General features: G+C 51.4%; 65 protein-coding genes (2 of these 65 running past the window's edge). 60 read left to right on the top strand and 5 right to left on the bottom strand.

All coding sequences use genetic code 11. From position 1 onward, the window contains the following. From B5E82_RS05265 to B5E82_RS05205, 13 genes are all read left to right on the top strand, one after another. Positions 1-174: the 3' end of a type II toxin-antitoxin system PemK/MazF family toxin gene (locus tag B5E82_RS05265; protein WP_087306505.1), read on the top strand. The gene continues 174 nt to the left of window position 1, outside the view; the window shows 174 of its 348 coding nt (coding positions 175-348); the start codon falls outside the window, past its left edge; it ends in the stop codon at positions 172-174. A gap of 123 nt (positions 175-297) precedes the next feature. Further along, a complete protein-coding gene (locus B5E82_RS05260) occupies positions 298-1,026 on the top strand; it encodes a YebC/PmpR family DNA-binding transcriptional regulator (protein ID WP_087306503.1) in 729 nt (242 codons plus the stop codon). Positions 1,027-1,038: 12 nt separating this feature from the next. Then, a complete protein-coding gene (locus B5E82_RS05255) occupies positions 1,039-1,824 on the top strand; it encodes a CFI-box-CTERM domain-containing protein (RefSeq protein ID WP_087306501.1) in 786 nt (261 codons plus the stop codon). Continuing rightward, positions 1,821-3,092, top strand: coding sequence for an O-acetylhomoserine aminocarboxypropyltransferase/cysteine synthase family protein (locus B5E82_RS05250; RefSeq protein ID WP_087306500.1), 1,272 nt, complete (start codon positions 1,821-1,823; stop codon positions 3,090-3,092). Before B5E82_RS05255 ends, B5E82_RS05250 begins: the two co-directional genes overlap by 4 nt. 70 nt (positions 3,093-3,162) lie before the next feature. Beyond that, complete coding sequence (locus B5E82_RS05245) at positions 3,163-3,846, top strand: ClpP family protease (RefSeq protein WP_087306579.1); 684 nt, start codon at positions 3,163-3,165, stop codon at positions 3,844-3,846. 88 nt (positions 3,847-3,934) lie between these two features. Beyond that, positions 3,935-6,646, top strand: coding sequence for a DNA translocase FtsK (locus B5E82_RS05240; RefSeq protein WP_087306498.1), 2,712 nt, complete (start codon positions 3,935-3,937; stop codon positions 6,644-6,646). A gap of 30 nt (positions 6,647-6,676) precedes the next feature. Continuing rightward, positions 6,677-7,669 carry a chitobiase/beta-hexosaminidase C-terminal domain-containing protein gene (locus B5E82_RS05235; RefSeq protein ID WP_087306496.1) on the top strand — a complete coding sequence of 331 codons (993 nt, stop codon included), beginning with the start codon at positions 6,677-6,679 and terminating at the stop codon, positions 7,667-7,669. Positions 7,670-7,747: 78 nt separating this feature from the next. Beyond that, positions 7,748-8,050 (top strand): Dabb family protein, encoded by a 303-nt coding sequence (locus B5E82_RS05230; protein WP_087306494.1) that lies wholly within the window; start codon positions 7,748-7,750, stop codon positions 8,048-8,050. A gap of 165 nt (positions 8,051-8,215) precedes the next feature. Beyond that, on the top strand, positions 8,216-9,100 hold the full coding sequence (locus B5E82_RS05225; protein WP_087306492.1) for a sulfide/dihydroorotate dehydrogenase-like FAD/NAD-binding protein: 885 nt from the start codon (positions 8,216-8,218) through the stop codon (positions 9,098-9,100). Continuing rightward, on the top strand, positions 9,100-10,488 hold the full coding sequence (gene gltA, locus B5E82_RS05220) for an NADPH-dependent glutamate synthase (RefSeq protein ID WP_087306490.1): 1,389 nt from the start codon (positions 9,100-9,102) through the stop codon (positions 10,486-10,488). Before B5E82_RS05225 ends, gltA begins: the two co-directional genes overlap by 1 nt. A 100-nt stretch (positions 10,489-10,588) precedes the next feature. Then, positions 10,589-11,389, top strand: a complete 801-nt coding sequence (locus tag B5E82_RS05215) for an MBL fold metallo-hydrolase (RefSeq protein WP_087306487.1) — start codon at positions 10,589-10,591, stop codon at positions 11,387-11,389. Between the two features lie 28 nt (positions 11,390-11,417). Continuing rightward, positions 11,418-11,897 carry a 23S rRNA (pseudouridine(1915)-N(3))-methyltransferase RlmH gene (rlmH, locus tag B5E82_RS05210; RefSeq protein ID WP_087306485.1) on the top strand — a complete coding sequence of 160 codons (480 nt, stop codon included), beginning with the start codon at positions 11,418-11,420 and terminating at the stop codon, positions 11,895-11,897. Positions 11,898-11,947: 50 nt separating this feature from the next. Then, positions 11,948-12,673 (top strand): hypothetical protein, encoded by a 726-nt coding sequence (locus B5E82_RS05205; protein ID WP_087306483.1) that lies wholly within the window; start codon positions 11,948-11,950, stop codon positions 12,671-12,673. A 2-nt stretch (positions 12,674-12,675) separates the two neighbouring features. On the opposite strand, the gene B5E82_RS05200 is transcribed toward B5E82_RS05205, so the two are convergent. Beyond that, positions 12,676-14,091: an alanine/glycine:cation symporter family protein gene (locus B5E82_RS05200; protein WP_087306481.1), complete on the bottom strand. Its 1,416-nt coding sequence runs from the start codon at positions 14,089-14,091 to the stop codon at positions 12,676-12,678. 117 nt (positions 14,092-14,208) lie between these two features. On the opposite strand from B5E82_RS05200, the gene B5E82_RS05195 reads away from it, so the two are divergent. Then, on the top strand, positions 14,209-15,096 hold the full coding sequence (locus B5E82_RS05195) for a LysR family transcriptional regulator (RefSeq protein ID WP_087306480.1): 888 nt from the start codon (positions 14,209-14,211) through the stop codon (positions 15,094-15,096). Here B5E82_RS05195 and B5E82_RS05190 read toward each other — a convergent pair. Both B5E82_RS05190 and B5E82_RS05185 read right to left on the bottom strand, forming a co-directional pair. After that, positions 15,048-16,406: an MATE family efflux transporter gene (locus B5E82_RS05190; RefSeq protein WP_087306478.1), complete on the bottom strand. Its 1,359-nt coding sequence runs from the start codon at positions 16,404-16,406 to the stop codon at positions 15,048-15,050. The two genes, B5E82_RS05195 and B5E82_RS05190, sit on opposite strands and share 49 nt — an antisense overlap. Positions 16,407-16,420: 14 nt before the next feature. After that, positions 16,421-16,870: a hypothetical protein gene (locus tag B5E82_RS05185; protein WP_087306476.1), complete on the bottom strand. Its 450-nt coding sequence runs from the start codon at positions 16,868-16,870 to the stop codon at positions 16,421-16,423. A gap of 550 nt (positions 16,871-17,420) precedes the next feature. On the opposite strand from B5E82_RS05185, the gene B5E82_RS05180 reads away from it, so the two are divergent. The 27 genes from B5E82_RS05180 to B5E82_RS05055 all read left to right on the top strand — a co-directional run bounded on the left by B5E82_RS05180 (position 17,421) and on the right by B5E82_RS05055 (position 38,124). After that, positions 17,421-18,119, top strand: coding sequence for a DUF3990 domain-containing protein (locus B5E82_RS05180; RefSeq protein ID WP_087306474.1), 699 nt, complete (start codon positions 17,421-17,423; stop codon positions 18,117-18,119). Further along, the gene (locus B5E82_RS05175) at positions 18,082-18,747 is read left to right on the top strand and encodes a helix-turn-helix domain-containing protein (protein ID WP_087306472.1); all 666 of its coding nucleotides are present in this window, start codon (positions 18,082-18,084) and stop codon (positions 18,745-18,747) included. Before B5E82_RS05180 ends, B5E82_RS05175 begins: the two co-directional genes overlap by 38 nt. Positions 18,748-18,785: 38 nt before the next feature. Then, the gene (locus B5E82_RS05170; RefSeq protein WP_087306470.1) at positions 18,786-19,190 is read left to right on the top strand and encodes a hypothetical protein; all 405 of its coding nucleotides are present in this window, start codon (positions 18,786-18,788) and stop codon (positions 19,188-19,190) included. A gap of 16 nt (positions 19,191-19,206) precedes the next feature. Then, a complete protein-coding gene (locus B5E82_RS05165) occupies positions 19,207-19,623 on the top strand; it encodes a DUF4279 domain-containing protein (RefSeq protein ID WP_087306468.1) in 417 nt (138 codons plus the stop codon). A gap of 150 nt (positions 19,624-19,773) precedes the next feature. Continuing rightward, positions 19,774-20,946, top strand: coding sequence for a D-alanyl-D-alanine carboxypeptidase family protein (locus tag B5E82_RS05160; protein ID WP_087306467.1), 1,173 nt, complete (start codon positions 19,774-19,776; stop codon positions 20,944-20,946). Positions 20,947-21,094: 148 nt separating this feature from the next. Continuing rightward, entirely contained in the window at positions 21,095-21,697 is a 603-nt protein-coding gene (locus B5E82_RS05155) for a hypothetical protein (RefSeq protein WP_087306465.1), read from the top strand. Between the two features lie 36 nt (positions 21,698-21,733). Continuing rightward, entirely contained in the window at positions 21,734-22,216 is a 483-nt protein-coding gene (locus B5E82_RS05150; protein WP_087306463.1) for an NADH-quinone oxidoreductase subunit NuoE family protein, read from the top strand. A 35-nt stretch (positions 22,217-22,251) separates the two neighbouring features. Next, positions 22,252-23,238: a diaminopimelate dehydrogenase gene (locus B5E82_RS05145; RefSeq protein WP_087306460.1), complete on the top strand. Its 987-nt coding sequence runs from the start codon at positions 22,252-22,254 to the stop codon at positions 23,236-23,238. A 43-nt stretch (positions 23,239-23,281) separates the two neighbouring features. After that, positions 23,282-23,860, top strand: coding sequence for a DUF2284 domain-containing protein (locus B5E82_RS05140; protein WP_242966250.1), 579 nt, complete (start codon positions 23,282-23,284; stop codon positions 23,858-23,860). Between the two features lie 10 nt (positions 23,861-23,870). Then, positions 23,871-25,082 (top strand): zinc-dependent alcohol dehydrogenase, encoded by a 1,212-nt coding sequence (locus B5E82_RS05135; protein WP_162610711.1) that lies wholly within the window; start codon positions 23,871-23,873, stop codon positions 25,080-25,082. Between the two features lie 152 nt (positions 25,083-25,234). Next, entirely contained in the window at positions 25,235-25,495 is a 261-nt protein-coding gene (locus B5E82_RS05130; RefSeq protein WP_087306454.1) for a YabP/YqfC family sporulation protein, read from the top strand. Further along, positions 25,489-26,727: a sporulation protein YqfD gene (yqfD, locus tag B5E82_RS05125; protein ID WP_162610710.1), complete on the top strand. Its 1,239-nt coding sequence runs from the start codon at positions 25,489-25,491 to the stop codon at positions 26,725-26,727. The genes B5E82_RS05130 and yqfD overlap by 7 nt, the downstream gene beginning before the upstream one ends. A gap of 68 nt (positions 26,728-26,795) precedes the next feature. Further along, entirely contained in the window at positions 26,796-27,806 is a 1,011-nt protein-coding gene (locus B5E82_RS05120) for a PhoH family protein (protein ID WP_087306450.1), read from the top strand. Further along, positions 27,784-28,284: an rRNA maturation RNase YbeY gene (gene ybeY / locus B5E82_RS05115; protein WP_087306448.1), complete on the top strand. Its 501-nt coding sequence runs from the start codon at positions 27,784-27,786 to the stop codon at positions 28,282-28,284. Before B5E82_RS05120 ends, ybeY begins: the two co-directional genes overlap by 23 nt. Before the next feature lie 47 nt (positions 28,285-28,331). After that, complete coding sequence (locus B5E82_RS05110; RefSeq protein WP_162610709.1) at positions 28,332-29,528, top strand: DUF3048 domain-containing protein; 1,197 nt, start codon at positions 28,332-28,334, stop codon at positions 29,526-29,528. A gap of 9 nt (positions 29,529-29,537) precedes the next feature. Then, entirely contained in the window at positions 29,538-31,199 is a 1,662-nt protein-coding gene (locus B5E82_RS05105) for a putative polysaccharide biosynthesis protein (RefSeq protein WP_087306445.1), read from the top strand. An 89-nt stretch (positions 31,200-31,288) separates the two neighbouring features. Further along, the gene (locus tag B5E82_RS18085) at positions 31,289-31,450 is read left to right on the top strand and encodes a hypothetical protein (RefSeq protein WP_162610708.1); all 162 of its coding nucleotides are present in this window, start codon (positions 31,289-31,291) and stop codon (positions 31,448-31,450) included. Between the two features lie 32 nt (positions 31,451-31,482). Then, on the top strand, positions 31,483-31,950 hold the full coding sequence (locus tag B5E82_RS05100; protein ID WP_087306443.1) for a hypothetical protein: 468 nt from the start codon (positions 31,483-31,485) through the stop codon (positions 31,948-31,950). A 44-nt stretch (positions 31,951-31,994) separates the two neighbouring features. Next, a complete protein-coding gene (locus B5E82_RS05095; protein WP_087306441.1) occupies positions 31,995-32,423 on the top strand; it encodes a hypothetical protein in 429 nt (142 codons plus the stop codon). 80 nt (positions 32,424-32,503) lie between these two features. Then, positions 32,504-33,373: a glutamate 5-kinase gene (gene proB, locus B5E82_RS05090; RefSeq protein WP_087306439.1), complete on the top strand. Its 870-nt coding sequence runs from the start codon at positions 32,504-32,506 to the stop codon at positions 33,371-33,373. Beyond that, complete coding sequence (locus B5E82_RS05085) at positions 33,366-34,256, top strand: patatin-like phospholipase family protein (protein ID WP_087306438.1); 891 nt, start codon at positions 33,366-33,368, stop codon at positions 34,254-34,256. Before proB ends, B5E82_RS05085 begins: the two co-directional genes overlap by 8 nt. 48 nt (positions 34,257-34,304) lie before the next feature. Next, a complete protein-coding gene (locus B5E82_RS05080; protein ID WP_087306577.1) occupies positions 34,305-34,535 on the top strand; it encodes a DUF896 domain-containing protein in 231 nt (76 codons plus the stop codon). Next, a complete protein-coding gene (locus B5E82_RS05075) occupies positions 34,504-35,118 on the top strand; it encodes a 5-formyltetrahydrofolate cyclo-ligase (protein ID WP_087306437.1) in 615 nt (204 codons plus the stop codon). The genes B5E82_RS05080 and B5E82_RS05075 overlap by 32 nt, the downstream gene beginning before the upstream one ends. A 64-nt stretch (positions 35,119-35,182) precedes the next feature. After that, the gene (locus B5E82_RS05070; RefSeq protein ID WP_087306576.1) at positions 35,183-36,427 is read left to right on the top strand and encodes a glutamate-5-semialdehyde dehydrogenase; all 1,245 of its coding nucleotides are present in this window, start codon (positions 35,183-35,185) and stop codon (positions 36,425-36,427) included. Positions 36,428-36,429: 2 nt separating this feature from the next. After that, entirely contained in the window at positions 36,430-36,996 is a 567-nt protein-coding gene (gene rsmD, locus B5E82_RS05065) for a 16S rRNA (guanine(966)-N(2))-methyltransferase RsmD (protein WP_087306435.1), read from the top strand. Beyond that, entirely contained in the window at positions 36,989-37,480 is a 492-nt protein-coding gene (coaD, locus tag B5E82_RS05060) for a pantetheine-phosphate adenylyltransferase (protein ID WP_087306433.1), read from the top strand. Before rsmD ends, coaD begins: the two co-directional genes overlap by 8 nt. Before the next feature lie 59 nt (positions 37,481-37,539). Beyond that, positions 37,540-38,124: an ATPase gene (locus B5E82_RS05055; protein WP_087306431.1), complete on the top strand. Its 585-nt coding sequence runs from the start codon at positions 37,540-37,542 to the stop codon at positions 38,122-38,124. A gap of 67 nt (positions 38,125-38,191) precedes the next feature. Here the strand turns inward: B5E82_RS05055 and B5E82_RS05050 are convergent, their stop codons facing one another. Next, a complete protein-coding gene (locus B5E82_RS05050; protein ID WP_087306429.1) occupies positions 38,192-39,097 on the bottom strand; it encodes a nucleoside recognition domain-containing protein in 906 nt (301 codons plus the stop codon). A gap of 74 nt (positions 39,098-39,171) precedes the next feature. Here B5E82_RS05050 and B5E82_RS05045 point away from each other — a divergent pair, with 74 nt between their 5' ends. From B5E82_RS05045 to B5E82_RS04955, 19 genes are all read left to right on the top strand, one after another. Further along, positions 39,172-40,626, top strand: a complete 1,455-nt coding sequence (locus B5E82_RS05045) for an aminoacyl-histidine dipeptidase (RefSeq protein WP_087306427.1) — start codon at positions 39,172-39,174, stop codon at positions 40,624-40,626. Positions 40,627-40,700: 74 nt separating this feature from the next. After that, positions 40,701-41,363, top strand: coding sequence for a M23 family metallopeptidase (locus B5E82_RS05040; RefSeq protein WP_087306425.1), 663 nt, complete (start codon positions 40,701-40,703; stop codon positions 41,361-41,363). A 48-nt stretch (positions 41,364-41,411) separates the two neighbouring features. Next, the gene (locus B5E82_RS05035; RefSeq protein WP_087306423.1) at positions 41,412-42,224 is read left to right on the top strand and encodes a GTP pyrophosphokinase; all 813 of its coding nucleotides are present in this window, start codon (positions 41,412-41,414) and stop codon (positions 42,222-42,224) included. Beyond that, a complete protein-coding gene (locus B5E82_RS05030) occupies positions 42,224-43,750 on the top strand; it encodes an RsmF rRNA methyltransferase first C-terminal domain-containing protein (protein WP_087306420.1) in 1,527 nt (508 codons plus the stop codon). The genes B5E82_RS05035 and B5E82_RS05030 overlap by 1 nt, the downstream gene beginning before the upstream one ends. A 1-nt stretch (position 43,751) precedes the next feature. Next, the gene (locus tag B5E82_RS05025; RefSeq protein WP_087306418.1) at positions 43,752-44,528 is read left to right on the top strand and encodes a pseudouridine synthase; all 777 of its coding nucleotides are present in this window, start codon (positions 43,752-43,754) and stop codon (positions 44,526-44,528) included. Beyond that, positions 44,522-45,220, top strand: coding sequence for an HAD family hydrolase (locus tag B5E82_RS05020; RefSeq protein ID WP_087306416.1), 699 nt, complete (start codon positions 44,522-44,524; stop codon positions 45,218-45,220). Before B5E82_RS05025 ends, B5E82_RS05020 begins: the two co-directional genes overlap by 7 nt. Then, positions 45,214-47,145, top strand: a complete 1,932-nt coding sequence (locus tag B5E82_RS05015) for a YgiQ family radical SAM protein (protein WP_087306414.1) — start codon at positions 45,214-45,216, stop codon at positions 47,143-47,145. The genes B5E82_RS05020 and B5E82_RS05015 overlap by 7 nt, the downstream gene beginning before the upstream one ends. Positions 47,146-47,160: 15 nt before the next feature. Next, positions 47,161-47,988 carry a Cof-type HAD-IIB family hydrolase gene (locus B5E82_RS05010; RefSeq protein ID WP_087306412.1) on the top strand — a complete coding sequence of 276 codons (828 nt, stop codon included), beginning with the start codon at positions 47,161-47,163 and terminating at the stop codon, positions 47,986-47,988. Positions 47,989-48,080: 92 nt separating this feature from the next. After that, positions 48,081-48,890, top strand: a complete 810-nt coding sequence (locus B5E82_RS05005) for an SDR family NAD(P)-dependent oxidoreductase (protein ID WP_087306410.1) — start codon at positions 48,081-48,083, stop codon at positions 48,888-48,890. Between the two features lie 88 nt (positions 48,891-48,978). Continuing rightward, positions 48,979-49,518, top strand: a complete 540-nt coding sequence (locus tag B5E82_RS05000; RefSeq protein ID WP_162610707.1) for a putative ABC transporter permease — start codon at positions 48,979-48,981, stop codon at positions 49,516-49,518. A 20-nt stretch (positions 49,519-49,538) separates the two neighbouring features. Then, positions 49,539-50,048 (top strand): NUDIX hydrolase, encoded by a 510-nt coding sequence (locus B5E82_RS04995; RefSeq protein WP_087306406.1) that lies wholly within the window; start codon positions 49,539-49,541, stop codon positions 50,046-50,048. Between the two features lie 248 nt (positions 50,049-50,296). Then, on the top strand, positions 50,297-50,488 hold the full coding sequence (locus B5E82_RS04990) for a hypothetical protein (protein WP_087306404.1): 192 nt from the start codon (positions 50,297-50,299) through the stop codon (positions 50,486-50,488). A gap of 153 nt (positions 50,489-50,641) precedes the next feature. Beyond that, a complete protein-coding gene (locus tag B5E82_RS04985; RefSeq protein ID WP_087306402.1) occupies positions 50,642-51,349 on the top strand; it encodes a LytR/AlgR family response regulator transcription factor in 708 nt (235 codons plus the stop codon). 8 nt (positions 51,350-51,357) lie between these two features. Then, positions 51,358-52,269: a hypothetical protein gene (locus tag B5E82_RS04980; RefSeq protein ID WP_087306401.1), complete on the top strand. Its 912-nt coding sequence runs from the start codon at positions 51,358-51,360 to the stop codon at positions 52,267-52,269. Continuing rightward, positions 52,260-53,111: a hypothetical protein gene (locus B5E82_RS04975; protein ID WP_087306399.1), complete on the top strand. Its 852-nt coding sequence runs from the start codon at positions 52,260-52,262 to the stop codon at positions 53,109-53,111. Before B5E82_RS04980 ends, B5E82_RS04975 begins: the two co-directional genes overlap by 10 nt. Further along, positions 53,108-53,911 carry an ATP-binding protein gene (locus B5E82_RS04970; RefSeq protein ID WP_087306397.1) on the top strand — a complete coding sequence of 268 codons (804 nt, stop codon included), beginning with the start codon at positions 53,108-53,110 and terminating at the stop codon, positions 53,909-53,911. Before B5E82_RS04975 ends, B5E82_RS04970 begins: the two co-directional genes overlap by 4 nt. Positions 53,912-53,990: 79 nt before the next feature. Further along, positions 53,991-54,860 carry a DUF134 domain-containing protein gene (locus B5E82_RS04965; protein ID WP_087306395.1) on the top strand — a complete coding sequence of 290 codons (870 nt, stop codon included), beginning with the start codon at positions 53,991-53,993 and terminating at the stop codon, positions 54,858-54,860. A gap of 208 nt (positions 54,861-55,068) precedes the next feature. Further along, positions 55,069-55,281 (top strand): helix-turn-helix domain-containing protein, encoded by a 213-nt coding sequence (locus tag B5E82_RS04960; protein ID WP_087306393.1) that lies wholly within the window; start codon positions 55,069-55,071, stop codon positions 55,279-55,281. A gap of 50 nt (positions 55,282-55,331) precedes the next feature. Next, the gene (locus B5E82_RS04955) at positions 55,332-55,526 is read left to right on the top strand and encodes a hypothetical protein (RefSeq protein WP_087306391.1); all 195 of its coding nucleotides are present in this window, start codon (positions 55,332-55,334) and stop codon (positions 55,524-55,526) included. On the opposite strand, the gene B5E82_RS04950 is transcribed toward B5E82_RS04955, so the two are convergent. Next, positions 55,502-55,955, bottom strand: the final stretch of a protein-coding gene (locus tag B5E82_RS04950; protein ID WP_087306389.1) for an MATE family efflux transporter. It continues 896 nt past the right edge of the window; the window shows 454 of its 1,350 coding nt (coding positions 897-1,350); its start codon lies off the right edge, out of view; its stop codon occupies positions 55,502-55,504. The two genes, B5E82_RS04955 and B5E82_RS04950, sit on opposite strands and share 25 nt — an antisense overlap.

The raw sequence follows: 55,955 nt of genomic DNA, 5'->3' as shown, positions 1-55,955 counted from the left end.
CATGTGGAGCTTTCTGCCAGGCAGTGTCAGATTGTGCGGGATTCTGTGATCCTTCTGGAGCAGCTCCGCACCATTGACAAGCAGCGCCTGAAGGATAAGGTCTGCCACCTGGATGAAAGTATCCTGGCCCGGGTCAACGAGGCTCTGCGGGTGAGCCTGGAGCTGGGTACATAATGGGGCTTGCCTTTCAAAAAAATCAGTGCTAGAATAGATGAGAAAGTCTGCCGGTCAGAGATCCAGGCAGAAGGCTCCCCTGTGGGGGAACCGGAAAAGTACGAAAAGGATAGGAGTGTTTTTATGTCAGGACATTCAAAGTTTGCGAACATAAAGCATAAAAAAGAGAAGAACGACGCAGCAAAGGGAAAAATTTTTACCATTATCGGACGAGAAATTGCAGTGGCAGTCAAGGAAGGCGGACCGGACCCGAATAACAACAGCAGGCTGCGTGACGTGATTGCGAAGGCGAAAGCGAACAATATGCCGAACGATACCATTGAGCGCGGCATTAAGAAGGCCGCGGGCAACGCGAACGCGGTGAACTATGAGTATGTGTCCTACGAGGGATATGGACCGGGAGGAATCGCGATCATTGTGGACGCGCTGACGGACAATAAGAACCGGACGGCCGCCAACGTAAGAAGCGCTTTTACGAAGGGAAACGGTTCCGTAGGAACACAGGGCTGCGTGTCCTATATGTTTGATAAAAAGGGACAGATTATCGTAGATCGGGAAGAGTGTGAGATGGACCCGGATGATCTGATGATGCTGGCTCTGGACGCCGGAGCGGAGGACTTTTCCGAGGAAGAGGACAGCTTTGAGATTCTGACAGATCCGGATTCCTTCAGCGCCGTCCGCCAGGCACTGGAAGAGAAGGGAATTCCCATGGCCCAGGCAGAGGTGACTATGATTCCTCAGAATTATGTGACTCTGACGGATGAGGACGCTGTCAAAAATCTTCAGAGAACTCTGGATTTGCTGGAAGAGGATGATGACGTTCAGAATGTATACCACAACTGGGACGAGTAGGAGGAAGACGGTATGGAGATGGATATTGTGACTTATGGGGAGACCTATAACCGCGCCATGCAGGGAATTGAGGACATGCTGCTCCGGGAAGAAAATCCCATGAAATACTTCAAGAAGAATGTATATCCGGAGGCCTTTCAGGCTTATCTGCGCCGCCATAAGGAGACGCTGAACGCGATAGAGGCTGTCTATCAGCAAGAAGAACATCCGGAGGAGTGGGCTGAGAAGCTGGCGAATCATCTGGTGGAGGCGGCTCAGGCAGAGCTGGAGGCAATTACCAAGAAGGGAAAACGCAGCGAGCAGCAGATCAATTACAATATGATACTGGCAGTCTTTGTCTTTCCGGCGTTTCTGGAGCAGAAGGGGGACTGCGCGGAGCCGGTGACGGATGTGATTGTAAAGAAATGGAACAAGGCGTTCCGGACTTCCGTAGGCAAAGCGGATTACGCTAAGATTGAAAGCGGTTTTCACAAAAAATACTGCTATATCACCACGGCGGTCTGTGAGAGCCAGGGGAAGCCGGACGACTGCTATGAGCTGGAGCTTCTCCGCTCTTACCGGGACGGCTATCTGCTCGCTACAGACGAAGGAAAAGAGCTTGTAAAGGAATATTATAACATTGCGCCGACCATTGTGAATAGGATTGGACGTCAGGAGAACCCGGAGGCAATCTATGAAGAAATCTGGGATTCCTGGCTGTCGGATTGCGTGCATCTGATAGAGCAGGGCGAAAATGAGGCCTGCCAGGAAAAATACATGGACATGGTTTACGAGCTTAAAGAGAGGTATATGGCATGAGACTGGATACGATCTGCGTACAGGGCGGCTGGAAGCCGGGAAATGGAGAAGCCAGAGTGCTTCCCATTTATCAGAGTACCACATTCAAATACGACACGTCAGAGGAGATGGGAAAGCTTTTTGATCTGGAGGAGAACGGATACTTCTATACCCGCCTTCAGAATCCCACCAGCGACTGCGTGGCGGCCAAAATTGCAGAGCTGGAGGGAGGCGTAGCTGCCATGCTTACTTCTTCCGGACAGGCTGCAAATTTCTATTCCATTGTAAATCTGTGCGAAGCAGGCGATCATATCGTGTGTTCCGCGAAGGTGTATGGGGGAACCTTTAATCTGTATGCGGCGACCATAAAGAAAATGGGCATTGACTGCACTTTTGTGGACCCGGACGCGCCGGAGGAGGAGATTGAGAAGGCCTTCCGTCCCAATACCAAGGCTGTGGTGGGAGAGACGATCGCCAATCCGGCCCTTGTGGTTTTGGACATTGAAAAATTCGCAAGACTGGCACACAAGCATGACTGCCCGCTGATTGTGGACAATACCTTTGCCACGCCCATCAACTGCCGGCCCTTTGAGTGGGGAGCGGATATCGTGACCCATTCCACAACCAAGTACATGGACGGACATGCCATGGCTGTGGGCGGCTGCATCGTAGACAGCGGCAATTTCGACTGGGATGCCCATAAGGATAAATTCCCGGGACTGACTACACCGGACCCTACATATCATGGAATTGTCTATACAGAGCGGTTCGGAAAGCTTGCTTACATCACAAAGGCGACATCCCAGCTGATGCGGGACTTGGGCAGCATTCCTTCTCCCATGAACGCGTTTCTGCTGAATGTGGGATTGGAGACCCTGCCTCTGCGTATGGAAAAGCACTGCAGCAATGCGAAGGCCGTGGCAGAATTTCTGCATGCTCACGAGAAAGTGGAGTTCGTGAATTTCGCCGGACTGGAGGGCGATCCTTATCATGAACTGGCGAAAAAGTATATGCCGAACGGCACCTGCGGCGTAATCTCTTTCGGCCTGAAGGGAGGAAGAGAGCAGGCGGTACGGTTTATGGACAGTCTGAAGCTGGCGGCAATTGTGACTCATGTGGCGGATGCCCGCACCTGCGTGCTGCATCCCGCGAGCCATACGCATCGTCAGATGACGGATGAGCAGCTTCTGGAAGCCGGCGTGACGCCGGGCATGATCCGTCTGTCCGTGGGTATTGAAAATCCCCAGGACATCATTGAGGATCTGGAGCAGGCTCTCCGGCAGGCATAAAAATCAGGTATAGAAGCCCTGATCTTTTCACATACTAAAGAAAATCATGTGGAAAGGTCAGGGTATTTTTATGGATGAGAAGAATGAAGAGACGAAGAAGGAGCAGGACCGGCAGGTAGAGGATTACGGACAGCTGACGCTGGACGATGGAGATGTCCGCATCCATCTTCTGAATATTATCGGAGAAATCGAGGGGCATGAGTGCCTGCCCTCCAATTCCAAGACGACCAAATATGAACATGTAATTCCCCAGCTGGCGGCTTTGGAAGACAGCAGAAATATCCAGGGACTGCTGGTCCTGATCAATACGGTGGGCGGGGATGTGGAGTCGGGACTGGCTATCGCGGAGATGATCGCCTCTTTAAGCAAGCCTACAGTATCGCTGGTGCTGGGCGGAAGCCATTCCATCGGCGTGCCGCTGGCCGTGTCGACGGATTACTCTCTGATTGTTCCTACAGGGACCATGATGATTCATCCGGTGCGGATGAGCGGCCTGATTATAGGGGTGGCGCAGACCTTTGAGTATTTCCAGAAAATCCAGGATCGTATTTCCGGCTTTATCACTTCCCACAGCCGGATTTCCGAGAGACGGCTTACGGATCTGATGCTGGAGACTGGGGAATTGACGAAGGATGTAGGCTCTGTTCTGGTGGGAAAGCAGGCGGTGGAAGAAGGTCTGATTGACGGCATCGGCGGTATCCGCGAGGCCTTTGAAAAGCTCCGGGAACTGATTCGGGAACAGGCCGGGAACTGATTCGGAAACACGGCTTCTTGTAAATCGGGGGCGAAAATGCTATAATAATCATTATTATGTGATTTGAGCAGTGGGAGGAGTAAGAAAAATGGCATCTGGTACATCCGGCAGACGCCGGACAACGACACGAAAAAAGACGACAGCCTCCAGAAAGACGGCAGCGAGACGGCAGGAAGAGAATGCGTTTATCCGGGACGAGATTAAGGTTCTCCTTCTCTTTGGCATATCGGTTCTCCTACTTTTGAGCACTTTCGGCATTGGAGGGGCGGCAGGAGATGTGGTGAGCGGCGTTCTGTTCGGACTGTTTGGAATTTTTGCCTATGTGCTGCCCATAGGCCTGTTTTTTGTGGCGGCGTTTTCCATATCAAACAGAGATAACACCATAGCGGCGGTAAAAGGCGCAGCCATGATACTGGCAGGCTTTCTTTTTTGCGCCCTCTTTCAGCTGTTTGGAGGAGAAAAGGACGGAGCCGGGACGGCTGCCGCCTTTTATACATATTCTTCGGAACATAAAGCCGGAGGCGGTTTTTTCGGCGGGATGATCTGTAAAGCTCTCACGGGTGCTTTCGGCACGATAGGAGCCTGGATTATTGTTCTGGTTCTTCTAATCATCTGCGCGGTTGTGATTACAGAACGTTCCTTTATCGGCGGTGTAAAAAAAGGAAGCAGGAAAGTATACGATTCTGCGAAGGAAGACGCAAGACGCCACCGGATTCAGGCAGAGGAACGCAGAGCGGCAAGACAGAAGGCTATGGAAGAGCGGGCTGCTCTGGAACGGGAAAAAGCCCGGGAACAGGAAAAAGTTCTGGCAAAGAGACGAAAAGAGGAAGAGCAGGAAGAAGAACAGCGGACAGAAGAGCAGAAGAAAGCCCGCGCTGAGCATAAGGTCTCCGGGGTAGCTCTGGAAGAGACTGCAATAAAGAAAGACGCTTATACGGATGAGATGCGGGAAATCACCCTGGAGGACGGCCAGGGTCCGGAATTGAAGGATCTGGATGAGATGTTCAAGATTCCAATTCACCGGGAACGCTACAGTGCGGATACGGAAAGCGCGGAGGAAGAAGCGGAGGCTGCAGAAGAAGCGGCGGATATGCTGCAGAGAGAGGAAATCCCGGGAAGAGAAGCAACGCATCTGCAGGAGACAGCTGCGGTTGAGACAGTGCCCGGGAAAGAAAAAGGGGAAGACGCTCCAGAAGCGTCCGGACTGTCCGGAATATCTGGAATATCCGGAACACCTGGATTGTCTGGAGCGCCTGGAACAGGAGAAGCAGCTGGAACAGGAACGGGAGTATCTGTCCGGCAGGCGCCTCTTCCTCCGAAGAAGCGCGCTTACATATATCCGCCCCTGAGACTTCTGAATCAGGTAAAACATACGGAAAACAGGGACGCGGATCGGATTTTGCATGAAACAGCCATGCATTTGCAGCAGATTCTCCGCGATTTCGGCGTGGGAGTAACTGTGACTGACGTAAGCCAGGGACCGGCCGTGACGCGCTATGAGGTGCAGCCGGATCAGGGGGTAAAGGTCAGCCGGATTGTGGGCCTTGCGGACGATATTAAGCTGAATCTTGCGGTGCCGGATGTCCGGATTGAAGCCCCGATTCCGGGCAAGGCCGCAGTGGGCATCGAGGTTCCCAATGCGGAAAACACCATCGTCTCCTTCCGGGAGCTGGTGTCTTCCCAGGAATTTAAAACTCACAAGTCAAAGCTGGCTTTTGCGGTGGGAAAGGATATCGCCGGCAAGATCATGGTCACGGACATCGCAAAGATGCCTCATCTGCTGATTGCGGGAGCCACCGGTTCGGGAAAATCCGTCTGCATCAATACGCTGATTATGAGCATTCTTTATAAAGCTTCCCCGGAAGAAGTCAAGCTTATCATGATCGATCCCAAGGTAGTGGAGCTGAGTGTGTATAATGGAATTCCTCATCTCCTGATTCCTGTGGTATCCGATCCGAAGAAGGCCGCGGGAGCCCTGAATTGGGCAGTGGCGGAAATGACCCACCGGTATAAGCTGTTTGCGGACTATAATGTAAGAAATCTTGCCGGATATAATGAAAAGGCTGCGGCCATGGGCAGAGACGGCGGAGAAAACGCTCCGGAGAAACTGCCTCAGATTGTGATCGTCGTGGATGAGCTGGCGGATCTGATGATGGTAGCTCCCGGAGAGGTGGAGGACGCGATCTGCCGTCTGGCCCAGCTGGCCCGTGCGGCAGGGATTCATCTGGTAATCGCTACCCAGAGGCCTTCCGTCAACGTAATTACAGGACTGATCAAGGCGAATATGCCTTCCAGAATTGCCTTTGCCGTGTCTTCAGGAGTAGATTCCCGGACAATCCTCGATATGAACGGAGCGGAAAAGCTGCTGGGAAAAGGAGATATGCTTTTTTATCCTTACGGATATCCCAAACCGGTCCGTGTACAGGGCGCCTTTGTCTCCGATGAAGAAGTGGGGGCGGTGGCAGAATTCCTGAAGCAGAATAACAGCAGCGTAAATTACAGCGCGGAGGTGGAGGAGCATATCAGCACCATACAGACCCAGGCTGCGGAGAGCCAGCCCGGGCATGACGGCCCGGAGCGGGACGCGCTGTTTGCAGAAGCGGGGAAGTTTATCATTGAAAAGGATAAGGCTTCTATCGGTATGCTGCAGAGGTGGTTCAAGGTGGGCTTTAACCGGGCTGCCCGTATTATGGATCAGCTGGCGGAAGCAGGAGTGGTCGGAGAAGAGGCCGGCACAAAGCCCCGGGAGATTCTGATGACCATGGAAGAGTTTGAGCGCTATCTGGAAGAAAACGTATAGCGGTATGTACCTGCAGAAGAGAGGATTCGTATGAAATGTCCAAAATGCGGCAGAGAACTGAAAACCGGACAGCTGTACTGTGAAAACTGCGGCCAGGAAATCCAGATTGTACCGGATTACGATCCCCTGGATGAACTGCTGATCGGACAGGTGGACTCTGAGAATAAAACGCCGGATGCAAAGAAACATGACGGAACTATGTCTGGCGGGAGCGTGGTAAAAGACGGGAAGGAAAAACACGTAGAGCTTTCCGGAAGCCGTGAGGGAAGAAAAAAAGGGGAAGCTTTGCCTGCGCCGGAGAAGAAGCGTTTCAGGTTTCGAAAAAGATGGGTTCTGGTTCCGGCTGCCCTGTTTATGTGTGTGGCCGTTTTCTGTCTTTCGTATCTGTGGACCACTCGTGAGAACAGTTATTCTTATCAGCTGAGAAGGGGAAAATCACTGACGGAAAGCGGAAATTATGAGGAAGCGGTTTCTTATCTTGAAAAGGCGCAGGCGCTGCAGGCGGATACAGAGGGGACTGATACGGAGCCGCTGGAGTATCTGGCCCGCGCTTATGCGCATACAGGGGAGGAAAAGCTGGCGGCAGACTGCATGGAATCAGCCATCAGGGCGGAGGATGATGCGAGAGGAGAAAGCGGCACGCTTCTGGAACTTTATCTGGAGTATATGGAAATCCTGAATCTGACCGGACAGACTGAGCAGATAGCGGAGGTCATAGAAGGGTGTCCTTATGCGGACATACAGACGGAACTGCTTCCCTACCGGATAGAAAAGCCGGTCTGCGATGTGCCGGAGGGGACCTACAGCTATTATCTGAGGCTTGAGCTGAGCGCAGAGTATGGAACCATATATTATACACTGGACGGCACGAAGCCCACTGAGGAAAGCACTTCTTATGAAAGGCCCATTGAGCTCCATGAAGAGGGAGAAGTCCTTTTGAGCGCCATTGCGGTGAATGAAAAGGGAATGGTCAGTGATCCGCTTGTACTGGTGTACAAGCTGGAATTCCAGGAAGATTATTAGCGCCGGGATACAGAAGACAGCGCGCCCTGACATGCCGGCGCCTGCGGCAGAACAAATCAGAAGAGGAGGAACAATCATATGGTAAAGCATCTGGTAATGTGGAATTTCCGGGAGGATTTTCCGGAGGAGAAAAAGGAAGAGATGGCAAAAGAGGCAGACGCGCGGCTGAAGGCTCTGGTGGGACAGATAAAAGGCCTTACTTACGCGGAGATGAAACGGAACAGGCTGCCGGGAAGTTCCCGGGATCTGCTGCTGGTGTCTGAGCTGGAGACAGTGGAGGATCTGGAGGCTTATCAGACGCACCCGCTTCACGTAGCCGTGGCCAACGAGGTGATTAAGCCGGCGGCCTGCGACCGTGTCTGCTTTGACTATGAGATGTAGCCGGAGCGTATTAGGTTTGCGTTATAATTTTTTGTAAATCCCTCCGCTAACCAGTTGAAATCTGGGCGGGATTGGATTATTATATTAAAGATGAGCAGTTGTCAGTCCAAATGACAGCTCCGGGCGGGAGGGGACCCGCAGAAACTATACTCCAGGAGGAAGCTTATGTTCAAGATTGTAAAAGCAGAGCAGCTCTCTGCAACTGTTTACATGAAAGTCGTTGAGGCTCCGAGAGTGGCGCAAGCCTGTGAGCCTGGACAGTTTATTATCGTAAGACTGGATGAGACAGCAGAACGTATTCCGCTGACGATCTGTGATTACGACAGAGAGGCGGGAACGGTGACGATTGTATTCCAGCCGATTGGTGTGTCCACCAGCAAGATGGTAGATTTGAAGGAAGGAGATTATTTCCTTGATTTCGTGGGACCGCTTGGAAAACCCTCTGAGCTGGTAACGGATGATTTTGAAGAAGTGAAGAAGAAAAAGGTAGTCTTCATCGCCGGCGGCGTAGGTACAGCGCCTGTGTATCCTCAGGCCAAATGGCTGCATGAGCACGGCATTGAGTGTGATATCATTGTCGGAGCCCGTACGAAAGATCTGCTGATCCTGGAGGATGAGCTCAAGAGCGTGGGAAATCTGTACCTGTGTACGGATGACGGAAGCTATGGATTCCACGGTGTGGGAACAGCCATGCTGGAGAAGCTGGTGAGCGAAGGCCATCACTATGATCTCTGCGTAGCCATCGGACCGATGATCATGATGAAATTTGCCTGTCTTACCACAAAGAAGCTTGGAATTCCCTGCGTTGTCAGCATGAACCCGATCATGGTGGACGGAACCGGTATGTGCGGAGCCTGTCGTGTGCTGGTAGGCGGCGAGGTGAAATTCGCCTGTGTAGACGGACCGGAGTTCGACGGACATAAGGTGGATTTCGATCAGGCTATGCAGCGTGCGGCCATGTATAAGACCGAGGAGGGCCGCAGATTCCTGGCTTACAAGGAAGGAAAGACGCATCACGGCGGATGCGGAAATTGCGGAGGTGACAAATAATGGCTGACGTATTAAAGAAGGTACCGGTAAGAGAGCAGGACCCGAAGGTCCGCGCGACGAATTTTGATGAGGTCTGCTTAGGGTATAATAAAGAGGAAGCTGTAGAAGAGGCTGGACGCTGCCTGGACTGCAAAAAAGCAAAATGTATGGAAGGCTGTCCCGTCCAGATACATATTCCGGATTTCATCAAGGCTGTAAAAGAAGGCGATTTTGAGAAGGCTTACGGCGTCATCAGCGAGTCCTCCTCCCTTCCGGCTATCTGCGGACGTGTATGTCCTCAGGAGAGCCAGTGCGAGGGACGCTGTATCCGCGGCATCAAGGGCGAGCCGGTTTCCATCGGAAAGCTGGAGCGTTTCGTGGCTGACTGGGCGAGAGAGCAGGGCATTAAGCCGGCAGCTGCCAAAGAAAAGAACGGTAAGAAAGTGGCTGTCATCGGTTCCGGCCCCGCAGGTCTGACCTGTGCTGGAGATCTGGCAAAGCTTGGCTATGACGTGACGATTTTCGAGGCGCTGCACAAGGCGGGCGGCGTGCTGGTATACGGCATTCCGGAGTTCCGTCTTCCCAAGGACGGCGTAGTTCTGCCCGAGGTGGAAAATGTAAAATCTCTCGGCGTAAAGATTGAGACAGACGTGATTGTAGGAAAGTCTGTGACCATCGACGAGCTGATGGAGAAGGAAGGCTTTGACGCCGTATTCATCGGCTCCGGAGCGGGACTTCCCAAGTTCATGGGAATCCCGGGCGAGACGGCCTGCGGCGTATTCTCCGCGAATGAATATCTGACCAGAAACAATCTGATGAAGTCCTTCGATGAGAACTATGACACTCCGATCGCAAAGGGACACAAGGTAGCGGTAGTAGGCGGCGGAAACGTAGCCATGGACGCTGCCCGTACTGCACTCAGATTCGGTGCTGAGGTACATATTGTGTACCGCCGTTCTGAAGAAGAGCTTCCGGCCCGTGTGGAGGAAGTGCATCACGCAAAGGAAGAGGGAATTATCTTCGACCTTCTGACCAATCCGGTGGAGATCCTGGTTGGAGACGACGGATGGGTGAAGGGAATCCGCTGCATCCGCATGGAGCTTGGCGAGCCGGATGCTTCCGGAAGAAGACGTCCTGTAGAGGTTCCGGGTTCTGAGTTTGATATGGATGTGGATATGGTTATCATGTCCCTGGGAACTTCCCCGAATCCGCTGATTTCTTCCACGACAGAGGGACTGGAGACAGACCGCAGAAAATGTATCGTGGCAAGCGAGGATGTGGGAGCGACTTCCAAGCCGGGCGTATTCGCGGGCGGAGACGCAGTGACCGGTGCGGCTACAGTTATCCTTGCGATGGGCGCAGGAAAAGATGCCGCAAGAGGAATTCACGAGTATCTGAGCCAGAAGTAGAATATGATTCAGAATTCTGTAAAGGAGCGCTGCAAAGAACTTTGTGGTGCTCCTTTCGTGGCTTTTCTGGAACATGAAAGGCCTGAAAGGAGAGACATAAATGAAAATTACGATACTGGGCACGGGAAACGCGCAGGTGACAGAGTGTTATAATACCTGCTATGTGCTGAGCAGCGAAGAAGGCAGCCTTTTGGTGGACGGCGGAGGCGGGTCCATGATTTTAATCCGCCTGAAGCAGGCTGGAATTGACGTAGGCAGCATTCATCATATCATTGTAACCCACAAGCATATTGATCATGTGCTGGGAATCATCTGGATGATGCGGGTTATCTGTCAGAATATGAACAGCGGCAGCTATGAAGGCGATGCCTTTATTTACGCTCATAAGGATCTCTCAGAGATGCTTATGACGCTGGCGGAAATGCTGCTGAATAAGAAAGAGGTAAAACTTATCGGTAAACGGGTGCATCTGGTGCCGGTGGAGGATGGGGAAAAGAAGACCATTCTGGGGCATGAGTATACCTTTTTCGATATTGGGTCCACGAAAGCCAAGCAGTACGGCTACATGCTGGATCTGGGAGACGGACGCCGGCTCACCTGCTGCGGGGACGAGCCCTATAACGAGCGGGAAGAAGTATATGCAAAGGGCAGCGACTGGCTGCTTCATGAGGCCTTCTGCCTGAACGGCCAGGCGGATATCTTTCATCCTTATGAGAAGCATCATTCCACAGTAAAAGACGCCTGCGAGCTGGCGGAAAAGCTGGGTGTGAAAAATCTCCTCCTGTATCACACGGAAGATAAGAATATCAAGCGCCGCCAGGAGCTTTACCGGGCGGAGGGAGAGCAGTATTTCCATGGAAACCTCTGGATTCCGGAGGATCTGGATGTGATAGAGCTGTAAATGAAACCGGAAGAGTTAAAGGAGCGCCATGAAGATTACCTGTGTCACAGTAGGAAAAATCAAGGAAAAATATCTGACGGAAGCCATCCGGGAATATGAGAAGCGCCTGAGCCGTTACTGCAGGCTGGAAATTGTGGAGCTGGCTGATGAGAAGACGCCGGACGGTGCCGGCGCGGCCGAGGAGGCCGCTATCCGCGACCGGGAAGGGGAGCGGATTCTGAAAGCCATAAAGGAAGACGCGTATGTGATTGCTCTGGCTATCGAAGGGAAGATGCTGGATTCCGTAGAGCTGTCCCGGAAAATCGAAGCGTTTGGGACGGGCGGGGTAAGTCATATTGTCTTTGTCATCGGCGGTTCCCTGGGACTGTCTTCGGCTGTGATGAAGCGGGCGGATTACGCTCTCAGCTTTTCAAAAATGACCTTCCCCCACCAGCTGATGCGGGTGATTCTGCTGGAACAGATTTACCGGAGCTTCCGGATTATGAAAAACGAGCCGTATCACAAGTAGGGGCTTCCCGTGTACATCGATGCAGAAAAGGGCTGTAAGGAGGCTGTGAGGTGAAAATTACAGGGACGAGGGGATATATTCAGATTGAGGATGACGACGGAACTGTCGCACGGTTTGACGGAGAAAGCTGTCTGGGCGGATTTTATGCATATGCGGATTTTGTCTGCTGGGTCCGGTATCAGGGAGAGAAGACAGATAAGGACAGGCTCAGCCTGATCTACCGGGCAACCCGATATGGTAAAGAGAATCATATCCGAATACTTTTCTTTGATAAGAATTATAAAGTAATGTTTGAAACAGAGCTCGGGCTGAAGACAGAAGTTTACCGGTCAAATGATGCTTTTATCTGGATGGCTGTGGTGGTCTTATCCCTCTGTTTTTCTGCCCTGCTGATAGAAATTCTGGATGTGGCAGACCCGGTATACTCTCTTGTAGTCAATAGTGCGGCCGGCCTGTCTGCCATCCTGCTCCTGTTTTACAATTTTATGGCACGGCGGTTCCGGATCGTGGCGGAAGGTGATGTCATGACTGTCACGCCCGGACTGGGGAGAGCATACAGTTTCCCTGTGTCCGAAATCGTCAGAGTTCTTCGGGAGACAGAACCGGATTTTGGATGGCAGACAACAAAAAAGATAACAATAGATACGGGATATAGACAAATATCGTTAAATCGCGGCATGGACGGAATTGACGATATGGACGCGTATCTCATCCGGCATATAGACCGGGAAAAAATAATTACAAAAGAAGTAAAACATAAATACGGATCAGTTTAAATTCAGACCTGTTTAGAGCGTTTTTTTCTTTTGTGGTTTTTCTCATAATCCTTCAGCGAATCAATGGCTTTCGGGGCCAGCGGAACCAGCACAATCATATTAAAGATGGTCATAAGGCCGATTCCGATATCTCCCAGCTCCCAGACAGCCTGGTAGGCAGCCAGCCCTCCGATAAAAAGCATCACCAGTGCCAGAACCTTGTAGAGAGTCTGGGAAAGCCAGTTGTCTCCGAACAGGTAGGCGATATTTGGCCGGGCGTAGAAGAGGATGCCGATAAAGGTAGAGAAGCTGAAAAGCCAGAGAATCACGGCGGTAAAGATGACGCCGAATTCTCCGATATGGTACTGCATGGCGGTCTGAAGCAGATCCATTCCTTCCAGTCCATTCGTCAGAGAGGAGGGAGTCAGAAGCATGATCATGGCGGTGCAGCTGCAGATCAGAAGGGTGTCGATGAAGACGCCCAGAGCCTGCAGAAGCCCTTCTTTGGCAGGATGACTGATATCCGCCGCTGCAGCCGCGCAGGGCGCAGATCCGCTTCCGGCTTCATTGGAAAAAAGCCCTCTCTTGGCGCCGTTCATGATGACGGCTCCGATTCCTCCGGCCACCGCCTGGCGAAAGCCGAAAGCTTCCATGAAAATCCGCTGGAACACGGCAGGAAGCTGTCCGGCGTTCCGAATGATGATAAAGAGCGTAATGGCAAAATACAGGCCGGCCATGACGGGAACCATCACGTCAAGCACCTTGACGGTCGCGTGCTTGCGAAGCACAATCACGGCGGCAAGAATGGTCAGAACGATGGTGGTCCAGATGGGCGGAATATGGAACGCGTTTTCAAAGGCGGAAGATACGGAATTTCCGATTACCTGGCTGATGCCGCACCAGCACAGAAGGCCGGACAGGGCGAAGAGCGCGGCAATGAGGGAACGTTTCCGTTTTGATGCCTTGTTTTTCCGGTTCATAAAAAATGAGTGGATGTAGTAAGCAGGACCGCCGCGGTATCCTCCGTACAGGGGGTCTTTTTCTTTGTAAATCTGCGCGAGCGTGGCTTCCACGAAGGCGGTGGAGGAGCCCAGAAGAGCGATCAGCCACATCCAGAAGACGGCGCCTGCCCCTCCGGCGGAGATGGCGGCCACCACGCCAATCAGATTGCCCATGCCTACCCGCGTGGCAGTGGAGACAATCAGGGCCTGTACGCCGGAGATAGCCCCTTTGTCGGCGACCTTCTTCTTTTCAAGGGTAATGCGGATCATTTCCGGAAAAAGACGGAAAGGCAGGCCTTTCGTCTGGACGGTAAAATAGATTCCTGCCGGGATCAGGATCAGAACCAGCAGGGACAGTCCCAGCGTACTGCCGCCGGGCAGCGGAACGATGATCAGATCTCCCCAGAGCAGGTTATAAAAAAATGTAATGATTTTCATGATAAGGCTCCCCCTTTTCGCTTGTAACTCCTGATTTTTTAGTATATAGTAAAATCATACATTTGTAAAATTGATAATCAGAATATAGTAAATCAAAATATTTCATGGAGGGATTGCATGGATCTGAAAAATCTGCTGACATTTATGCATGTGGCTGAGCTGAACAGCTTTACAAGGGCGGGACAGAAGCTGGGCTTTTCCCAATCCACGGTTTCCTTTCAGATTAAGCAGCTGGAGCGTGAGCTGGGAACCCAGCTTTTTGAACGGATTAACCATACGGTTGTGCTGACGGAAAAAGGGCGCGATGTGCTTAAATTTGCCCATCAGATCAGTAAGATGACCCAGGAGCTGGATAAAAGGCTGCAGAATGAAGAAGAAGTCTCGGGAAATGTCCGGATTGCCATGGCAGATTCACTCTGTGACAACATGCTTCAGGAAGGGTTTGGGGAGTTTCGGGACAGATATCCGGGGATCTCTCTGAAAATCATTACGGCGGGTACAGAAGAGATGTTCCGGCTGCTGAACCAGAACGAGGCAGATGCGGTCCTGACGCTGGACAACCATATTTTTCATGCAGAGTATGTGATTGCGAGAGAGGAGAGATCAGGCGTGCACTTTGTGGCGGACAGTGAAAATCCGCTTTGTGAAAGAGAGGAGCTTTTTCCGGAAGATCTGGCGGGCCAGCCCTTTCTTCTGACAGAAAAGGGAATGAGCTACCGAAGGCTGATGGATGAGAAATTTGCGGAACTTTCCATGGAGATTCTGCCGGTGCTGGAGATCGGAAGCGCCGGCCTAATCTGCTCCCTTGTGGAGCAGGGCGCGGGGATATCCTTTCTTCCGGATTACGTGACGGAAGAGAAGGTCCGCGCAGGCCGGCTTCGGTACCTTCCGGTCAAAAATTTCGAAATCGAGATCTGGAAACAGCTTCTCTATCACCGGGACAAATGGGTCACGCCTCAGTTGGAATCGGCGCTTGCGTATCTGTCTGAACGTGAATTTCGCTGAAAACGCGTCATCACGAAGGCTGCCAGAACGCCTGCCAGCAGCGAGGTGCTTGCGAAATTCAGCCAGATGCCTGTAAGTCCGAAGGGCCAGAGAGACACGATCAGAATTACCGGGAAAAGCAGCGCTGCAGACAGGGAGATCAGAGTGGCTCCGGCAGCGTTTCCCACCGCCAGCATGTAGCTTTGGACTGCAAAGGAGAACCAGCGGGTCAGATAGGTCAGCGCAAAGAGACGCAGGGCAGTGACAGCCATTGTGAAATACGAGGAGGCCGTTTCTCCGATAAAAATTACAGCCAGCTGTCCCGGGAACACGAAGATTACAAGGGCAGATACCAGAGACACAATGGCGCTGGCTGTAAAGCAGCAGCGTTCAATGGCTTTCACACGCTTCAGGTCGCCGGCTCCCCAGTTGAAGCTGACTGCAGGCTGCAGGGAATCGCACATACCGTAAAGCAGCGGCTGGATAAAGCCTTCCACATACATCAGGATACCGTAGACAGATACTGCGGTCTGCCCTCCCACACGCAGGAGAATGGTATTCAGCAGGATTGATGTGATACGTCCGGCAATGTTGTTCAGAAAGTTCGGGCTTCCACAGGAGATAATCTGCTTTATCATGTTTTTGGAAAACCGGGGTTTCCGGAAGTGCAGCTGCAGCCGTCCGCCCGGAAAACGAAGGAGGGCTGCCAGAGCGCAGGCGGCCATTCCGATACAGGTGGCCAGGGCGGCGCCCCAGATTCCAAAACGGAAATAATATAAAAAGATAAATTCCAGTCCGGCAATGATTACAGACATGAGGATATTTAAAAACATGCTGAACCGGATTTTACCGCAGATCCGCAGATAATTATCCATGGCAAAGACAATGGTGGTCAGCGGAGAACAGAGAGCGTATACGCGCAGGTAGCTCACGGCGTCTGAAAGAAGCTGTCCCTCTGCGCCCATCAGTCTCATCAGCAGCGGGGCTCCGGCGTAAAGCAGAGCTCCGATCACGACGCCTGCCGCAAAAATCATCAGACAGGCGCAGGAAAAGATGTTATTTGCTTCTTCCTCCTTTTTCTTTCCCAGGTTCATGGCAATAGGGACAGAGGAGCCTACACCGATCAGGTCGGCCAGAGCAAAGTTAATAATAACGAAGGGCATGGCCAGATTCAGGGCCGCAAAGGGAGTCTCGCCTAAGATTTGTCCTACCATCATTCCATCCAGAAGCTGGTAAAGAGCGGATGCCAGCATGCTGACGGCACCTGGAAGGGATGCGGTGAAAAAAAGCTTTATCGGAGGCGTCTCTGCAAATAAAGTTCTGGATTCCATAATGTTTAACTCCTTTATTCTAGATGTAAGATACTTTGTTCGAATTCTTCCTGAAGATGCTTTGTGAAGCATTCCAGCGCGTCCACAAATTCCGGAGAAAACTGCTGAAGCGTGCGATTTATGGCCGCTGCCTCAGCGGCATAAATCGGCTCAAGAATCGAGCGGGCATATTCCCTGCCCTTATCGGTCAGGGTGATGCTTTTTTCTTTCGAACTGTTTTCCCGCACGAGAGCGATATAGTTTTTTTGTGCGCATTCCCGCACAATGGTATTCAGCGTCGTCTTTGGAAACAAGTATTCTTCACAGAGCTGTTTCTGAGAATGAACGTTTCCGTCTCCAAGAGCATAAAAAAGGGCCAGCATATTGTTTTTAATATGGAGGCTCCGGGCGCTTTTGTAGTAGAGCCCGTCGATAATGTTGGTACAGGCCCAGAGCCTGTCTATATATTCCCGTTCCTGATTCAAAATATCTCCTTTTCTGTGTTTTGTTTTTGCAGGTTTTGTATGCGAAAAACAAAATCCGAATTCGTACTATGCGGCGTGCCGTAGGCCAGTATAATACGGATTCGGATTAAAGTCAAGCGATAGACATGTAAAATTTGTGTACAGAAATATATGGGTATGAATTATAATAAAGGCAGACCGGGACGGGAGAGTTGAATTTATGAAACTGAGGCTTGAAGTAACTCCATGCAGGGCCTGACGGAACAGACTTGTATGGCTGATTAAAAATAGTAGTAATGTGATTTGGCCGGAAAATATGAAAAGACAAAAAGTGTCAGAAGAACTAGATGTCATCGTTGTCGAATGACAATTTTTCGCTCAGCTTTGCCAGGCGATGTTCCAAAGGAGGTGTACCGCTTTTTGGCATAACTCCTTTAACCCGCATACATTTCGTTCCTGAAAAATACGCCTTATTGGACTTCACTGTTGACAGAGTATCGCTGAAACGATATACTTATATCAAATAGATATATATCGCTTTGACGATACTTTTGTGAGAGGAGAAACAGGCATGAATAAATCGCTGACATTGTACCACGGCTCGTCTTTGATCATTGAACAGCCTGAGTTTGGAAAGGGTAATCCATTTAATGATTATGGCCTTGGTTTCTACTGCACACAGACTTTAGAGCTGGCAAAAGAATGGGCCTGTTCGATGGAGCAGGATGGATATGCAAATCGGTATTCTTTCTGTACGGATAGTCTTTCAATTTTGAATCTCTCGGATGAGAATTACAATATTCTGAACTGGCTCTCGATTCTGCTCATGAACCGCAGATTCAATCTTAGCTCCGATATTGCCGCACAGGGCAGAGAATATCTGGCCAGCACCTTTCTGCTGCCGTATGAGAACTATGATGTCATAATTGGGTATCGTGCCGATGATTCCTATTTCTCCTTCGCTTCTGCGTTTCTGAACAATACCATCTCTCTGGCGCAGCTTGAGAAAGCCATGTTCCTGGGAAAGCTGGGAGAGCAGGTGGTTTTGAAATCTGAAAAAGCTTTTTCACGGCTCTGTTTTGAGGAGAGCATCCCCGCGGAGCGCACGATTTACTACCCAAAGAAAGCTACAAGGGACAGTGAGGCACGAGCCGCGTCTCGTGCGGAGCGCAAAGCGGATCCGGTACGGGATGCGGTATATATGATCGATATTCTCAGAGAGGAGTGGAAGAATGATGATGCCCGCTTACGAGGAAACTTACCTGAATGATGCCATGTGCGCCATGGGAGAGATGCTGGATTATGCAGTTCATGACTGTGGGTGCGACGGAGACTTGTTTTTCACACAGTTTCTTTCATCCGGTGTAGCAGAGCAGTTTGAGCGGGGAAATCCGAAGTTTGTGGGTGGTATGTCCGGTGTGGAACTTGCCCTCGAGGTGTTTCGCCGGACTACTGGTCAGGTTCCTGATGCAGAAGCAGGCATGTTCGAGGATAAGTCGCCGGAGTATTGGGCTGGCTGGAGTCTTGCCTACTACCAATGGAAGACCGGGATGCAGTTCCGTGAGATCATTTCCCACGGACTGACGGTGAGCAAAGTCTGTTCCATGTATCTGCTGCACGAAGCGGATATCAGTAAGTTTGTGGAGGCAGCAGACAAAGTGATTCAGGAAAGCCTGAGCGAGGGTGAAACAAATCTGAAGCGTATCCGTAGAGCAAATGGGTTTTCCCAAAAGCGGCTTGCGGAAGTTTCCGGCGTCTCGCTGCGGATGATTCAGCTTTATGAACAGAGACAAAATGACATTAACAAGGCTCAGGCTTCCACCTTGCTTGCGCTGGCCAGGGTTTTGAATTGCAGATTAGAAGATTTAATGGAACCACAGATTGCAATCGGCGGCTGAGAGGCGTCCGGTGGCTTGTGAATGCCAGCAGTTCATGAATGAAGATTTCACTGAACAGCTTAAACAGATTAGGTATTATGAAAAAAGAAAGAAATGAGAAAGCCCGGATAACAAAAGAAATAAAAATAGTCCTGATTGTTCTGACAGTCAGCCTGGTACTCAGTATTGCAGCAGCTGTGATTGATTTTATTGTATCCAACAACCTTCACTTCTCAAAAGCGGTGATCATACAATCTGCCGGAGGGCTGGAGTGGCCAGATGGCAGTTTTGTGATAGATACAGAAGACGGGATATATGCAGATACAGCGATGGATTTCGAGATGGTAAAAGCAAAATGGAATCTCGAACTTTCCTATGGTGATTCTGTTTTTGTAGTATACATACCATCTTCTCAAGAAATCTTTCCTCAGCCGGCAGAGATCTGTTTTATGTGGGAACTGTGATAAGGAGGAAAGCAGTGTGAGCTTTCATGGGGAAATCGTATTTAGAATTACAGATGACAGGCATATAGATGTCGATTTTGGGAGCAGGTTTCAGCCAGCCAAAATGGTTCAGAAGGGTGACGTGATTGCTTTAGGGAGAAGGGCACCCAAATATCGATGGATCTATAAGGCAGAATATGGAGATGAAGAGCAATTTTTGGTCCGCTTAGATCAGATAACGGATCAATTGTGTGAAAAAAGAGACTATGTGAATCAGCTGATCGAGAGCTATGAGAAAGTGGAAATTGATATTTATATCCGTTCGGATTTGGTACAAATAGGTTTTTCTCTGCCGGATGGATTACTCAAAAGGCTGGCGTTATCAGGCTGTGCGCTTAACTTTCACATACTTTCCTTTGGTATGGCTGCAGAGGAAGAAACAGAAGGCGGATAATGGAAAAATTTTCATCCAAGTTTTTCTGCCGGATAAGCCACATGCCCCTTGCCAACAGAAGGCAGTATCTGTTAAAATATCCGCAGAGTGTGGAGATATGATGTCCGCCAAAAGAGAAGCAGGATTAGAAATAGAAATGGAGCAGATACAGTGAGGGATTTTGAGGCAGAAGAGCGGATAAACCGGGCGCTTCGGGCGCGCCGAAGGGCAGAGATACGGAAGAGAAGAAGACGGAGAGCAAGGATTAAACGGGCGCTGGTTCTTGGAGGAACCGGACTGGGCCTGTTTTTGATTATTCTGGCCGGAGTGGGCCTGGTAAAGATGATTACCGGAAGGCATGCGCAGGCGGCGGAACAGACGGCAGATACAGGGAAGGATGCACAGACAGGAGGAGGAAAAACAGGAAGTCTTGCGGGCGCGCTGGCTTCTTCGGGAACGCTTCAGGCTGTGAATAAAGAACTGTTTGGAGAAGGGGCAGAAGCGGAAGCAGTAGAAGCCTCTGCTGTGACGGCCGATTATTCTATCAGCGGACAGGATACAGCGCCGGCCCTTACCAGTGGGGAAGTTTTGAGTACCAGAGCCCTGCTGATTAACTGGGATACACGTTCAGTCGTGGCGCAGAGAGGGGCAGGCGACCGGATCAATCCGGCGTCTATGACGAAGATTCTGACTCTTCTGGTGGCGGCAGAGCATGTGACGGACCTGGATGATACCTTTACGATTACCAGAGAGATTACAGATTACAGTTATTCCAATGACTGCAGCGCAGTGGGGTTTGACGATGGGGAGACTGTGACTGTGCGGGATCTTCTGTATGGAACGATCCTTCCTTCCGGAGCGGACGCGGCGGCGGGCCTCGCCTTTTATGTGTCAGGATCTCTGGAAGGATTCGTGGATTTGATGAATCAGAAGCTGGAAGAGCTGGGATTATCTGACACAGCTCATTTTACAAACTGTGTGGGACTGTATGATGAGAACCATTACTGCACCCTCTATGATATGGCAGAGATTCTGGGAGCGGCTATAGATAATGAACTCTGCCGGGAGGTTCTTTCAGCTCATACCTATACCACATCAGCTACAGAGCAGCATCCGGAGGGACTGCTGATTTCCAACTGGTTTCTGCGGAGAATTGAGGATAAGGATACGCATGGAACTGTGCTCTGCGCGAAGACGGGCTATGTGGTGCAGTCTGGAAACTGCGCGGCGAGTTACAGCATTTCCAATAGCGGAAAGCAGTATATCTGTGTGACGGCGGACGCGCACAGCAGCTGGCGCTGCATCTATGATCACGTGGCTGTTTATCAGGAATATACGGAATAAACGGAGCTGCCTCCGGCAAAAGACACGGGTTTGTCTTTTGCCGGAGGCAGACGGATTTCATTGACGAATCTGTTCAAAGACCGTATAATGTAAGCTGTGATTTGTTGAAAAAGGAAATTTCAGGAAAGGAAGCGGCTTAAAATTATCGATGCAGAGAGAACTGGATTATTTCACGATTGAACATTCATACGGCGGGAACCAGGACTGGTTCTGGGACCCGATGATGAAGATAGGCGGCTGCGCGGCTCTGACGGCCTGCGACAGCTGTATTTATCTGGATTGCTATAAGGGGACAAAGAATCTTTATCCCTTTGAGAAGACGGCTTTGACCAAGAAGGATTACCAGCGTTTTGGAATGAAGATGAAGCCGTATTTGAAACCGAGAAAGAACGGGGTGGATGCTCTGGATATCTACATAGAGGGCTTTGGAAAATATCTGGCGGATCAGGGATGTGATTCTGTCCGGATGACCCCTTTATCCGGTACGGAGAAGGCATCAAAAGCGAAGGAAGCGCTGATGGGCCAGATTGATAAGGGTTTTCCGCTGCCATGCCTGGTGCTGAAGCATAAGAATCCGATGTTCAAGGATTATGTCTGGCACTGGTTTCTTCTGACCGGGTATGATACGGCCGGAGACAGCTGCATGACAAAGGCAGTTACTTACGGCGAATGGCAGTGGCTTGACATGGACGAGCTCTGGGATACGGGCTTTGAAAAAAAGGGCGGACTGATTTTGTACGATATGAGGTAAAAAGCCTGAAAAAACAGAACCAAAGGAGTCAGTAATATGGAAGAAGCTGATCGCATCAGAGAAATCCTGGATTACTACAGAGGACAGAGAGACCGGAGTGAACAGAGTACTGCAGTGGAAATGCTCCGGGAGCTCCAGGAAGTACGGGGCTTTCTCACGCCGGAGCTGAAAAAGGCTGCGGCAGAGACGGCGGGTGTTTCAGAAAAGCTGATTGATATTCTTGTACGGCGGTATCCCACACTGAGGGAGTCGGCCATAGAGCATGAAATCCTGGCCTGTACGGGAGAGCGGTGCGGGAACCGGCAGGGCGCGGAACTGCTGGGCGCGCTCCGGAAAGAGTTTGGAATCGGGAAAGACGGACTGTCATCTGACGGCCGGGTGCTTCTGCGGACCCGCTGCTGCCTGAAACGGTGCAGGACAGCAGTCAATATGGATATAGACGGTACCGCTTACAGGGGGCTTACGCCTGAAAGCGGACTTAAGCTGGTGAAAGAGATCTGTGGAAAAAGAAAAGCGTAAGAAGAAAGAACTGTGAGGAAAAGGAGAATTGTAAAATGAGTATCAGAATCGGAATTATGGGTTATGGAAATCTTGGACGGGGCGTGGAGTGCGCGGTGGCGCAGAACCCGGATATGGAGCTGAAGGCGGTGTTTACCAGAAGAAATCCGGAAAATCTGAGCATCTGGTCCAAGACGGCGGAGGTCTTAAGCGTCTCCGAGCTGGAGAACTGGAAGGACAAGCTGGATGTACTGATTCTCTGCGGAGGAAGCGCTACGGATCTGCCGGAGCAGACGCCGGAGTGCGCCCGGTATTTCAATGTGGTTGACAGCTTTGACACCCACGCAAAAATCCCGGAACATTTTGCGGCAGTGGATGAGGCTGCAAAAAAGAGCGGAAGAGTGGCTGTTATTTCCGTGGGCTGGGACCCGGGCCTGTTCTCTCTGAACCGTATGTATGCGAACGCGATTCTGCCGGAAGGCAAGGATTATACCTTCTGGGGCCGGGGCGTCAGCCAGGGACATTCGGACGCGGTGCGCCGGGTGGCGGGCGTAAAGGATGCCAGACAGTATACGATTCCGGTGGAGAGCGCGCTGGAAGAGGTGCGTTCCGGAAAGAATCCGGAGCTTTCTACCAGAGAAAAGCATACAAGGGAATGTTTTGTGGTGCTGGAAGAAGGCGCAGATCCTGCCAAGGTGGAGCAGGAAATTAAGACCATGCCCAATTACTTTTCTGATTATGACACTACTGTGCATTTTATCAGTGAAGAAGAGATGAAGCGGGATCACAGCGCGCTTCCTCACGGAGGTTTTGTGCTGCGCAGCGGCGTGACCGGACGGGAGAAGGAGCATCATCATCTGATCGAGTATACTTTAAAGCTGGACTCCAATCCGGAGTTTACATCCAGCGTCCTTGTGGCTTATGCGAGAGCTGCTTACCGTATGGCGCAGGAGGGAATGTCCGGCTGCAAGACGGTCTTTGACATTGCTCCGGCTTATCTGAGTCCGAAGAGCGGGGAGGAGCTCAGAGCTTCCATGCTTTAAGAAATCCGGGAAATTCAGGCAGGAGGCGTAGGTTTTGAGCGGTATGCAGGCAAAAGAACAGGCAGGAGACATGGCTGAAAAAAGAATAGAGGAAAAAATCGCGCAGTTTCCCATTTGTGAGTACGCTTTTATCCGGCCGGAGGAGATCCCCTTTTCTGAGAAGGTGCGCTATATCTGCAGGACAGAGTGTCCCAGGTACGGAACTTCCTGGGCCTGTCCGCCTGCGGTGGGAACCCTGGAGGAGTGCCGGGAGCGCTGTCTGGCCTTTGAAAAAGGATTTATCTTTACCACGGTTTCCGAGGGGGCTGATCTGGAAAACATGGATGCCATGCTGGCCATGCGTGGCGGTCATGAAAAGATCACCCGACGGATTGTGGAGATTTTTCGCGAGAACTATGAAGAGGTGCAGGCTTTCTCCACGGAATCCTGCGCCATCTGCGAAACATGCAGTTATCCGGATGCCCCCTGCCGCCATCCGGATTATATGCTTCCCAGCGTGGAAGGCCAGGGAATTCTGGTGACGGAGCTGGCGGAGCGGAATGGAATGACCTTTCTGAACGGCAGCAATGTGGTAACCTGGTTTAGTCTCATTCTGTATGCCGGGGAGAAGGCGGCGCTGTAAAGGAGAAGCTATGAAAACCATTTATTTTGAAAAAGATATTCCGCGCATCCTGATTACCAAGTTTGCGGCCCGGTTTTTCAGGCCGCTGCTTTTTACCGGGCTGAACGCGGTAAAATATAATAAGAAACTGCCGAACGCGCCTCTGCCGGGTCCGGACTGGCTCCGGGTGAAGAATACCGCCTGCGGCGTCTGCGGCACGGATGTGAGTTTTTTTCAGGCGACCACAGGCACATCTTCGGCCTTTGAGCCCATTCCCGGTTCTGCGAGGACCTATATGGGACATGAAAATGTGGGCGTTGTGGTGGAGACGGGTCCGGAGGTTACGAAGTTTCAGGTGGGCGACCGGGTGACCATCCGGGAATATATGTCGGGCTGCGGAAATAAGGGCATCAAGCCGCCCTGCCGGTACTGCGCGGAAGGAAATTATAATCTCTGCCTGAATTATGGGGAGCCAAGCCCCTTAAAGCTTCCTGATACGGGTGCGGGCATGGGAGACTATTTTCTGGCGCCGGAGCAGCAGCTGACAAAGATCCTGGATGAACTGACGGACGATCAGGCTGTGCTTCTGGAACCTTCCTGCGTGTCGGTACACGCAGTTCTTATGGACCCTCCGGCAAAGGGAGAAAAAATTCTTGTGTACGGCTGCGGCATGATTGGCCTTGGTATCGTACAGGCATTGAAAATCGTTCAGCCGGACTGTCAGATCTGGGTGACTACCCGGAAAAAAGCAAGACAGCAGCTGGCGAAAAAACTGGGCGCGGATCACATCCTGTCCGGAGATATTTATGAGGAGAGCGCAAAAGCCACAGGTGGAAGCAGGGTCTATACCGGCATGAATAAAAACAAAATGTTTTTCGGAGGCTTTGACCGGGTTTACGACTGTGCCGGCGGCGGAAAGGCCAACACTCTGTGCTGCCGGCTGCTGGCGCCCAGAGGGACTTATATGAAGGTGGGACATCATATGGCAGCCGTGACTTATGACGAGTCTCCGGTCTGGTGGCAGGAGCTGAAAATTATCGGTGTGGACGCTCATGGCATGGAGGAATGGCAGGGCAGAAAACTGTACACCTTTGATCTGGTACAGGAATGGATGAGAGACGGCATTTACAAAACAGATGGATTTATCACCCACCGCTTTCCTCTGGACCGTTATAAGGATGCCTTTGCGGTGGCTCTGAAGAATCCGCCGGAGCTTATCAAGATCGTTCTGGACTGCGGGTGAATAGAAAACGGGGAAAAAGCATATAGTAGGGGTAAGGAAAGCAAAGGTCCGGGTTCATGAAGTCAAACACCCCGCAGCAGGCTGACGGGGCATGGCCAAGGCCAGGCAGAAAGGTTTTGCACCGCCGTCTGTGCGGCGGCGCGGGTTGAGGTATGAGCTTTAGGGAACGCGCAGCGGACGCTTTGAATCTGCCGAAGGATCTGACGCTCGGAGCAGTGATTATGACCATTACCGGAAAGCATGAGGCTTATGTGGAAAACTACATGAGCCTCATTGAATATACGGAAGAGCTGATCCGGATTCAGACCAGGACCTGCAAGTTGGAGATTCATGGAAGACAGCTGGACATCGCCTATTACACCAATGATGAGATGAAGATCACCGGTGAGATTCAGGAGGTGAAATATTGCTGATTTCCTTTTTCCGATACCTGAAAGGATATGTCCGGATTCGCCTGCAGGGATATTCGCCGGAACGGTTTCTGAATCTGTGCAGAGCCAGAGATATTGAGATCTGGGACTTGAAAAGCTGCGGCCTTACCTATGAAATGAATCTTGGCCTCCGTGATTTTCGGAAGCTGAAGCCTCTGCGGAGGAAGGCGAGAGCTCATGTGGTTATCTTAGAGCGTCACGGCCTTCCGTTTTTTTTGTACCGGAACCGGAACCGGAAGATGTTTCCGGCGGGAATCCTGCTCTGTGCGATCTTCCTGTATGTCATGTCCCTGTATATCTGGAACATTCATATAGAAGGAAATTATTCCCGGACTACAGATGTGATTCTGGACTATCTGGAGTCTGAGCAGGTGGTCCACGGTATGCGCAAAAGCCAGGTGGACTGCAAGGAGATTCAGTCTATGATACGGATTGAATTTCCGGATATTATCTGGGTCTCCGCAGAGGTAAAAGGCACGCGGCTGATTATCCGAGTGCGGGAAAATATGGACACAGAGGTACAGGAGGATACGGGAGGACAAACGGAGGCCAGTGATCTGACTGCTTCGCGGCCGGGATTGATTACAAGCGTACTGGTGCGGAGCGGAAAGGCTCTGGTACAGCCGGGAGATGAGGTGGAGGAAGGCGCCATCCTGGTAAGCGGCAGGATTGATATTCTGAGTGATTATGGAGAAGTGCTCGGATATCAATATACAGCCGCTGACGCGGACGTATACGCGCGGACGGAGTACGAATATTATGATGAATTTCTCCTGTCTCACGAAGAGCGCCATTTTACTGGGAAAAAGCGGCATGGCTTTTACCTGATTCTGGGAAACCGCCGGTTGGCCTTTGAAAAAAAGCCCGGTTTTGCGGCATATACGACTCTGAGTACAGAACACCCGCTGAAACTGACAGAAAATTTTTATCTTCCCGTGACCCTGGGAACTATTTCCTATGAAGAATATGAGACGTACATGGAAAACTATACGACAGAGGAAGCAAGGCTGCTGGCGGAGACAGATTTGAATGAGTTTCTGGAAAATTTAATAGAAAAAGGGGTTCAAATTGTCGAAAATAATGTTAAAATAGAAGTCAGCGGCAATCTCTGCCGGGCTTCCGGGACCATCGCGGCGCTGGAGGAGATCAGCGAGTCCGTTCCCACAGAAATTCTGGAGGACCCAGTGCCGGAGAGCGCCACGGAAGAACAGTAGCTCCGTCTGTTTTCCAATGCCGGTTTCCGGCATACGGGAAGCGGCGGACAGTAAGAGGAGCAGTGCATTTGAGCAGTATTGTAGAAAAGATTCTGGATGTGCCGGCTGAGCATGAGAGCAATGTGTTCGGCCAGTTTGACAGTCATATCAAAAAAATAGAGCAGACCCTGAAGGTGTCTGTGGTGGCCCGGGACGGGGCTGTAAAGATTCTGGGACCTGCCGCGAATACCCGGCAGGCCGCCAGAGTATTCGAGCAGCTTCTGGAGCTTTCCCGCCGGGGAAATGTCATACAGGAGCAGAATGTGGACTACGCTCTGGCCCTTTCTATGGAGGGCCAGGAGGAAGTGCTGGTGGAGATCGACAAGGATTTGATCTGCCACGCCATGAACGGAAAACCCATCAAACCCAAGACGCTGGGCCAGAAAAAATATGTGGACATGATTCGAAAGAACATGATTGTGTTTGGAACAGGGCCTGCCGGAACCGGCAAGACCTATCTTGCCATGGCCATGGCAATCACAGCCTTTAAGAACAATGAAGTAAGCAGGATTATCCTGACACGCCCGGCCATAGAAGCAGGAGAGAAGCTGGGATTTCTGCCGGGAGATCTGCAGAGTAAGGTAGATCCCTACCTGCGCCCGCTGTATGACGCCCTGTATCAGATTATGGGCGCAGACAGTTTTGTGAAAAATATGGAAAAAGGTCTGATCGAGGTAGCTCCTCTGGCCTATATGCGCGGGCGCACGCTGGATAACGCTTACATCATTCTGGATGAGGCTCAGAATACTACGCCGGCCCAGATGAAAATGTTTCTGACCCGTATCGGTTTCGGGTCCAAGGTCATTGTGACCGGAGACGCCAGTCAGAAGGATCTTCCTTCCGGAACACGTTCCGGCCTGGAGGTGGCCCTGAAGGTGCTGGCAAAGGTGGAAGACATCGGTTTCTGTGAACTGACCAGCAAGGACGTGGTGCGCCATCCCCTGGTTCAGAAGATTGTACAGGCCTATGACAGCTATGAGAGAGCTCAGGAAAAGCGGAGCTCCAGAAAGGAGCGCTATGACAATCAACGTAGAAGATGAGAGCGGGATCGGCCTGCCGGGAGTAGACACGGAGGAGACTGCCCGGCGTGTGATTGAGGCTGCCCTGGATTATGAGGGCTGCCCCTATGAGGCGGAAGTAAATCTGCTTCTGACTGACAATAAAGGAATCCGTGTGCTGAACCGGGAACACCGGCAGATCGACCGGCCCACGGACGTGCTTTCCTTTCCGATGCTGACCTTTGAGACCCCGGCTGATTTTGCGGAAGCGGAAGAAGCAGAACTGGACTGCTTTAACCCGGAGACGGGGGAGCTGGTTCTTGGTGATATTATTATCTCTGTGGAAAAGGCGGCAGAGCAGGCGGAAAAATACGGGCATAGCCTGGAGCGGGAGTACGCGTTTCTGATCGCCCACAGCATGCTTCATCTGATGGGGTATGACCACGAGGTGCCAGAGGAAGCGGAAGTTATGGAAAAGAGACAGGCGGCGGTTCTGGAGAGCCTGCACATTTTGCGCTGAAAACTGCGTCAGATTTGTGGTATATGTATAGTAAGGAGGCTTTCCGTGTGAAAGAAGAGATATGGCCCCTGCGCTTTTGTCCTTTTTTGATCTGCGCGGCTGTTTTTCTGTTCCTGCTGCCTGCCCTGGCAGGGTGCGGCAGGAAAGAAAGCGGAGCACAGGATCAGGAGATGGCGGATACCGGCTTTGACACAGAAGCGGAGGTCCTGGAAAAAGAAGAACTGGAAAATGTGGGCGGTCTGACGGCCCCTCCGGAACCGGGGCGGGAAGTAGTGGATGGAAAAGTCCGCAGTTATTTTACCGGAGAATGGATTGCAGAGGAGCTGGGCACAAAGAAACCGCTGGCTGTGATGCTGAACAATACTTCGGCGGCTCTTCCCATGTCGGGCGTCTCCGGCGCGTCTGTGATTTATGAGTGTCCGGTGGAAGGACGCATCACCCGCTGGATGGGTATCTTTGAGGACTGGCAGGGGTTGCAGCGGATTGGCTCTGTCCGGAGCTGCCGGCTGTATTTTCTCCATTTCGCCCAGGAATTCGACGCGGTCTACGCCCATTTCGGACAAGCCAGTTACGCGCTGGAAGCTCTGAACAGCGGAGAGTTTGACGTACTCTCAGGCGCCACAAAGGGGATTGATAATCCGGCCACAGCCATGTACGATCGGATATCCCGGCCGGGAAAGGCGACGGAACATACTCTTTATGCGTTTCCCTCCGGTATCGGGAAGGATATTGAAAGAAAAGGTTTGGACATGACCATGCCGGAAGACTATCCGGGCAAATTCCGGTTTGCGGACCCAGGAGAGACTGCGGAGTATGAGGGATATCCGGACGTGGCAGTTCTTAAGCCCGGTGGAAACGGCGGGAAGAATGGGTTCGGCGGGGTAAGAGCTGTGTTTGAATATAACCCTGCAGACCGGAAATATTACCGTTCCACCTACGGTTCTCCTCATGTGGACGAGCTGACGGGAGAACAGGTGGCGGTTACCAACGTGATTTTTCAGTACTGCGACGGCAATGTGCTGGACGCCAAGGATTATCTGCATTTTGCGGCTCAGTCGGAAAAAAATCCGTGTACGGTTTTTACCAATGGGAAAATGATCGAGGGTTATTGGAGCAATCCCGGAGAACTGGGGACTCCGGCCCGTTATTATGATGAAAACGATCAGGAAATTACGCTGAATACGGGAACCACATTTATCTGCATTATCTGGAAAGACTATGCGGAAGACGTGGTAATCGAATAGGGAAGAACGATGGGAAATAAGAAAAGTTCAAAGAGCTCTAATTTTATTATGCAGGGAGGCATTCTGGCCGCGGCGTCGATTATCAGCCGCATCATCGGAATGCTGTACCGGCTTCCGGTTACCAATATCATCGGGGATCAGGGAAACAGCTACTATTCTGCGGCCTACGAGGTCTACAATATCATTCTTCTGATCTCTTCCTACAGCCTGCCGCTGGCTGTATCCAAGGTAGTGTCGGCCAAGGTGGCGCTGGGAGAACATAAGAATGCCTGGAGGTCTTTTAAGGCCGCCATGTATATGTCGCTTGTGGTGGGAGCTGTGGCTTCTGCCATTACCTTTTTTGGAGCCGGCTTTTTCACGGGAACGCTTCTGAATACACCGGAGAGCGAGCTTTGCCTGAAGGTGCTGGCGCTGGCTATCTTTGTGATGGCGGTTATGGGCGTGCTCCGGGGGTATTTCCAGGGCATGGGAACTATGATGCCCACGGCTGTTTCCCAGGTAATTGAGCAGCTTGTCAATGCGGTAGTCAGTATTGTGGCTGCCAGTATGCTGTACTCTTACGGCGCGTCCCTGGATCAGGCAAAGGGAATCACGGATGGTACGGGCGGAGCTGTCTACGGCGCGGCGGGAAGCACGCTGGGAACCAGCCTGGGCGCGGCGGCAGGGCTGATTTTTCTGGTAATCGTCATGCTGATGTACAACCGTGTGCTCCAGAAGAATCTGCGGAAGGATCAGGTAAGCCAGGTGCAGAGCTATTCCAGTATGCTCCGCATGCTGGTTCTGACCATTGTTCCCGTGATCTTGAGTACTGCTGTCTATAATATCAGCGGCTTTATTGATCAGGGCGTGTTCAAGTTCCTGATGCTGGATGTTCAGAATATGGATAAGGATATGGTAGATGTCTACTGGGGCATATATGTGGGAAAATACAAGCTTCTGACGAACGTTCCCATTGCGGTGGCTTCGGCCCTGTCTTCCTCAGTGATCCCGGCGCTTACGAGAGCGCGGATGGCGGGAAACCGAAAGGAGATGCGCAGAAAGACAGAGAATGCCATCCGTATGGTGATGCTGATCTGCATTCCCAGCGCCTTCGGCCTCACAGCCCTGGGAGGACCTGTTCTCGATCTCCTGAACTGGAATACGGACCCGTCGGCTCCCATCATGTTCCTGATCGGCTCTGCGGCAGTGATCTTCTACGGCCTTTCCACGCTGACGAATGGAATCCTGCAGGGCATCGATCATATGCAGATTCCGGTCCGCAACGCGGTGATTGCGCTGGCATCCCATCTTGTGGTTTTGGTAGTGCTGGTACAGTTTGCCGGCATTCATATTTACGGCGCGGTAATTTCCTATATGTTTTTTGCTTTCCTGATGTGTATTCTCAATGGACTTGCCATACGCAAATACCTGCATTACCGCCAGGAGGTGAAACGTACCTTTTTGATCCCGGGCGTGGCGTCGCTGATTATGGCTCTGGCTGTATGGCTTCTTTATACGCCCCTTGAGAATCTGATGGGAAATAAGCCGGCCACACTGCTCTGTCTGGTGCTGGCAGTGCTGATTTACGGCTTCTTCGTACTGTTCCTCCGGGGAATTACCGAGGAAGAGATGAGAGCCTTCCCGAAAGGGTATCTGCTGGTGAAAGTCCTGAAGAAAATCAGACTGATGTAAGTAAGATAGAAGAAATTTTTCAGGTGCCAAAACCGATGTAACACATAAGAATATTTTTCAGATACCATGGCTGGAAAGAGGGGGAAGACATGGGAAAGAAAAAGAAATGGTTCCGGAAAAACAGAATCTGTGTCCTGGCAGCAGGAGCGCTGTTTTTCTCCTGCCTGGCACTTCCTTCCGAGGCAGGAGTCCGCATGAGGGGAGACGACGGGACGGCTCCGGTGCTTGTGCTGGGAGTGCTCACCGGATAGAATTCTCCTATGAAGACAACAAGCTTTCCCGTGTGGAGTCAGAAGAGGGTTCTCTGGAGTTTGAGTTCAAGGGAGATTTCCTGTATTCCGTGACGGATAATGCCAGCAATATGGCCACTTTTGAACAGGACCGGAACGGAAATCTGATTCAGGCCCGGAGCGGGGAGCTCGAAAGAGAATATACCTATGATGAGCATGAAGACAGAAAAACAGGAAGCAATCTGACGTCTGTGACAGATGAAAACGGAAAGCTTCTGCTTCTGGCGGCATATCAGCCTGGAATCGAAGTGGGAAGCGCCTGTCAGGTAGCTTATATCCGGACAGAAGATCAGACAGAAAAAGCCTTTGTATACGATCCCTATGATGGAGTCCATACCTGTCTGGACCCGGACGGAAGTTCGCTGGTTCTTACCTATGAGACGCCGGTGGCGGAATCCTATACCTGGACCTGGTATGATGCTCAGGGCAATATTCTGCGTCAGGAAGTGACTTCTGATTAGAATTTTTCCAAGTTGTCCATACTAAACCCAAAGGAGGGTTTTTTATGGCGAAGAAAATTCTGGCTGGCTGTCTTGCGGCTGTGGTTTTAACCAGCCTTGCCTGGTACGCAGGCTTTCTTCACTCGGACAGGCAGGCGGAACGGGAGCAGTCCGAGCTGTGGCAGGAGCTTCAGTCGCTGAGTGAGCGCGTCGCGCTTCAGGAGGAACGGAAGAGCGCGGAGCAGCCCGAAGAAAAGGCGGCGGCTTCTGTGGACCCGGATGGGGTGGTAAACGAGCAGGAAAGCCACGAATATTATCTTGTGGAAGAAGACGGACGCGTCACGATCTACCGGATTGACGGAACAACGCTCTTTGAGTATACAGGCATTACCGTGGACTCTCTGCCGGAGACGCTTCAGACAGAGATCTCACAGGGAAAACGGGTCAGCGGAGAAAAAGAATTGTATGATTTCCTGGAGAATTACTCCAGTTAAACTTGCTATTCTCTGAAGAATAGTGTAAAGTTAGGAAAGAAAAATATAATAGACATAAGAGGATAAGGACAAGAGGAATTATGGAAGATAAGGTACTGGATACTCAGTGCAGAGCAGAGCTTAAGGATAAAAAACGAATCGTGGTGAAAGTGGGCACTTCTTCCCTGATTCATGTGGAGACGGGAGAACTGGATCTTATCAAGGTGGAGCATCTGGTCCGGGAGCTTACCGATCTGCGCAGCAAGGGTAAGGACGTCATTCTCGTCACGTCGGGAGCCATCGGCGTGGGAAGCAAGGCGGCCGGATTTAAGGAGAAGCCGGATACAGTGCCCTTAAAGCAGGCCTGCGCGGCCATCGGACAGGCGCGTCTGATGATGATTTACCAGAAATTTTTCGCGGAATACAATCAGGTGACGGCTCAGGTCCTGATGACCCGCAACACCATGCTGAACGCGAATAACCGCAGGAACGCCCAGAATACTTTCGAGGAGCTTCTGGCGCTGGGGGCGATTCCTGTTGTAAACGCCAATGACAGTATTTCCACCTTTGAGATCCTTCACGGAGATAACGATACGCTGTCGGCAGTGGTGGTTTCGCTGGTAGGGGCGGATCTTTTGATCCTGCTTTCGGATATCAACGGGCTTTATACAGATAATCCCAGCACAAATCCGGACGCGAAATTTGTTCCTTTCGTGGATATGGTGGACGATGAACTCAAAGACATGGGAAAAGAGTCTGCAAGCGGCGTGGGTACAGGCGGAATGGCTACCAAGCTGATTGCGGCAGAGCTGGCCACCTCTGCGGGAGCGGACATGGTAATCGCAAATGGAAGAAATATGAATGTGATTCACAAGATTATAGACGGACAGCCATATGGAACCTTTTTCCGTTCCAATGAGGATGAAGCCTTTGAGCTGAAAAGATTTTTGAAGGAGCGTTTTCATGAGTAAAGCCGGTATGATACTGGAAGGCGGAGGCACCAGAGGGGTGTTTACCGCCGGTGTGCTGGACTATTTTATGGAACAGGGGCTGTATCTGCCCTATGTGATCGGCGTGTCGGCGGGAGCCTGCAATGCCGTGGACTACGTATCCCGCCAGCCGGGGCGGACAAAGATGTGTACCATTGATTTCCTGGAGGCTGGCAGCTATGTGGGACTGAAATCTCTGATTCAAACGCACAGTCTCTTTAATATGGACCTGATTTTTGACGTATTTCCGAACAGGCTGATTCCCTTTGACTACGATACGTATTTTTCATCGGGAGCGACCTGTATTCTGACAGCCACCAACTGCCTGACAGGCAGGGCGGCCTACCTGACAGAAGACTCCAGCAGAGAGCGCCTGATGGCGATCTGTAGAGCTTCCTCCAGTCTGCCTGTGATCTCTCAGATGGTGAAGGTAGACGGAATCCCCATGCTGGACGGCGGACTGGCGGATTCCGTACCGATACGAAAGGCCCTTCATGACGGGGTAAAGAAAAATGTGGTAATTCTGACCAGGCAGGAGGGGTACCGGAAGCTTCCGGCGAAGAAGACTCTGAGGATGGCCCGCATTATGTATTCCAAGTATCCGAATCTCATCAAGGCGATCAAATACAGAGCGTATTATTACAATAAAACCATGGAGCTTCTGGAGGATCTGGAGAGCAGAGGCCATGTGGCGGTGATACGTCCTCAGATCCCGGTGATCAAAAATACAGAGGATCGCCCGGAGGTTCTGACAGAGTTCTACAATCACGGATACGAGTACGCAAAGGATATTTTTGAGAAGACGGCGTCCTATCTTCGCTGGGACCCGAAAGAAGCGGAAAAGAAGAACACTTCTGCTTCCTGACAGCTTAAGAGGACAGGAAATGTCAAAAAGGAGAAAAGGAACATGAGCATAGATGAACAGAAAATTGCCCGTATCAACGAGCTGTACCGCCGCTCCAAGGCGGAAGGGCTGACAGACGCGGAAAAGCAGGAGCAGAAGCTTCTGCGTCTGGAATATGTGCAGGCCATCCGCGCGAATCTCAGAAGCCAGCTGAATAATATAGATATTGAAGAAAAGGACGGCAGTATTTACAATCTGGGTGAGAAGTATGATATGGAACGGAAGCGTAAAGGAAACTGAAACAGCACAGGAAGAGAGCAGGCTGAAAAAGAAAGCGATCCGCAAAGAGGTGCGCTTGCTCCGGGCTGGATGTTCCGATGAAGAGATTCATGCCATGAGCCTGAAGGTGCTTGCTCATGTGCTGGAGACGGAGGAGTACCGGGAAGCGGAGACGCTCTTTGTCTACGTGGACTGTAAGCACGAGACAGAGACCTCGGATCTGATCCGCCGGGCCTGGGCTGATGGGAAGTCTGTGGCGGTCCCCAGGGTGCTTGGACAGGAAATGAAATTCTTCTACATCCATTCTCTGGAGACAGATCTGGAGGATGGCTATTTTGGAATCCGGGAGCCTTATGAAAAGGAGCCTGCGGACGAAGCGGCTGACAGGCCGGGAAGCCTGATGGTGATGCCGGGCGTGGCTTTTGATGAAGCGCGGCACCGGATCGGATATGGAGGCGGTTTTTACGACCGCTATCTGGAGGCGCATCCAGGGCTTGACACCATAGCCCTTGCCTTTGAATTTCAGGTGAAGGAAGAGGTGCCCTTTGAACCCTTTGACATCCTTCCCGGGAAAATTGTGACGGAGAAGCGGGTAATCTCCTGAGAGATACTGTAGAGATACTGCGTGCGGAATCAGATTGAGGCACGGGAACAGGAGGATATAGATGATGACGTTAGAACAGATAGGGCAGAAAGCAAAAGAGGCGGAGCCATTGCTCCGCGTGATGAACGGAGAGAAAAAAAATCAGGTGCTCCTGCGCGCGGCAGAGTATCTGGTGAAGGATACGGAGTTTATTCTGAGCGCCAATGAGACGGATATGGAGAACGGCAGGGAAAGAGGCATGAAGGAGGGCCTTCTGGACCGGCTGAAGCTGACGGAAGAGCGGATAGAAGGAATGGCAGAGGGACTCCGCCAGATTGCGGCGCTTCCGGACCCCATCGGCGGGGTGATTTCGGAATGGACGCCGGAAAACGGGCTGGATATCAGAAAAGTTCGTGTGCCCCTGGGTGTGATCGGCATCATTTATGAGGCTCGGCCCAACGTGACGGCTGATGCCTTCGGCCTCTGCTTTAAGACAGGCAATCCTGTGGTGCTGCGGGGAGGAAGCGACGCGGTTCATTCGAATCTGGCGATTGTGGAAGTGCTCCAGAAGGCTCTGACAGACTGCGGCTGCCCCGCCTCCGCCATTCAGCTTCTGGAGGATACCAGCCGGGAGACTGCGGCTGCTTTCATGAAACTGAACCGGTACATAGATGTGCTGATTCCGAGAGGAAGCGCAGGGCTCATTGCTACTGTGGTGAATAACAGTACGATTCCTGTCATTGAGACTGGCTCCGGAAACTGCCACATCTATGTGGACGAGGACGCGGATCTTCAGATGGCGGCAGATATCGTATACAATGCCAAGACGCAGCGGATTGGCGTCTGCAATGCCTGCGAGTCTCTGGTGGTCCACCGGAAGGTGAAGGATGCCTTTCTTCCCATGCTGGCCCGGAAGCTTTCCGAAAAGCAGGTAGAGCTGAGGGGCGACGAAGCGGCCAGAGAGGCAGTGCCGTCCATGAAAGAGGCTTCTGCGGAGGACTGGGGTACGGAATATCTGGACTACATCCTTTCTGTGAAGACGGTGGACAGCCTGGATGAGGCCATTGCTCATATCAACCGGTATAACACCGGCCATTCCGAGGCCATCATTACGGAGAATAAAGAGCATGCAGAGAAGTTCCTGCAGGAAGTGGATGCGGCGGCCGTCTATGTCAATGCCTCCACCCGGTTTACCGACGGCTTTGAGTTTGGGTTTGGTGCGGAGATCGGCATCAGCACTCAGAAGCTTCATGCCAGAGGCCCTATGGGGCTGGAGGCTCTCACCTCCTATAAATACGAGATTTACGGCAATGGCCAGGTAAGGGGGTAAGCATGAGAGTCATAGCAGGCACAGCCCGGAGTATGCCGTTAAAATGCATAGAAGGGCTGGATACGCGTCCCACCACGGATCGTATTAAGGAAACTCTGTTCAATATGCTGCAGCCGGAGATTCCGGGCTGCCGGTTTCTGGACCTTTTCGGGGGCAGCGGAGCCATCGGCATTGAGGCCTTAAGCAGAGGGGCGGATTTTGCTGCTTTTGCGGAGAATAACAAAAAGGCGTATGAGTGTATTCTTGCCAACCTTGCCTTTACCAGGCTGGCAGATCGCTCCAGGGTCTTTTTTATGGACGCCCTGGGAGCGCTGCGTGTAATGGAAGAAGACGGTCCTTTTGATCTGATTTTTCTGGACCCGCCCTATGGCAGAGGGCTGGAGCGGGAGGTGCTGGCCTACCTGGAGAATTCCGCTCTGGCGGACGAGGATACGACCATCATTCTGGAGACGGATTTGAAAGAGGATACCGGCTGGATATCCGGTTACGGATTTTCTGTCAGAAGAGAAAAACGATACAAGACAAACAGGCATCTTTTTATAGAGCGCATGAGGGAAACGAATGATTAGAGCGATATATGCGGGAAGCTTCGATCCGGTCACCAAGGGACATCTGGATGTGATTATCCGCGCGTCCAGAATTGTGGATGAGCTGGTGGTCGGGGTTTTGCACAACCGGGCAAAATCTCCGTTGTTTTCTGTGGAAGAACGTGTTAATATGTTAGAAGAAGTGACGAAGGAATATCCGAATATCAAGATCCATTCCTTTACGGGGCTTCTTGTGGAATTTGCGAAAGAGTGCGAGGCTCACATCATCGTACGGGGTCTCCGGGCAATCACAGACTTTGACTATGAGCTTCAGATGGCGCAGACCAATCGGATCATGAGTCCGGAGCTGGATACACTGTTCCTGACTACCAGTCTGGAATATGCATACCTGAGTTCTACGACAGTCAAGGAAGTGGCTGCTTTTGGAGGTGACATTTCTGCTTTCGTACCACCGTACGTAGAAGAGAAAATCCGGGAAAGGATGCATGAGCTTTACGGAGTATAGAATCCGTCCGCGGGACAGATACCCTGAGGACGAATATCAGCAGGGAAAGGAGAACGGTCATGAGCAGCAAGATTGAGCAGATCATCGAAGAAATTGAGGAGTATATCGATGGCTGCAAGCCGCAGACATTGTCAAAGACAAATATTATCGTAAATAAAGAGGAGATCGAAGAGCTTCTCCGGGAGCTTCGGATGAAGACACCGGAAGAGATCAAGAGGTATCAGAAGGTTCTGGCGAACCGGGATGCGATCCTGGCGGACGCGCAGGCCAAGGCGGATGCGATTATCAAGGAGGCCAATATACATACGACCGAATTGATAAACGAACACGAGATCATGCAGCAGGCTTATGTGCAGGCCAACGAGATTATGGCGGCTGCTGAGGCTGAGGCTCAGAAACGGCTGGATGAAGCTACTCTGGAGGCCAACAGCTTTAAACTGGAGGCCATGAAATATACGGATGATATGCTGGGAAATCTTCAGAATCTGATTCGTCAGACCATGGAGGGACATGCTGCCCGCTATGAGTCCATGATGAGTTCTCTGAATAATTTCAGCGATATTCTTGCAAGCAACCGGGCCGAGCTGGAACCGGCGCTTCACCAGAAGGAAGTAAAGGAATTGAAAGAGCTGGAAGAGTCCTGACGGCGGCGTTCAGAACAGGCTGAAAAGCGGAGACGGGCAGTCAGGCACAGAGTCAGGTCGTGTTTCCCTATGACAGGAGACCGCGTCCGAGGATCAGCGCGCAGACGGCGACTGGAATGGCGGTCAGAATCTTGGTTTTCAGATAAGAGAGAATGGACAGGCCGCTGTCCTGGATCATGCTTTGGGTCTGGGCCATCCCGGAGAGTCCTCCGAATGAGGAAATACCCAGAATCAGGCCAAAGGAGAGCCAGAAGGGAAGATCCTGGGCGGCGGTCAGAGAGATTCCGTTTGTGATTTCCAGAATTCCCACAAGTGCACAGGTCAGGGCGGGATAAGGACAGGGAACGCCCCGAAGAAGCCTCGCCAGCATGGAAAACAGGATGATATAGCAGCCGAGCTTCAGGATACTTTCCAGTCCGTTCATGATACAGGCATCTGCGATTTTGAAGCTGATTTGAGATCCGGATGTCTTTTTTTCTGCCGGTAAGGAGGAAAAGGTCCGTCCGCGGCGGGTAAGAATTCCTGCCAGAACCGGCATTCCAAATGCCAGAAGCAGAGCAGGCCCTGCCAGATCCGGGCGTTTCAGACTTTTTGTCATGCAGAAGCCTGTGAGAAAAGCAGGACTTACGTTGTTGCAGAAGCCCAGAAGATAATTGCCTTCTTCTGCGGAAATACGGCCCGCCCGCGTCAGATCTCCTGTGATTTTTGCTCCTGTGGGGAAACCGCAGAGAAAGCCTGCGGCCAGGCAGAAGCAGCCGTTTCGGGAACAGCCGAAGATTTTATGAAGAACGGGGTAAAGAAATCTTGTCAGATAGGATACGCCATCCAGAGCAATCAGCAGGGAAGACAGGATGAAAAAAGGCAGCAGAACCGGAACCAGGGTATTGAACCAGAGCAGGAGTCCGGCAGCCGAGGCTTCTGAGGCATGGATGGGATCTGTCAGCAGGAAAAAGATCAGGGCTGCAGTAATCAAAACAGACAAGATTTTTTTTGGGAAAATTTTTTTGGTCGTCATAGAAACACTATATGATATGGAGGAGCCGGATTATGAGAAAATTGGAAGGATTGAAGCCGGAAAAGGTGTTCCGGTATTTTGAGGATATCTGCGCGATTCCCAGAGGGTCGGGAAATGAAGAGGCTGTGAGCCGGTATTGTATGGATTTTGCGGAAAAGCGGGGACTCACTGCGTACCGGGATGAGTCAAACAATGTAATTATCACAAAGGAAAGCAGTAAAGGGTATGAAAACGCGCCTGGGGTGATACTCCAGGGGCATTTGGATATGGTATGCGAAAAGAACGCGGACTGCACGGCAGATTTTACGAAGGATGGGATCAATGTTCTCGTGGACGGCGATTTTGTCCGGGCAGACGGCACAACTCTGGGAGGAGATGATGGGATTGCCGTGGCCATGATGCTCGCGATTCTGGACGACGACAGCCTTTCACACCCGCGGCTGGAATGTGTCTTTACCACGGAGGAAGAGACCGGCCTTTATGGAGCGGAGGCTCTCGATACCTCCCGCCTGAAAGGAAGACGCCTGATCAACATTGATTCTGAGAAGGAAGGCATCTTTACCGTAAGCTGTGCCGGAGGCATGGAATGTGACTGTGTTCTTCCGGCTGCCTGGCAGGAGGCGGATGGATGCTTCTATGAAATATGGGTGGACGGCCTGCATGGAGGTCATTCCGGTTCGGATATCCACAAAGAAAGGGCAAATTCTAATATTTTGATGGGGCGTCTGCTCTGTATGCTTGATGAGGTGGTGGAGTTCCGGCTGGCGGAGCTTGCCGGCGGCCTGATGGATAATGCGATTCCCCGCAGTACCCGCGCACTTCTCTGCGTTTCCTCAGAGGAGACGGATAAACTGGAAGAAAAACTGCAGGAGATAGATTCCGTCTACAAGAGAGAGTATGCTTCAGCTGATCCGGATATCACGGTCCATTTTCAGAAGTCTGGAGAGAGGACAGGCAGAGTCCTCACTCCGAGGAGCGCGTCTCTTCTTCTGTTCCTGCTTCACAATGCGCCAAACGGCGTAGTTCGGAACAGCATGGACATTCCCGGTCTGGTACAGACCTCTCTGAATCTGGGAATTCTGAAGCTGGAGGAGCAGGCGGCCACGCTGATTTTCAGCGTCCGAAGCTCTGTGGAATCGGAAAAGGAGGAGCTGGGAAGAAGGCTGCGCCATATGACAGAATTCCTGGGCGGAACCTGTGTGCAAAAAGGAGATTATCCCGGCTGGGAATACCGGCAGGAGTCATCTCTGCGGGATGCCATGGTGTCTATATATGAAAGAATGTATGGGAAGAAACCTCGGGTGCTGGCGATTCACGCAGGACTGGAGTGCGGTTTCTTCAGCGGAAAGATGGAGGATCTGGACTGCGTCTCTATCGGCCCGGATCTGTTTGGCGCTCATACGCCGGAAGAAAGACTCAGCATCTCTTCCACAGAAAGAGTGTACGAATTTATTCTGGAGGTTCTAAAAGAACTGCGGCAGGCATAGAATAATGGGTAGGAGCGTGAAAGGGAGAGCCTTCGCGCGAAATGTAACGAAATCTAGCGGGAGCAGAGGTGTCCATGCGGCTTTCGATTGCTTCATACGGCTTACTGCTGATATGTGTCTGTCTGCTGATTCATCTGGAGCTGGCCTGGATTTCCGGGCACAGCGCCGGAGAGAGCGCAGAGCTTCCGGCGGCGGAGCAGGCGCGGGAATACTATGAGCTGTACGAAAATGTCTGGAAGGACCTGGTATATTTTCCAATTCCGGAATCTTCGGAAGATGAAAAGGCAGAGGTTTCTTTTGAGAACAGCTGGATGTTCGAACGTACTTATGGAGGTTCCTATGGGCACGAGGGCACAGATCTCATGCCCTCTGTGGACAGGAGCGGTTACTATCCGGTGCTCAGCATGACGGACGGTGTGGTGGAGAATATCGGCTGGCTGGAAAAGGGCGGCTGGCGGATCGGCATCCGGAGCGTTCATGATGTCTATTTCTATTATGCCCATCTGTCCTCCTATGCGGAAGACTTTCAGAAAGGGGATGTCATCTCGGCGGGACAGCTTCTGGGCTATATGGGGGATACCGGCTATGGAAAAGAAGAAGGAACCAGCGGCCAGTTTCCGGTGCATCTGCATGTGGGAATCTATGTGAGAACAGAGGAAATTCCTGAGCTGGCGGTCAATCCTTACTGGTTTCTGAGGTATCTGGAACAGCATAAGCTGAAGTACTCGTTTTCCTGATTTTCCGAAAAAGAGGACAATTCTGCAAAGGCGAAAAGGAGAGGTTTTATGGAGATACAATTATGGCGGGAAATTCTGAATCCTTATGAGCTTGCCGTCAAGGAGGTTATGACAAAGTTTAACCATCTGATCAAAGAACACAGAGACAGGGGGCTTTATTCTCCCATTGAGCAGGTGGAAGGACGCGTCAAGACCATATCCAGCATTCTGGAAAAGTGCCAGAAGAAAAAAATCGATCTGGAGGATATCGAGGAGCGGATCTCTGATTTGGCCGGCGTCCGGGTCATCTGCCAGTTTGTGGAGGATATCGATAAGGTGGTGGAGATTATCCGAAACCGCAAGGATATGGAGATCAAGCAGGAGCGGGATTATATCCGGGAGATGAAGTCCAGCGGTTACCGGAGTTACCACATGATTATTTACTATACTGTGGATACGCTGGACGGTCCGAAGAGACTCCAGGTGGAGATTCAGATCCGGACCATGGCCATGAATTTCTGGGCGACGGTGGAGCATTCTCTTCAGTACAAGTATAAGAGAAATATTCCGGATCATATCCGGGAAAGACTGCTGAATGCGGCTGACGCCATCATTGTTCTGGACAATGAAATGTCCAGCGTCCGCAGCGAGATTATGGACGCTCAGATTTCTTTCCAGATTCAGGCAAATATCGTGGCGGATATTCTCAATAACATACAGAACCTTTACAAGGTGGCAAATAAGCGGGAGATTCTGAAGATTCAGGATGAATTTTACCGAATCTACGCAATGAACGATATCGACCAGCTGGAGCGTTTTGACAAGCAGCTTGACATGATTGCTGAGGGTTACCGGGCGCAGACGCTGGCTATGGAGGACTGATGGAGTTACCTGCAGAATTTACAAAAGAAATGAGAGAGCTTCTGGGCGGAGAATATTCTGCCTGGATGGAAAGCATGGAAAAGGGAGAGGCAGAGACAGGAAGTTTTCGAGGGCTTCGGGTAAATACTCTGAAAGCCGAGCCGGAAGAACTGCGGAAGCGCCTGCCCTTTTCACTGCGTCCCATTCCCTGGACCGGGAACGGCTTTTACCTAGAGGGAGGGGAGCGGGCTTCCCGGCATCCCTATTACGCGGCGGGGCTTTACTACCTTCAGGAGCCCAGCGCCATGGTTCCGGCTGCGGCTCTTCCCATTGAAGAAGGGGACCGGGTTCTGGACCTCTGCGCGGCCCCTGGCGGAAAGGCCACAGAGCTGGCTGCGAGGCTTCACGGAACCGGTCTTCTCGCGGCCAACGATATTAGCAATTCCCGGGCAAAAGCGCTTCTTAAGAATCTGGAGCTCTTCGGCGCGGAAAATATCCTTGTGACCAGCGAGAGCCCGGAGCGGCTCTGTTCCTATTTTGAAGGTTTTTTTGACAAAATTCTGATAGACGCTCCCTGTTCCGGAGAGGGAATGTTCCGGAAGGAGCCTTCCATGGTAAAGGACTGGAAGGAAAAGGGGCCTTTGTTTTATGCCGGCCTTCAAAAGGAAATCGTATCACAGGCGGCCAGGCTTCTGCGTCCGGGCGGCCTGCTTTTGTATTCTACCTGCACCTTTTCGGTCAGGGAAAATGAGGAGACCATTCTATCTCTTCTGCGTTCAGAACCGGGATTCCGTGTGCTGCCTCTGGCGCTGGAGGAAGAGGCGGCGGCGTACGGCTTTGCGCCCGGGCGGCCGGATCTGGTATCTGCGGAAGCGGCTCCGGAGGGCCTCTCTGAGGAAGAACAGGAACAGCTCCGTCTCGCGGCCAGGCTGTATCCCCACCGAATCGGGGGAGAGGGTCATTTCGCGGCTCTGCTTCAGAAAAAAGGGGAAAGAGAGCCAGAGGCTTTGTCCGCTGAAAAGAGAGCAGGAGCTTCTCCGGAAAACAGAAAGAAAAAAGGGAAGAACGGGAAAAGCGGGAAATTCGGCAGCACAGGACAGGAACATGAAAAAAATGAGAAGCTTCCGGAGGGCTGGGAGGAGTTTTCCAGGTTTTTGCGCTGCCCGATAGACGAGAGCCGAATCCGGCTTTATGACGGAAGACTCTATCTGCTGCCGGAGGAGCTCCTGAACCAGAATATCCGGGGACTGCGTTTCCTTCGGACAGGACTTTTTCTGGGCGAAGTGAAGGGAAAACGATTTGAGCCCAGCCAGGCTCTTGCAATGGCGCTTGGCAGAGAAGAATTTTCGGAGGTTCTGGACTTTTCTCCGGAGGATGAGCGTGTGAAACGCTATCTGAAGGGAGAGACGCTGGATGTGGAGGATCTGCCGGGCGCAGCAGCAGGGAAGGGCTGGCGGCTGGTCTGCGTGGACGGCTTTCCGCTTGGCTGGGGGAAGCTGGCAGCCGGCAGCCTGAAAAACAAGTATTATCCCGGCTGGAGGTGGTAAGATGCGTCTGGATAAATATCTGTGTGAGGCCGGACTGGGAACCCGGACTCAGGTAAAGAAGCTTTTAAAAAGCGGCGTGGTGGCAGTAAATGGCAGGACTGTCTTCCGGCCGGAGCAGAAGCTCTCAGAGACAGACAGGGTGGAAGTGTCAGGAAAGGAAATTTCCGTATCGGAATTTGAATACTGGATGCTTAATAAGCCGGACGGCTATGTGTCTGCCACGGAGGATCGTACCTTTCCGACAGTACTGGAGCTGCTGCCGGAGGGAGCAAGAGGGGATCTGTTCCCGGTGGGAAGGCTTGACCGGGATACGGAAGGTCTGCTGCTTCTGACCAATGACGGGAAGCTGGCGCATTTTCTGCTTTCTCCGAGACGCCATGTGGACAAGGTCTATTACGCGCGGATTCGGGGAGAAATCACAGAAGCGCATGTGAAAGCCTTTGAGGAGGGTCTGGATATCGGAGATGAAAAGCGGACGCTGCCTGCGGTACTGGAGATTCTTCCAAAGAGCCGGGAAAAAGACGCCGGAGCATCGGAATGGGAGAGCCGGGAATCGGAAGATTGTACACCGGAAGCTGAGCCGGAGATCCGGGTAACACTCCGGGAAGGGCGGTATCATCAGGTGAAACGGATGTTTGAAGCGGTAGGCTGCAGGGTGATGTATCTGAAGCGGCTTTCCATGGGAAGTCTGCGGCTGGATGAAACCCTTGCGCCGGGCGAGGCGCGTCCCCTGACAGAAGAAGAGGTCAAAGCACTGAAGGAGGAGACAGGATGCTGAAAGGTGTGAAGGCAGTCCTTTTTGATCTGGATGGAACGCTGGTGGATTCCATGTGGATGTGGAAGGACATAGACATAGAATATCTGGGAAAATACGGATGCGAACTGCCGCCGGAGCTTCAGAAAGAGATTGAAGGCATGAGCTTTTCAGAAACGGCGGTCCATTTTAAGAAGCGTTTCGGCCTGTCCCAGAGCCTGGATGAGATTAAAGCGGAATGGATTGAAATGGCCAAATACAAATATGCCCATGAGGTTCCCATGAAGCCGGGTGCCCTTTCTTTTCTGCAATATCTGAAAAGCCATGGAGTGCGGGCGGGAATCGGCACAAGCAACAGCCGGGAGCTTCTGGACGCGGTGATGGATTCACTGGGGCTGAACCGCTTTATCGACTGCTGCATGACTTCCTGCGAAGCCGGCGCAGGGAAACCGGCGCCGGATATCTATCTGAAAGTGGCGGAGAGCCTGGGCGCGAAGCCCGGGGAGTGTCTGGTCTTTGAGGATACGCCTGCAGGACTTCAGGCAGGAATCAATGCCGGAATCCGGGTCTGCGCCATGGAAGATAAGTACGTGGCAGATCAGCAGGAGACTATCTGCCGCCTTGCGGATTACTATATTCATGATTTCACACAGGTGCTGGACGGCACCTACCGGAAATTGAAGCCGGATGAGAAGGAGAACGTAAAACCATGCTGAAAGCCGGATTTTTGCCTGCCACGCCGGAAGAATTGAAAAGCAGAGGAATCGAACGGCCGGACTTTGTCTACGTCATCGGGGACGCCTATGTGGATCATCCATCCTTTGGCCCTGCCATTATCGGACGGGTGCTGGAAAGCCACGGGTATGCGGTGGCCATTCTGTCCCAGCCGGACTGGAAGAATCCTGCGAGCATCCAGGTATATGGGGAGCCGCGTCTTGCCTTTCTGGTCTCTTCCGGGAACATGGATTCCATGGTGAACCATTATACCGTATCCAGAAAGCGCAGAAAGACCGATTCCTATACGCCCGGCGGGCTCATGGGGAAGCGGCCTGACCGGGCGGATATCGTTTACAGCAATCTGATCCGCAGTGTCTACAGGCATACGCCCATTATCCTGGGAGGCATCGAGGCCAGCCTGCGCAGGCTGGCGCATTATGATTACTGGTCCGACAGTTTTAAACGCTCCCTGCTTCTGGACAGCGGGGCCGATTTGATTTCCTACGGAATGGGAGAGCGCTCCATTGTGGAGATCGCGGACGCTCTCGCCTCCGGAATCGCCATCCGGGATTTGACTTTTGTGGATGGGACTGTATACAAGAGTACCCGCCGGGAAGACATTTACGATGCCATTTTCCTGCCGGATTATGAAAGCATGCGCGCCGATAAGCGTCTGTACGCGCAGAGCTTTGCCCTTCAGCAGAAAAACGCTGATCCGGTCCGCGGAAAGCGGCTGGCGGAATCCTATTCCGATCATACCTTTATCGTACAGAATCCCCCCTCCAGACCTTTGACGCAGGAAGAAATGGACGAAGTATACGGGCTGCCCTATCAGAGAGCCGTGCATCCCTCCTGTCTGGAAAAAGGAGAGGTCCCGGCTTTCTCCGAGGTCAAATTCAGCCTTACCAGCTGCCGGGGCTGCTTTGGCGCCTGTTCATTCTGCGCGCTGACCTTCCATCAGGGGCGGATCATCCAGGCGCGCAGCCAGGAGTCTCTTATGGAAGAAGCGCGGCAGATGATTCAGGAGCCAGATTTCAAGGGCTATATCCATGATGTGGGAGGTCCGACCGCGGATTTCCGCCATCCGGCCTGTGAGAAGCAGCTGCGGAGTGGAGCCTGTCCGGAGCGGCAGTGCCTGTTTCCGAGGCCCTGCCCGAACCTGAAAGCGGATCATGGAGAGTATATTCGTCTTCTTCGAAAGCTCCGTGCCCTTCCGGGCGTGAAAAAGGTCTTTATCCGTTCCGGCATCCGTTTTGATTATGTGCTTGCAGATCCCAGGGCCGATGAATTTATAAAGGAGTTGTGTGAACATCATGTAAGCGGCCAGCTTAAAGTCGCCCCGGAGCATGTGTCTGACCGTGTCCTTTCCCGCATGGGAAAGCCTTCCCGCAGCGTCTATGAGGCTTTCTGCCGGAAATACAAAAGCATGAATGAAAGACTTGGGAAAAAGCAGTATCTGGTTCCCTATCTGATGTCCTCCCACCCGGGCTCCACGCTGAAGGAGGCGGTAGAACTGGCGGAGTACTGCCGGGATCTGGGATATATGCCGGAGCAGGTGCAGGACTTTTATCCGACGCCCTCCACACTTTCTACCTGCATGTATTATACCGGTCTCGATCCCCGGACTATGGAACCCGTCTATGTGCCGAAAAATCCCCATGAAAAGGCCATGCAGCGCGCGCTGATTCAGTACCGGGACCCGAAAAACCGGGAGCTGGTGCGGGAGGCACTGGAAAAGAGCGGGCGGACGGATCTGATCGGATACGGTCCCAGATGCCTGATTCCGCCTCCGGCAGGAGAAAAAAGGGACAGCGGGCACAGAACGGAACGGTCTGAAAAGAACAGAAGGGCCGGAGGAACAGCTTTCGAGAAGAGCGTAAAAAAGAAGAAAACGATCCGAAATATCCATAAGAAAAAACAATAGGAGGACTGTGAAGCCATGAGCCAGTATGAGCTGATTGCCTTTGATATGGACGGCACTCTGCTGAATTCCAGAAAAGAAATTACGCCGCTTACGCTGGCGGCTCTGAACAGAGCCGCGGACGCGGGAAAGAAGATTGCTCTCTCCACCGGAAGGTGCCGGCCGGAGCTTGACAGCTATCTCAGCCTGATACCGAAAATCCGCTATCTGATCTGTACCAGCGGAGCTCTTGTGTATGACGTTTACACACAGGAAGAGATATTGAAACGGTCCCTGGAGCCTTCCCTGGTAAAAGAGCTCCTGAAGCTTGCCATAAAGGAAGGGGCCATGATGCATCTGCTGGACCGGGAATCCATCGTTCAGACGGATCAGTTTCAGCATATGGAGCGGTATGGAATGGGCGTCTATAAACCCATGTATGAACGGGTGGTGACTGCCTGGGATAACCTGTATGAGACCTACTGCGCGTCACCGTTTCCAGTGGAAAAGGTGAACTTTTATCATACGGATCTGGAGTCCAGAGAGCGTACCAGGAGACGGATAGAAGAAGCAGGTTTCCCGGTCATTCTGGCGGATGCGGAAAGAGGTTCGCTGGAAATCTCAGCGGCAGGCGTAGACAAGGGGTCCGGTCTGCGAAAGCTCTGTGAGCGCCTGAATATTCCGGTGAGCAGGACGATTGCGGCAGGGGACGCGGATAACGATATCAGTATCCTGAAGGCAGCCGGGCTCTCTGTGGCCATGGGAAACGCTCTTCCTCATATCAGGGAACTTGCCGATGTGACCGTATCCGACTGCGATCACGATGGCTGCGCGGAGATTATCGACAGCTGGCTGCTGGCGGAGTAATCTCCAGAAGAGCAGCTTCCGGAAGAGCAGTCTCTGAAAGAGTAATCCAGAAAGAGATAAAAAGAGAGGGAGAAGAAGAAAGGAGAGATTCTGTGGGGAGAAACAGGAAGAAAATCGCACTGGTAACAGGAGCCTCTTCCGGCATAGGGCGCTGTCTGGCGCGCCAGATGGCAGAAAATTATCCGGAGCTTCATGAAATCTGGGTTCTCGCCAGACGAAAGGAAGAATTGGAAGCTCTCCAGACAGAATGTCCCGAGACCCAGTTCCGGCTTCTCGTCATGGATCTGGCAGACAAAGAGACGTTTACAGAGCTTGCGGGCCTGCTGGGAGCAGAACGGCCCCATATCTGCCTTCTGGTCAACGGAGCGGGGCTCGGGCATAATGGTCCTACGGCTCGGCTGGAGACTTCTGGCCTCTGTGACATGATAGATGTAAACTGCCGTGCTCTTATAGCGGTAACACGCCTCTGTCTTCCCTATATGGGAAGAGGGAGCCGGATTCTTCAGCTTGCCTCCGGTTCGGCTTTTCTGCCCCAGCCGGGATTTGCAGTCTACGCAGCTTCCAAATCCTGTGTCTTATCTTTCAGCCAGGCGCTGCGGGAAGAACTGCGGCCCAGAGGCATCGTGGTGACGGCAGTCTGTCCGGGGCCTGTGGATACAGACTTTTTCCGGGCCGGCGGAATCACTTTAAGCCCTCTGAAACGGTTCTTTCTGGCTGATCCGGAAAAAGTAGCGAAGAAGGCTCTGGCGGACGCCCGAAAAGGGAAAGCCCTGTCTGTTTACGGTCTTTCCATGAAAATGGTGCGGATAGTGGCGAAGGTTTTTCCAGAGGGATGGCTTGTGCGGTTTCATGTGAATCAGCAGGACAGCTCGGAAAAGATTGTGGAAAACGTACATTGTTAAAAAAATAGCAATTTTTTATTGACAGAACCCCCTTCATATCGTACACTGGACAAAACATAAGACATATCAGAATATGAGAGGGGAACAAATGAAAAAAGTACAGGATTATTTTTTATACTTTATGTTTTACTCGGTTATCGGGTGGATTTATGAGGTTTTTCTGGAGGTGGTCGTATACCGCTGGGGATATTCCGACCGGGGCGTATTGATAGGGCCATACTGCATTGTATATGGTTTGGGGGCTGTCATCCTGCTCCTCGCCCTGTCCGGCCTGATGAAGAAAAAGATAAAGCTCGGTCCGGTCAATGTGACGCCGTTTCTGGTCTTTGTGGGAATTGTGCTGATTACTACGGTGATTGAGCTTATCGCCAGCTATATCATGGAATTTACCGCAGGAGAATGGATGTGGGATTACACCAGATTCGCCTTCAACTTTCAGGGACGGATCGCTCCAAACCCGAGCATCCGGTTTGGAATCGGCGGCATGGTGATTCTGTATCTGCTGCATCCGCTGGCCAGACGTTTTACGGAGAAGACCAGCCTGAAAGTCCAGAGAACGGCGGCGGTCATCTGCCTGGTGCTGTTTGCGGCGGATTGTATACACTATGTAGTGAGTAACTGGATATAATCAGGAAGAGGAACGTACAGATGGAACGTTATATTGGAACTTTGACGACACTCTGCTATCTGGAGAAGGATGATAAATACCTGATGCTTCACAGGGTGAAAAAGAAAAATGATGTCAACCAGGACAAATGGATCGGCGTTGGCGGCCATGCGCTCTCTTACGAAAGCCCGGAGGATTGTCTTCTGCGTGAGGTGCAGGAGGAGACCGGGCTGCTTCTGACAGATTACCGCTTCCGGGGAATTGTGACCTTCGCCCTCAAAGATGTGGAGACCCAGTATATGTGCCTCTATACAGCCAAAGACTGGGAGGGAGAGCTGGACTATAACTGCCCGGAGGGGGTGCTGGAATGGGTGCCGAAAGAGCAGATCACCGGCCTGGAGCTGTGGCCCGGAGACAAGGTGTTTTTCAAGCTGATTGCGCAGGAGCATCCGTTTTTTTCGCTGAAGCTCTCCTATGACGGGGATATACTGGAGGAATGTGTGCTGGATGGCAAAAAGCTGGAGTGGGATGGGTTTTTGAGAGAAGAGTAGCGTCGGTGTAAAAGAGCGTATCGTTCCTTGATACATCGATGCCAGACAGAGATCAATGAAAAAACGTTGATTATACAAAAATCAAATAAATTTCGTTGATTATTTGAAAATCAAATAAATCTTATCAAATTCAAAAACAGATAAATTCTGTTAATTAAATGGATATATCTGCAAAATAAAAGATTTAAGTATTATCTACTTATGAGGAAGAGCTGGTATATGATATTTTTTCTGTTCATCGGGCTGCTTTGAGTGATGCAACTTACACACTTTTTTTTGAAGCCGGGGATGCTTACGAAAAATATCTTCAAGATGAAAAAGAAAAGTCCTGGTATGATACTGGAATAGCAGCAGACGGAGATGATCAAATTCTTGTTCTTGTGACCTGTACAGCTGATCAGAAGGATGAAAGAATAGTAATTTTAGGAAGAAAAAGATAAAAACAGAAAATATGGAAAAGGCTGACCTGAAAATTTAATTCGGAGACAGCCTTTTTCGTTTGTTGTCAGAAAATTATATCAGATATTGCTTTTGTGTTTTCAGACATGTTATCCTAGATATAAAGCACGTTTATAACTGGAGGAAAAAGAACTATGAGGGCAGCGATCTGCGATGACCAGCCGCAGGCACTGGAAGAACTGAAAAAAATGCTTCTGCGGATTCCGGCGGTTAAGAAGGTACATACTTATTCTGATATGAATAATTTCTGGGCCACGTTGAAAGACGGGGCGTATTATGACGTGGTCTTTATGGATATTGACTGGAAACAGGATGAGACAGGAATTGATTTTGCGGGGAGACTGCAGGAAGCCTGTCCTTACACAAAGATTATTTACGTGACGGCTTATACGCTTGATTATGTGGAAGATGTTTTTCTGAATCACGCGAACTTAAGCGGACTCCTGAAAAAACCGGTGAATCAGGAGCAGCTGGAGCGTAATCTGGAAAAGATTCTGAGAGAACAGTCGGAAGCAGAAGGAAAACTTTTGATTTACTATCAGGGCAGCCATATCGCGATCCCGCTGCAGGATATTCTCTTTCTGGAAAGCCGGCTTCATAAGTCCTGCATTGTGCTCAAGAAGCAGGAATATCTGTGCAATGAGAAACTGGAAACATTAAAAGGACAGCTGGATGGCCGTTTTTTGAACTGTCATAAAAGCTATATGGTCAATATGTCTTATATAAGAGAGTTCCGGGGCAGAGAAATCCTCCTGGAGGAAAATCATGTAATACCGGTAAGCAAGGCCCGGGCGAAAGAGGCGAAGGAGCGCTTCTTTGAGTATATGTCCGCACGGATGTAGGAGTAAAGATGTTTACAATTATTTTCATGATGCTGGCTTACGGACATGACGGAATCATGCTCCTTATCTACTTTTCCAGGACGCTGGGCCGGAAGTATTCTCTCAGACTGACAGCTGCAGGAACGGCCGCATGGTGGGCGGTGACTTGTGGGTTTAAGATATTATCCATGTTTAAGGGAGATGAATACCAGACAATCCTGCTCATGGTCCTGCCCTATGTGACTCTTGGAATTTATCTGGCAGCGTTCTTTTCCTCTTCGGCGGCGAAGAAACTGCTGGCGGCAGCGCTGAATATAGCCGCTTTGGGCTGTATGGAGATGCTGACGTTCATGCTCACAGAAACTGTCGTGGGAGTGGAGAACCGGCCTCTGGAAGTGAATGCCTGGGCCACAGAGCTGGGCCTCCTGGTGATGCGCCCGCTCTCTGTACTGGCATTTTATATGGCATTTGCTATCTGGCGGCTGCTTACAGGGAACAGATGGATTAAGGGCGGGCGGCTGTGGCTGTGTATTCTGCTTCCGTTTGGCCAGTGTATGTTCATGTGGTATCTCTGCACCAGCTATCTGTATCAGGGTGAGGCGATTCCGTTTGCGGCACTGGCAGGCACCATTCTGGGGCTTCTGGCGGATGTTCTCATGTTTTTGATTTTTGACCGGGCATGGGAGCGGGAGAATATGGAAGAAAAGCTCCGCCTGCAGGAGTATTTGCATGAAAGGGAACAGATTCGGTATGACAGAATCCATGCATCCATAGAGGAGACAGCCCGGCTGCGGCACGATTTTCAGAATTATCTGCTGGCGCTTCGGGCCATGCCGGAGACAGATGGAAAGAGAAAAGAGGATGGAGACAGGTTTCCTGCAGAAGAGGGAAAATCTGAACATACGGACAAAAGAAAAGGCATAGACAGCTTATGTACGTGATGATTTTAAATATACTGGTATATGCACATGATTCCCTGATGGTCATGCTTTACTACTGCAAGACTCTGGGAAGACGTTATTCTATGAAGGTTACGGTACTGGCCGCAGTGATCTGGTGGGTGGTCCAGAGCGCAAGCAAGCTGCCCTTTATGTACCTGGCGGAAGACTATAATATGAATGTAATCATGGTAGTACAGTGTGCGGTTATGATTGCATATCTGCTCATTTTTTACGGCTCGTCTCTTGCAAAAAAGCTGCTGGCATTTATGCTGATGTCATCGGCTCTAGGAGTGGGAGAGTTTACTTCTATCCTGATTGCCGGACATATTTTTGATATGGGCAGCAGGCCGCTGGAGCTGGGGTCGGACTTTACCATAGCAGGGCTTTTGATTATGCGGCCGATGGCGACTCTGGCGTACTATACAGCTTTTCAGATTTGGAATGTCCTGCAGCGCTCCGTCTGGATACATGGAGGCCGCCAATGGCTGTGCGCGCTTCTTCCGTTCAGTCAGGTATTTCTTTTATGGTATCTCACAGAAATTTATACAGAGGCTGGAGAACTGCTTCCGATTCCTGTACTGACAGGCGTTTTTCTGGCATTTGCGGCTGATATCTATATGTTTGTCATTTTTGACCGGGCGCAGGAGAAAGAAAGCATGGAAAATGAGCTGTGTCTGAAAAAACATCTCCGCGAGATGGAGCGGGTTCGATACGAGAGACTTTGCGCGTCTCAGGAGGAGACCGCGAAGCTGCGTCATGATTTCCAGAATTATCTGCTGACACTCAGGGCCATGCCGGAAGCAGACTCTGCTGTGAATGAAGAAAGAGAAATGTGCTTATGAAAAAAGAAAATCTGTTGTTTCTGGTGATTCCGGTAAGCCAGATTCTGATTCTTCTGGGAAATATAACCGGAAAACGAAGCCTGAATTTCTGGGGATACGGCGGCATCGTCCTGAGCGTTGCCGCGGATCTTCTTCTGCTCTATGTTCTGATTTGGAGTTCCAGGCGGGAAAAGCTGCGAAAAGAGCTTCAGGAACTGTCCTATCTTCAGGAGACGGAGCGTATGCAGAATGAAATGCTGGAGGCAAAGCAGAAGGAACTGCTGGACATGCGCTCTGATTTTGAGAAGCGGCTGGAGGAGATACGCGAAAAGCTGAAGCGCGGTGAAGAAGAAGCGGCCTGTCTCGAAATGGACGCTTTTCAGGTAAGCCTGGATGAGACAAGACCTGCTGATTACTGCCAGAATGCTGTTGTGAACGCGATTTTGAGTGAAAAGGAGAAAGAGTTTCAGAAGCTGGGGATTAAGACAAAGCTTGCGCTTATGATCCCGCGGGGATTGAAATTAGATCCGCTTCACCTGTGCAGTCTCTTTTCGAATCTGATTGACAATGCTCTGGAAGCACTGGCAGAGATCCCGCAGGAGAGACGGGAGCTTGAACTGAATGCGGAAATGAAGGGGGCGTATCTTTTTGTGAAGGCCCGGAATGCTTCGGAGAAGAGCCATGCGGTGAGAAAGCGCCGGAAGGGCAGAGGGTATGGCACTCAGATTCTTCAGGAACTGGCGAAGACTTATGAAGGAAATTATCAGGCTGGATATGAAAAGGGATGGTACACGGCTGTGGTGATGGTGAAGGCGGTGTAGGGAAAGCTCCTTGCATTTTTCTTTCTAGTATGCTATACTTATTTCCGACATATGACGGAAACAAACCGGAGGTGATACGATGGCACGTCCCAGCCGCTGCAGAAGAATCTGCGCAGAACCCGCTTATGACAGTTTTATTCCGGAGGGAATTCCCTGCGGGAGTCAGGTTACTCTGACGCTGGACGAATATGAAGTCATCCGGCTCATAGATCTGGAAAAGCTCACCCATGAGCAGTGCGCCAGGCAGATGGATATTTCCAGGACGACTGTGACAGAGATCTACGAGTCGGCTCGTGAAAAGATAGCGGACTGTATCGTAAATGGAAAACCGTTTCTTATCGCAGGCGGGAACTACCGCTTCTGTGACGGTTCGGCCATTCGTTTCTGCCGGAAGGTTTGCCGCAGAAAAAGTGCAGAAGCCGGAGAGAACAGCGGAGACGGAACTTATACGGAACCGGAAGGCTCTGCGTCCCGTTTATCTATGCTGAAACTGCAGATTCCGGCGAAAGGAGAGAATGAGATGAGAGTAGCAGTAACCTATGAAAATGGAGAAGTATTCCAGCACTTCGGACATACGGAACAGTTCAAGATCTATGATGTGGAAGATGGGAAAATTACAAAAGAGCAGGTTGTAGATACAAATGGAAGCGGGCATGGCGCTCTGGCAGGCTTTCTTACGGATTTGCAGGTGGACACTCTGATCTGCGGCGGAATCGGAGCAGGAGCCCAGAATGCGCTGGCAGAAGCCGGAATTCAGCTTTACGGCGGCGTCTCCGGAAGCGCGGATGATGCGGTAAAAGCTCTGGCAGCAGGAACTCTTTCCTACAATCCGGATGTACAGTGCAGTCATCACGGAAATCATGAGCATGGGGAAGGACACAGCTGCGGCCATGAGCATAGCCACGGTCACCGAGATCATGAGTGCCGGCATGGAAACTGCGGGCGGTAAGGCAGTATAGGGCGGAAGCCAGCAAAGAACAAAAGTCAAAAAGGCAGCCAATAAAGACGTAAAACCGAAGACAGGGAAGGAATATGGGCAAATGCAAAAGTATGGTCCATATTCCTTCCCTGTCTTATCTAACACTGCACACCCCGTATTAAAAAATTCGGACCAGTCCTTGACATAGCCGAACGGCTATATTTATCCTGGAGGGTTTATGAAGATTACAGATACGTCGTCATTGGGTAAAGCGATTCGTCAGAGAAGAAAGGAATTAAATTATACACAGGCATATCTGGCGGAATTTACTGGTTTCAGTACCAGTTTTATATCGGATCTGGAACGGGGGAAGGCTACTGCAGAGATAGGAAAGAGCCTGTTTTTGATTCAGATGCTGGGAATGGATTTATGTCTGGAGAAACGAGGATAAGGCAATGAGAAGATTATCCGTATATATTGAAATAAAGGGGACGCAGGTATATGTCGGAGAGATTTGCGGAAATACTCCGGAAGGATTTACCAGCGAATCTTTCACTACTGTACAGTCAGGATTTGAAAGGAGTACGGCTGGCCCCTGCCTATGATGTGGTAAGTACCGCCATTTATGAGAGCAGCACGAAGGAAATGGCATTGAGCATAGGAGGCATCCATTATCTGCGCTCGGAAACAGGATAAAGAGTTTTCTTTTTCACCAGATAATACCCGATTCCCAGCGCGTCTGCCAGAAACCATCCAATCGGCACGGACCACCAGATTCCCACAACGCCGAGAACGGGAACTGCGGAAAGCGCATAGGCCAGGGCCACGCGGGTACCCAGCGAGGCGATGGTGAGAACCACGGACATGCCGGGACGCCCGAGAGCCCGGTAAAGGCCGTAAAGCAGAAATAAGATGCCGATCAGGAAGTAAAATGCTCCTTCAATCCGGAGATAACGGGCGCCTTCCGCAATGACTGCAGCTTCTGATGTGTCGATAAAGAGTGACATCAGGGGGCGGGCAAACAGGCAGACACACAGAGAAATTAGAAGACTGAAGGATACGGAGACGGCAGCAGCGCCCCGGATTCCTTTCTTGATGCGCTCTTCCTGTTTTGCGCCAAAGTTC

Origin of the sequence: Lachnoclostridium sp. An138 (assembly GCF_002160765.1) — a bacterium.
GTDB classification, from domain to species: domain Bacteria; phylum Bacillota; class Clostridia; order Lachnospirales; family Lachnospiraceae; genus Laedolimicola; species Laedolimicola faecalis.
This window is presented reverse-complemented; position numbering and strand designations above follow the sequence as displayed.

Coding starts and splice junctions, on each gene's coding strand:
- B5E82_RS05260 (WP_087306503.1), top strand. CDS start 298: ATGTCAGGACATTCAAAGTTTGCGAACATAAAGCATAAAAAAGAGAAG.
- B5E82_RS05255 (WP_087306501.1), top strand. CDS start 1,039: ATGGAGATGGATATTGTGACTTATGGGGAGACCTATAACCGCGCCATG.
- B5E82_RS05250 (WP_087306500.1), top strand. CDS start 1,821: ATGAGACTGGATACGATCTGCGTACAGGGCGGCTGGAAGCCGGGAAAT.
- B5E82_RS05245 (WP_087306579.1), top strand. CDS start 3,163: ATGGATGAGAAGAATGAAGAGACGAAGAAGGAGCAGGACCGGCAGGTA.
- B5E82_RS05240 (WP_087306498.1), top strand. CDS start 3,935: ATGGCATCTGGTACATCCGGCAGACGCCGGACAACGACACGAAAAAAG.
- B5E82_RS05235 (WP_087306496.1), top strand. CDS start 6,677: ATGAAATGTCCAAAATGCGGCAGAGAACTGAAAACCGGACAGCTGTAC.
- B5E82_RS05230 (WP_087306494.1), top strand. CDS start 7,748: ATGGTAAAGCATCTGGTAATGTGGAATTTCCGGGAGGATTTTCCGGAG.
- B5E82_RS05225 (WP_087306492.1), top strand. CDS start 8,216: ATGTTCAAGATTGTAAAAGCAGAGCAGCTCTCTGCAACTGTTTACATG.
- gltA (WP_087306490.1), top strand. CDS start 9,100: ATGGCTGACGTATTAAAGAAGGTACCGGTAAGAGAGCAGGACCCGAAG.
- B5E82_RS05215 (WP_087306487.1), top strand. CDS start 10,589: ATGAAAATTACGATACTGGGCACGGGAAACGCGCAGGTGACAGAGTGT.
- rlmH (WP_087306485.1), top strand. CDS start 11,418: ATGAAGATTACCTGTGTCACAGTAGGAAAAATCAAGGAAAAATATCTG.
- B5E82_RS05200 (WP_087306481.1), bottom strand. CDS start 14,091: ATGAAAATCATTACATTTTTTTATAACCTGCTCTGGGGAGATCTGATC.
- B5E82_RS05195 (WP_087306480.1), top strand. CDS start 14,209: ATGGATCTGAAAAATCTGCTGACATTTATGCATGTGGCTGAGCTGAAC.
- B5E82_RS05190 (WP_087306478.1), bottom strand. CDS start 16,406: ATGGAATCCAGAACTTTATTTGCAGAGACGCCTCCGATAAAGCTTTTT.
- B5E82_RS05180 (WP_087306474.1), top strand. CDS start 17,421: ATGAATAAATCGCTGACATTGTACCACGGCTCGTCTTTGATCATTGAA.
- B5E82_RS05175 (WP_087306472.1), top strand. CDS start 18,082: ATGATGATGCCCGCTTACGAGGAAACTTACCTGAATGATGCCATGTGC.
- B5E82_RS05170 (WP_087306470.1), top strand. CDS start 18,786: ATGAAGATTTCACTGAACAGCTTAAACAGATTAGGTATTATGAAAAAA.
- B5E82_RS05155 (WP_087306465.1), top strand. CDS start 21,095: ATGCAGAGAGAACTGGATTATTTCACGATTGAACATTCATACGGCGGG.
- B5E82_RS05150 (WP_087306463.1), top strand. CDS start 21,734: ATGGAAGAAGCTGATCGCATCAGAGAAATCCTGGATTACTACAGAGGA.
- B5E82_RS05145 (WP_087306460.1), top strand. CDS start 22,252: ATGAGTATCAGAATCGGAATTATGGGTTATGGAAATCTTGGACGGGGC.
- B5E82_RS05140 (WP_242966250.1), top strand. CDS start 23,282: ATGCAGGCAAAAGAACAGGCAGGAGACATGGCTGAAAAAAGAATAGAG.
- B5E82_RS05135 (WP_162610711.1), top strand. CDS start 23,871: ATGAAAACCATTTATTTTGAAAAAGATATTCCGCGCATCCTGATTACC.
- B5E82_RS05130 (WP_087306454.1), top strand. CDS start 25,235: ATGAGCTTTAGGGAACGCGCAGCGGACGCTTTGAATCTGCCGAAGGAT.
- ybeY (WP_087306448.1), top strand. CDS start 27,784: ATGACAATCAACGTAGAAGATGAGAGCGGGATCGGCCTGCCGGGAGTA.
- B5E82_RS05105 (WP_087306445.1), top strand. CDS start 29,538: ATGGGAAATAAGAAAAGTTCAAAGAGCTCTAATTTTATTATGCAGGGA.
- B5E82_RS18085 (WP_162610708.1), top strand. CDS start 31,289: ATGGGAAAGAAAAAGAAATGGTTCCGGAAAAACAGAATCTGTGTCCTG.
- B5E82_RS05095 (WP_087306441.1), top strand. CDS start 31,995: ATGGCGAAGAAAATTCTGGCTGGCTGTCTTGCGGCTGTGGTTTTAACC.
- proB (WP_087306439.1), top strand. CDS start 32,504: ATGGAAGATAAGGTACTGGATACTCAGTGCAGAGCAGAGCTTAAGGAT.
- B5E82_RS05085 (WP_087306438.1), top strand. CDS start 33,366: ATGAGTAAAGCCGGTATGATACTGGAAGGCGGAGGCACCAGAGGGGTG.
- B5E82_RS05075 (WP_087306437.1), top strand. CDS start 34,504: ATGATATGGAACGGAAGCGTAAAGGAAACTGAAACAGCACAGGAAGAG.
- B5E82_RS05070 (WP_087306576.1), top strand. CDS start 35,183: ATGACGTTAGAACAGATAGGGCAGAAAGCAAAAGAGGCGGAGCCATTG.
- rsmD (WP_087306435.1), top strand. CDS start 36,430: ATGAGAGTCATAGCAGGCACAGCCCGGAGTATGCCGTTAAAATGCATA.
- coaD (WP_087306433.1), top strand. CDS start 36,989: ATGATTAGAGCGATATATGCGGGAAGCTTCGATCCGGTCACCAAGGGA.
- B5E82_RS05055 (WP_087306431.1), top strand. CDS start 37,540: ATGAGCAGCAAGATTGAGCAGATCATCGAAGAAATTGAGGAGTATATC.
- B5E82_RS05045 (WP_087306427.1), top strand. CDS start 39,172: ATGAGAAAATTGGAAGGATTGAAGCCGGAAAAGGTGTTCCGGTATTTT.
- B5E82_RS05040 (WP_087306425.1), top strand. CDS start 40,701: ATGCGGCTTTCGATTGCTTCATACGGCTTACTGCTGATATGTGTCTGT.
- B5E82_RS05035 (WP_087306423.1), top strand. CDS start 41,412: ATGGAGATACAATTATGGCGGGAAATTCTGAATCCTTATGAGCTTGCC.
- B5E82_RS05030 (WP_087306420.1), top strand. CDS start 42,224: ATGGAGTTACCTGCAGAATTTACAAAAGAAATGAGAGAGCTTCTGGGC.
- B5E82_RS05025 (WP_087306418.1), top strand. CDS start 43,752: ATGCGTCTGGATAAATATCTGTGTGAGGCCGGACTGGGAACCCGGACT.
- B5E82_RS05020 (WP_087306416.1), top strand. CDS start 44,522: ATGCTGAAAGGTGTGAAGGCAGTCCTTTTTGATCTGGATGGAACGCTG.
- B5E82_RS05015 (WP_087306414.1), top strand. CDS start 45,214: ATGCTGAAAGCCGGATTTTTGCCTGCCACGCCGGAAGAATTGAAAAGC.
- B5E82_RS05010 (WP_087306412.1), top strand. CDS start 47,161: ATGAGCCAGTATGAGCTGATTGCCTTTGATATGGACGGCACTCTGCTG.
- B5E82_RS05000 (WP_162610707.1), top strand. CDS start 48,979: ATGAAAAAAGTACAGGATTATTTTTTATACTTTATGTTTTACTCGGTT.
- B5E82_RS04995 (WP_087306406.1), top strand. CDS start 49,539: ATGGAACGTTATATTGGAACTTTGACGACACTCTGCTATCTGGAGAAG.
- B5E82_RS04985 (WP_087306402.1), top strand. CDS start 50,642: ATGAGGGCAGCGATCTGCGATGACCAGCCGCAGGCACTGGAAGAACTG.
- B5E82_RS04980 (WP_087306401.1), top strand. CDS start 51,358: ATGTTTACAATTATTTTCATGATGCTGGCTTACGGACATGACGGAATC.
- B5E82_RS04975 (WP_087306399.1), top strand. CDS start 52,260: ATGTACGTGATGATTTTAAATATACTGGTATATGCACATGATTCCCTG.
- B5E82_RS04970 (WP_087306397.1), top strand. CDS start 53,108: ATGAAAAAAGAAAATCTGTTGTTTCTGGTGATTCCGGTAAGCCAGATT.
- B5E82_RS04965 (WP_087306395.1), top strand. CDS start 53,991: ATGGCACGTCCCAGCCGCTGCAGAAGAATCTGCGCAGAACCCGCTTAT.
- B5E82_RS04960 (WP_087306393.1), top strand. CDS start 55,069: ATGAAGATTACAGATACGTCGTCATTGGGTAAAGCGATTCGTCAGAGA.
- B5E82_RS04955 (WP_087306391.1), top strand. CDS start 55,332: ATGTCGGAGAGATTTGCGGAAATACTCCGGAAGGATTTACCAGCGAAT.